Source organism: Cypionkella aquatica (assembly GCF_030161095.1).
Classification (GTDB): domain Bacteria; phylum Pseudomonadota; class Alphaproteobacteria; order Rhodobacterales; family Rhodobacteraceae; genus Cypionkella; species Cypionkella aquatica.
On the sequence record NZ_BSPP01000003.1, the window covers coordinates 113632 to 158088 of the forward strand.

The following is a 44457-nucleotide window of genomic DNA, read 5'->3' on the forward strand; positions in this document are numbered from 1 at the left end:
ACAGATAGAACCCAATCGCCAGATGCTCTTGCGTTAACCGCTCCACCGGCAACCAATCATCCCGGTAGGGCAGCCGGGGTTCAGGAATATCCGCCCCCGAATCGCCGAACAGCGACACCTGATTAGAGGCCTGCGCCTCGTGGATCGCTGCCGAATAGGCCACCAGCGCGTCCAAGCCCTCAAACACCCGCGCCCGGTTGCCATCCAACACATCAAACGCCCCGGCCCGCGCCAGCATTTCCAACGGCCGCTTGCCGACCCGCTTCATATCCACCCGGCGAGCAAAATCGAACAGAGTCGCAAACGGTTTCGCACCCCGCGCAGATACAATCAGCCCCATCGCATCAGCGCCGACACCTTTCAGCGCGCCCAATGCGTAAACCACCGCGCCGTCGCGCACGGTAAACGTCGCCAAAGACGCATTGACACAAGGCGCAATCGTTTTGACGCCCAGCTTGCCAACTTCGCGCTTATAGACCGCCAGCTTGTCGGTCAGATGAATATCGCAATTCATCACCCCGGCCATGAATTCCACCGGATGGTTCGCCTTCAGCCATGCGGTCTGATAGCTGACCACCGCATAGGCCGCCGCGTGGCTTTTGTTGAACCCATAGTTGGCGAATTTCTCCAGAAGGTCGAACACCTCCCCGGCCTTTTTCACATCGACATTATGGGTCTTCTTCGCGCCCTCAACAAATTTGGGCCGCTCCTTCGCCATTTCTTCGGCGATCTTCTTACCCATCGCGCGGCGCAGCAAATCCGCCCCGCCCAAGGAATACCCCGCCATCACCTGAGCAATCTGCATAACCTGCTCTTGGTAGACGATAATCCCCTGAGTTTCCGCCAGAATATGGTCAATCGTCGGGTGAATAGACTCCAAGTCTTTCAGCCCGTTCTTCACCTCGCAATAGGTCGGAATATTCTCCATCGGACCGGGCCGATACAGCGCCACCAAGGCCACAATATCCTCGATGCAGGTCGGCTTCATCCGCCGCAACGCATCCATCATGCCGCTGGATTCCACCTGAAACACCGCAACCGTTTTCGCTGCCGCATAAAGCTCATACGACGCCTTATCATCCAACGGGATCAGCCCGATGTCATTCTCGGCCCCCGGCTTCGCCTCATACAGCACCCGACCATCCGCCGATTGGTTCAGCGCCCGCCCGCCATTGATGATCTGATCAATCGCATTCTGGATCACCGTCAGAGTCTTCAGCCCCAGAAAGTCGAACTTCACCAGCCCGGCTTGCTCCACCCATTTCATGTTGAACTGCGTCGCAGGCATGTCCGATTTGGGGTCTTGATACAGAGGCACCAACTCATCCAAAGGCCGGTCGCCAATCACCACCCCGGCGGCATGGGTCGAGGCGTTGCGATAAAGCCCCTCAAGCTGCGCGCCGTAATCCAAAAGCCGCGCGACGACCTCTTCTTTCGCCGCCTCTCGCAGACGCGGTTCATCCGCCAGCGCCTTGGTGATCGAAACCGGCTTCACCCCTTCCACCGGGATCATCTTCGACAGCCGGTCCACCTGCCCATAAGACATCTGCAACACGCGGCCCACATCGCGCACCGCCGCCTTCGACAGCAACGCGCCGAAAGTGATGATCTGCCCGACCTTATCGCGGCCATATTTATCTTGCACATAGCGGATCACCTCGCCCCGGCGATCCATGCAAAAGTCGATATCGAAGTCGGGCATCGACACCCGTTCGGGGTTCAAGAACCGCTCAAACAGCAAGGCGTAACGCAGAGGGTCCAGATCGGTGATCGTCAGCGCATAGGCCACAAGACTGCCCGCACCCGAGCCCCGCCCCGGCCCCACCGGAATGCCCTGTTTCTTCGCCCAACCAATAAAATCCGCCACGATCAGGAAATAGCCGGGAAAGCCCATCTTCTCGATGATGCCCAACTCAAAATCCAACCGCGCCTGATACTCCTCCACCGTCACCGCATGCGGAATAATCGCCAACCGAGCCTGCAATCCCGCATTGGCCTGACGGCGCAACTCATTCACCTCATCATCGGCAAACTTCGGCAAAATTGGCGCGCGCTTGAACGCCGCAAAGGCACAGCGCTTTGCGATCTCAACGGTATTCTCCACCGCCTCCGGCAGATCGGCGAACAAAGTCACCATCTCGGCCTCGGTCTTGAAATAATGCTGCGGCGTCAACCGCCGCCGAGGCTGCTGCTGATCCACATAAGCGCCCTCGGCAATGCAGATCAGCGCATCATGCGCCTCATACATCGTGGCGGCGGGGAAATAGACATCATTGGTCGCCACCAGCGGCAGATCCAGCCCATAGGCTGTCTCAATAAACCAGCGCTCGGTGCCAGCCTCAGCCTCGGTCAGCCGCCCACCCTCGCCGGCCCCGCCTTCAATGGGATGGCGCTGCAACTCCACATAAAGCCGCCCCGGATAGGCCGAAGCCAACCGCTCCAACAGCACCCGCGCTTTCGGCAGCTGCGCTGTCTGCACCAACCGCCCAAGCGGCCCATCCGCGCCCCCGGTCAGGCAAATCAGACCTTCGGAATAGCGCTCCAACTCGGGCACCGTCACCTGCGGCAAGTCCCCGCCCTTGTCGATGTAAAGGCACGAGTTCAGCTTCATCAGGTTCATATAGCCAGCTTCGTTTTGCGCCAGCAAAACCACCGAGGCCGCAGCCTTAACCTTTTCTCCCACCGCCCCCGGATCATAATTGACCGAGACCTGACAGCCAATGATCGGCTGCACCCCGGCATCCTTGGCGTAAACCGAAAACTCCAACGCCGCGAACATGTTGTTGCTGTCAGTGACCGCCACCGCAGGCATCTCATGCTTTGCGCACAGCTTCAAAAGCGCCTTCACAGGCACCGCCCCCTCCAACAACGAGTGTTCGGTATGGGTGCGCAGATGGATGAATCGAGGTGCTGACATGAAGGCAGACTAACGCGGGCGGACGGCGGGGGAAAGGTGGCTGGCGGGCCAAATCGGCGCTGACGGGCCAAGGCTTACCTAACGCGCGCAGCCGCCCGCCACTTCGCCCCGTCGCAGGCCGGGGCCTCGACGCAAACCCACTTCCACCACAGCGCAGCGCTGAAACGCCTTGATTCCGGCCTTGGATGGCCGCTTGGCAGAGCGGTCAAAACAGATGCCGCTCACGCAAAAGCAACATCCCTGCCGCACGTCAGCCGAGATCGCGTAAATTCCCCACCAAGTATAATCCTCACCCCAATCGCCTGAAAATCAACCCCCGCCCACGCCGCCCCGGCGCAGGCCGGGGCCTCGACCCAAAGCCACTCCCACCACAGGGCAGCGCTAAAGCGCCTTGATTCCGGCCTTGGATGGCTTGCTTGGCAGAGCGGTGAAAGCAACAGTTGCTCACTCCATAAGCATCCCCCTCCCCCCTTCCCCACGCCGCCCCGGCGCAGACCGGGCCCTGCCTGCATTGCTCTCACACCCCAATCCTTAACAAATCCTTAAATCCACCACCCCAACCCACTGATATAAAACAACTAAAAAAGGTCCCGAGCTGGGACCGCACCGCCATCCCCGCAAATCCCCAGAAACTCCTTTCGCAAAACCCAAGCAAGCAAACACTTGCACAACCTTGCAGACCAAGGCTTCATAGACCAAAGGCCAGCACCCCCGCTTTACGCCGCATCGGGCGGGCGCGCTCAGGGCCAAACGAAAAGACCGCGGCAGGATGAACCATGACCGACACAGCGTTTCTCTTGAACGGAACGCCGGTGCGCATATCAGGCGGCAGCCCGACGCGCACCCTGCTGGACTACCTGCGCGAAGATCAACATCTCTGCGGCACCAAAGAAGGCTGCAACGAAGGCGATTGCGGCGCCTGCACCGTCATGGTGACAGATGAAAACGGCCCACGCGCCTTAAACGCCTGCATCCTGTTCCTACCCCAACTCCACGGCAAAGCCGTCCGCACCGTCGAGGGTATCTCCGGCCCCGCAGGCCAACTCCACCCCGTGCAGGTCGAGATGATCGCCCACCACGGCAGCCAATGCGGCTTCTGTACCCCCGGTTTCATCGCCTCGATGGCCGTGGCCCACACCCAAGGCCGCACCGACTTTGATACCACCCTCGCCGGCAACCTCTGCCGCTGCACCGGCTACGCCCCTATCATCCGCGCTGCCGAAGCCGCCGCTCACACCCCGATCCCCGACTGGATTCACTCCGATAAGGTCATCCTCTCTGCTCAAATATCCTCGGAGGGGTCCGGGGAGGCGGAAAGCCTCTCCGGCGCGTTCCGCCCGACCAACAGCGATGATCTCGCCGACTGGTATCAGCAAAACCCCACCGCCACCCTGATCGCCGGGGCCACCGATGTTGGCCTTTGGGTAACGAAACAACTGCGCGATCTCGGCCCGGTTGCCTTCCTGAACGCCGTCAACGACCTGCAACAGATCGAGCAAACACCCGGCCACCTTCACATCGGCGCGGGCGTCACCATCACCCAACTGCGCGCGGCCATCACCCCGCTCCACCCCTCCTTCGCCGAGCTTTTGCGCCGCTACGCCTCTGAACAAGTCCGCAACGCCGCAACCATCGGCGGCAACATCGCCAACGGCTCCCCCATTGGCGACGGCCCGCCTGCCCTGATCGCCCTCGGCGCCACCCTGCACCTGCGCCGCGGCGACGAGATGCGCACGATCCCGCTTGAAACCTTCTTCCTCGACTACCGCAAACAAGACCGCCACCCCGGTGAATTCGTGGCGGGCATCACCATCCCCACCCATGCCCCCGCCTTGCGCTGCTACAAACTGACCAAACGCTTCGATCAAGACATCTCCGCCGTCCTCGGCTGCTTCAACCTCACCGTTGAGGTCGACAAAATCACCCAAGCCCGCATCGCCTTCGGCGGCATGGCAGGCATCCCCAAACGCGCGGCCCATGTCGAATCCGCCCTCCTAAACCAACCCTTCACCCTCGAAACCCTCCACTCCGCTCTCCCCGAATTCGCCAAAGATTTCCAACCGCTCACCGACATGCGCGCCTCCTCGGCCTACCGGCTCACCACCGCGCAAAACCTGTTGATCCGCTATTTCCACGACCTAAACGGCACCCAAACCAACGTGCTAGAGGTCGCGCTATGACAATGGGCAAACCCCTTCCGCACGACAGCGCCCCCCTGCACGTCACAGGCGAGGCCCGCTATCTTGACGACCTGCCGTTGCCCGCAGGCACCCTGCACGCCGCTTTCGGCCTGTCCAGCTGTGCCCACGGCAGCATCACCGCCATCGACCTCTCCGCCGTCCGCACAGCACCCGGCGTCCTCAAAGTCTATGCGGCGGCAGACTTCACCGAGATGCCCGATTGTTCGCCCTCCACCCATGACGAACCGCTGCTGGCGACAGGCGAGGTCCACTACGCAGGCCAGCCGATCTTCCTCGTCATCGCCGACACCCATCTGAATGCCCGTAAAGCCGCCCGCCTTGGCCAGATTACCTACGCCGAACGCCCCGCCCTGTTGACCGTCGATGACGCCATGGCGGCCAATTCCCGCTTCGAGGCAGGCCCGATCATCTGGACCAAAGGCGACGCCGCCGCCGCCATCACCAACGCCCCGCTTCAGATCGAAGGCACGATGGAGGTCGGCGGGCAGGAACATTTCTACCTCGAAGGCCAGATCGCCGCCGCGCTGCCGCAAGAAGACGGCGTGCATATCTATTCCTCCACCCAACACCCGACCGAGATTCAACACAAAGTTGCCCATGCCCTGCACCTGCCAATGTCCGCCGTCCGCGTGGAAACCCGCCGCATGGGCGGTGGTTTTGGTGGCAAGGAAAGCCAAGGCAACGCGCTTGCCATCGCTTGTGCCATCGCCGCGCGCGATCTGAACCGCCCCTGCAAGATGCGCTACGACCGCGACGACGATATGATGATCACCGGCAAACGCCACGATCTGCGCATCAATTACCGGGCGGGCATCGACGCCGAAGGCCGCATCCTTGGGCTGGACTTTACCCATCTGATCCGCTGCGGCTGGGCGCAAGACCTGTCGCTGGCAGTGGCCGATCGCGCCATGCTCCACGCCGACAATTGCTATCATCTGCCCGACATTCGCATTGAATCGCACCGCTTGAAAACCAACACCCAATCCGCCACCGCCTATCGCGGCTTCGGCGGCCCACAAGGCATCGTCGGGATGGAGCGGGTGATCGACCACATCGCCCACACGCTGAAAAAAGATCCCAACGATATCCGCAAACTCAACTACTATCGCGCCGCCCCGCCCACCGGCCCCGGCACCAGCCACCGCATCGGCGCCACCTATTCGCCCAAAAACCACATCCCGCAAACCACCCCCTACTTTATGGAGGTGGAAGATTTCATCGGCCAAGACATCACCGACGCCTTGGAGAAATCGAGCAATTATCATGCCCGCCGTGCCGAAATCGCGGCTTGGAACAGCACAAATCCGATCCTAAAGCGCGGCCTCGCCTTTACCCCGGTCAAGTTCGGCATCTCGTTCACCCTGACATGGCTGAACCAAGCGGGGGCCTTGGTGCATGTCTATCAAGACGGCTCGATCCACCTCAATCACGGCGGCACCGAGATGGGTCAGGGCCTGAACCAAAAGGTCGCGCAAGTCGCGGCATCTGTGTTCGGTGTTGACACCGCACAGGTGAAAATCACCGCCACTGACACCGCCAAAGTCCCCAACACCTCGGCCACCGCAGCCTCATCCGGGGCCGATATGAACGGCATGGCCGCACAAAACGCCTGTCAGATCATCCGCGACCGCATCGCCGATTTCCTTGCCGACAAGCTCGGCACCAAGGCCGCCAAAATCCAATTTGAAAACGGTCAGATCCGCGCCGGATCGGACTCCTACCCCTTCGCCCAAGTCATCGCGTGGGCCTACCAAGCCCGCATCTCGCTGTCTTCCACCGGCTTCTACGCCACCCCCAAAATCAACTGGGACCGCGTCAAAGGCAAAGGCCGCCCGTTCCTCTATTTCGCCTATGGCGCCGCGATCACCGAAGTCGTCATTGACACTTTAACCGGCGAAAATCGCATCCTGCGCACCGACATCCTGCACGACGCCGGAACCTCCCTGAACCCCGCCTTAGACATCGGCCAGGTTGAGGGTGCCTATGTCCAAGGTGCAGGCTGGCTGACCACCGAAGAACTGGTCTGGAACGCCAAAGGCAGCCTCACCACCCACGCCCCCAGCACCTACAAAATCCCCGCCTGCTCGGACCGCCCGCGCATCTTCAACGTCGCCCTGTGGGACAGGCCCAACCGCGAACACACCGTCGGCAAATCCAAAGCCGTGGGCGAGCCGCCCTTCAACCTAGGCATCTCCGCCTTCCTCGCGCTGTCAGATGCGATAGCGGCTTGCGGCGACGGCAGCCGCTACCCCAACCTCGATGCCCCCGCGACGCCAGAACGCATCCTCGCCGCAGTCGAGGGCCAACGCGCATGACCCTTCCGCATCCGATGTTCAAGAATAATCATAGCCCCAAACCGCCCACACCTGCCCCGGAAGCCAAGGCGAAAAGCACTCTGATCAAGCACCATGCCACGCGCCTTCAAATCATCCGCTTGCACCAAACCGATTTTTCGCGGCAAAAACCGTGGCCCCGGCAGCGCAATGTTTGACCTATCCCAACTGGCACAAACCGTCACCCAAAACGGCCCCACCGCCCGCGTCGTCATCGCCGCCCACCAAGGCTCCTCCCCCCGCGAAGTCGGCGCGGCCATGCTGGTCTGGGCCACAGGCCAATCTGGCACCATCGGCGGCGGCGCGCTGGAACATCAAGCCACCGAACAGGCCCGCGCCCTGCTGCGAAGCCACGGCAAATCCCTCACCCACACCGCGCTTGGCCCGAAACTCGGCCAATGCTGCGGCGGCGCGGTCACCCTGTTCACCGAGGTGTTCACGCTGGAAACCCTGCCCGAACCCGCCCCCCTGATCGCCCGCCCCACCAGCGACCAACCGATGCCGCTCGCCGTCAAACGCCTGCTGAGCACCGCCCGCAATCAAGGCATGCGCCCCGGCCCGCAGCTGCTGCAAGGCTGGATGATCGAGCCCCTGTCGGCCCCGCAGCGCCACCTTTGGATCTGGGGCGCAGGCCATGTTGGTCGCGCCCTAGTCCACACCCTCGCCCCGCTGCCCGATCTGCACATCACATGGATCGACACAGCGCCCGACCGTTTCCCCGACGCCATACCTGATAACATCACCGCCCTGCCCGCGCCAAACCCCGCCAACGCCGTCGCCCTCGCGCCGCACCATGCCGAGCATCTGATCCTCACCTATTCCCATGCGCTTGATCTCGACCTCTGCCACCGCCTGCTGCTGCACGGCTTCCAAAGCTGCGGCCTGATCGGCAGCGCCACCAAATGGGCGCGCTTCCAATCCCGCCTGAAAGCCCTCGGCCACGCGCCGCATAGCATCGCCAAAATCACCTGCCCCATTGGTGACCCATCCTTGGGAAAACACCCGCAAGCCATCGCCATCGGTGTCGCCACCCACCTGCTGCGCCCCGGCGCAAAAGCCGCCCAAAGTCTCACCGCTTGACGACCACGACAAAACTGCCAACCCTGCACCAGACCTTCAAGGGGCACATATGTTCGACCTGATCCTGCGCCGCGCCAACCTGCCCGATGGCCGCAAAGCCCAAGACATCGCCATCCGCGACGGCAAAATCGCCGAAATCGCCCCGAACATCGACGCCACCGCGCAAGAAGAAATCGACGCCACGGGCCGCCTCGCCAGCCCGCCCTTCGTCGACCCGCATTTCCACATGGACGCCACCCTCTCACTTGGCCTGCCCCGGATGAACCGCTCCGGCACGCTTCTGGAAGGCATCGCGCTTTGGGGCGAACTTCGCCCCACCCTGACCATCGATGCGCTGGTAAGCCGCGCCCTGCGCTACTGCGACCTTGCCGTAACCCAAGGCTTGCTGGCGATCCGCACCCATGTCGATACCTCTGACCCCAAACTCACCACCGTGCAGGCGATGCTAGAGGTGCAGCAAAAGGTCAAACCTTACATAGACTTGCAACTGGTGGCCTTCCCGCAAGACGGCTACTTCCGCGCCCCCGAAGGCGTGCAATCGCTGACCCGCGCGCTGGATATGGGCGTCAACATCGTCGGCGGCATCCCGCATTTTGAGCGCACCATGGCCGAAGGCCAAGCATCGGTCGAAGCCCTCTGCCGCCTTGCCGCCGAGCGTGGCCTGCCCGTCGATATGCACTGCGACGAAACCGACGACCCCCAGTCCCGTCACGTCGAAACCTTGGCCCAACAGACCATCCGCCATGGGCTACAAGGGCGTGTCGCAGGCTCGCACCTGACTTCGATGCATTCGATGGACAATTACTATGTCTCAAAACTGATCCCGCTGATCGCGGAATCCCAGATGAACGTGATCCCCAATCCGCTGATCAATATCATGCTGCAAGGCCGCCACGACAGCTACCCCAAACGCCGCGGCATGACCCGCGTGCCGGAACTGATGGCCGCAGGCATCAACGTCTCGTTCGGGCATGATTGCGTGATGGACCCGTGGTATGCGATGGGCTCGGGCGATATGCTTGAGGTCGGCCATATGGCGATCCATTCCGCGCAGATGGGCAGCCTTGAAGACAAAACCAAGATCTTCAACGCCCTGACCATCAACTCCGCCAAAACCATGGGGCTGGAAAACTACGGCCTCGCCCCCGGTTGCAACGCCGACCTGATCCTGCTGCAAGCCCGCGATCCGGCCGAGGCGTTGCGCCTGAAAGCCACCAAACTCTTGGTGATCAAATCCGGCAAAATCATCGCCCGCACCGCGCCCCGCATAGGCAGCTTGTTCCTCGATGGCCGCCCGTCTGACATCGACCCCGCGATTGGCTTCGCGCCAGATTACTAGGCGAGGCTCTCGCGCTCAAACCACGGAGCCTCCGGCGGGAGTATTTAGAAAAGAGCAACTGCTTCAGGAATTGCTCTTTTCTAAATACTCCATCCTATTCTGGCTCCGCGCCGCTCCTCCCAGCCAAAAAGCCGCTCAACAGGCAGGTCAGCGCCTCAATGGCCTTGGGCAAAATCACCTCCGGTTGCGGGCTGGCAGCCACCCACAAAGCGGCGTTCAACGCAGCGCCATTTATTAGCCGGGCGGCGGCCTCGATGTCGACGGGCTTCAAAAGGCCCTCCGCTTGCAGCAGAGCAATCTTCTGCCGAGTCGCGGCAAGGCAGGCATTCTGGCTGGGCCATTGCGATGGATCGCCGAGAAAGGCCGGCCCATCCAGCAACACGATCCGCTGAATTTCAGGGTCTAAAGCTAACTGGATATAGGCCGTGCCCTCCGCGATCAGCCCCTGCCACACCGACGGCGCATCCACCGCCGCCGCCTGCGCTCGCTGCGCCATCTCACCATCAACTTGCGCCACAACCGCAGCCAACAACCCCTTCTTGTCGCCAAAATTGTGATAGAGCGCGCCACGCGTCAGGCCAGCCCCGGCGGTCAACTCATCCATCGACGCTTCGGCAAAGCCTTGCTCTGCAAAAGCTTTACGCCCAGCCGTGATCAGTTTGGCGCGGGTTTCTTCCATCATTTCTGTGCGACGTTTTGCGGCCATTTCACCCTCACTCACATACGATGCGTATCCATATTGACATACGATCCGTATGCCTTATAGATAACATACGCTCCGTATATAAAATTCCAAGCAGAATGTGTAGCAGCTTCTGCATCGGATTTCCCGAACAGCAACCGCAACCAAACCCAAAAAGGATTTCCAAATGACACAGCGCAGCGCCGTCTTCCCGGCCAACCGTCACGCGCTTTACGAAGCGCATGGCTATTCCGCCGCGATCCGCTCGGGCGATCTGTTGTTCGTCTCAGGCCAAGTCGGCAGCCGCGCGGATGGCAACCCGGAGCCGAATTTTGAGGCTCAAGTCCGGCTGGCCTTTGCCAATCTGAGCGCCACACTTGCCGCCGCTGGCTGTAACTTCGATGATATCGTCGATATCACCAGCTTCCACACTGACCCCGAAAACCAGTTCGCAACCATCATGCAGGTCAAAGCCGAGATCTTCGCGGCACCACCCTATCCAAACTGGACGGCCCTCGGGGTGACTTGGCTGGCGGGTTTCGACTTTGAAATCAAGGTGATCGCGCGCATTCCCGATTAAACTCAGGCGCATGACAGGCTGAGCAGTTCAGGCCCGGCCTTTCTGATCCCAGAGATGGGGGAGCCTTGCAGACAGCAACTCATAGGGTGCTGTCCGCGCTGCAGACGCCGATTTATGGCTGCATAAATCGTGACGATTTATGCAGCCATAAATCGCTATCCCCAAACCCCGACATGTACCAAAGCCGCTTCCTCCTCCAGCATCGGCCCGATCACCTCGACCTGCCGCTGCCCCGCCGCAAACACCACCCGGCAGGGCAAATCCAAGGTTGGGTTTTCGGGATGATTGCCGGTGATCTCCTTCAAATGATGCTCTGACATCCCATAAACAACCCGCTTCAACCCGGTCCAATAAATCGCCCCGGCGCACATCGCACAGGGCTCTGCCGAGGTGTAAATCGTGCATTCCCGCAGCAATTCCATCGGCAAACTTGTTGAGGCCCGTGTCATCAGCACCCGTTCGGCATGCCCGGTCATATCGTGATCCGGCATGAATGCATTGTGCTGCGTCATCAGCACCGCACCATCCGGCCCGACCAGTATAGAGGCGAACGGATGCACCCCAGCCTCGCGCGCCTTTAGCGACTCGGCAATCGCCAGCCGCAACAGTGCCACATGATCCAGTTCCGTGCCCGCCATCGCCCACTCCTGTTGCAGCCAAACCTGACACCAAGGCTGGCCGTATCTGGTTGGGCAATCAAGCCAAGTCTCACTCAAATTCTGCGGTATAATTCAGCAACTGCTTCGCTCTATGCCTGAAAATACATCGCCCGCTTGCAGCAGGATCAAGCTTCGCGCTCAAACTCTCTCATTCAACATACTGATATTGCTGATATCTATGCCCAAATCCCAAGGCCAGATTTCCACCCGATCCCGGCACGCGGCGCTTGATAGCGCAAAGCCATCCGGTCTAACCTTGCCAAATAAATTTGCGCAAAAACCGGGCATCCACGCCCGACCGCGAAACCCTGAAACACCGCCGCTTTCAAGAAAAACCATCGCAATTACCGGCCCGAAACTTGAAAGTCTTTCAACTGCAAACCGCATAGCCCGCAGCCTTGCCACAGTGTCCACTACGCCACCCGCCCGACCCAGAGGAAACGAGCCAACGATGCAAACGCCGCCACGCCTTGACCTTTCGGGCATTACAAAACGCTTCCCCGGTGTGCTCGCCAATGATCAGGTCAGCTTTGCGGTGCAACCCGGTGAAATCCACGCCCTGCTTGGCGAAAATGGTGCTGGCAAATCGACCTTGGTGAAGATGATCTACGGCATTATGCAGCCCGATGCCGGGGTGATCCGCTGGAACGGCGCGCCAATCACCATCGCCAACCCCAAAGCCGCGCGCAAACTTGGCATCGGCATGGTGTTCCAACATTTCTCGCTGTTTGAGGCGATGACGGTCTTAGAGAATATTGCCCTCGGCATGGATGCCAAAATCCCCGCCCGCGATCTTGAGGCAAAGATCGTCGCGGTGATGCAGCAATATGGGTTGAAGCTGGAACCCCACCGCATCGTCTCGACCCTGTCGGTGGGCGAGCGTCAACGCATTGAAATCGTGCGCGCTTTGCTGTTGAACCCCAATCTTCTGATCATGGACGAGCCGACTTCGGTGCTGACCCCGCAAGAGGTCGAACAGCTGTTCGTCGTGCTGCGGCAACTGGCTGCCGAGGGCTGCTCGATCCTGTATATCTCTCATAAACTGCACGAAATCAAAGCCTTGTGCGATACCGCCACCATCTTGCGCGGCGGCAAGCTGGTCGATACCTGCGATCCTGCGGTGGAAACTTCGCGCTCGATGGCCGAAAAGATGATCGGCGGCAGCCTAAAAGACATTCAACGCGGTGAAGGCCGGGCTTTGGGCAAACCCAAGCTGATCGTGCAAGGGCTTTCCGTGCCAAAAGACGGCCCCTTTGGTGTCGCGCTGAAAGACATTGGTTTTTCGGTGAAAGCAGGCGAGATTTTTGGCATCGCGGGCGTTGCGGGCAATGGCCAGAACGCGCTGCTGCTGGCACTGTCCGGCGAGGTTGCCGCCCAGAACGCCGAAGCGATCTATGTCGATACCACTTGTGTCGGCGCGCTCAGCGCCAAGCAACGCCGCTTGGCTGGCATGGCGTCCGTCCCCGAAGAACGCAACGGCCACGCCGCCGTGCCCGATTTCAGCCTGTCCGACAACGCCATCCTGACCGCCCGCGATCGTATGGGCATGGTCTCGGGCGGCATGGTCAACGCCCGCACCGCCAAAACCTACGCGGGCGAGGTTATCACTGCGTTTTCCGTCAAAGCCACCGGACCCGCCGCCATGGCCGACAGCCTGTCCGGCGGCAATTTGCAAAAGTTCATCATGGGCCGCGAGATCATGCAGAAACCGCAGGTTCTGGTGGTAAGCCAGCCGACATGGGGCGTTGATGCGGGCGCTGCCGCTGCGATCCATCAGGCGCTTGTCGATCTTGCCGCCACGGGGTCCGCCATCGTGGTGATCAGCCAAGACCTTGATGAGTTGCTCTCGCTTTGCGACACCCTCGCCGTGATCAATGAAGGGCGGCTGTCGAACCCGATGCCTGTCGCCGGCGCCAATATCGAAGAAATCGGCCTGCTCATGGGCGGCATCCACGGTGAAACCCAAACCCCGGAGCTATCCCATGCGTCTTAAGCTGGAAAAACGCCCGGCCCCCAGCACCTTCATGTTGATCGCCACCCCGATTGCTTCGGTGCTGCTCACCATGCTGATCGGCATGATCGTGTTCGACGCCATCGGCATCAACGGCCAGCGCGCCGTGGTCGACATCTTTCTCACCCCCGTGCTTGCCAGCTACAAATGGCAAGACGTGGCGGTGAAAGCCGCGCCCTTGATCATCATTGCGCTTGGCCTCTCCATCGGAAATCGCGCACAAATCTGGAACATCGGTGCCGAGGGCCAATATGTGCTGGGCGCATTGTTCGCCGCAGCTGTCGGCCTATATGCTGGCCCTGATGCGGGTGCTGCGACGCTGATCCTGATGATCCTCGCAGGTATCATCGGCGGGGCTGCTTGGGCCGCCATCCCCGCGCTGCTGAAAACCCGCTGGGACGTGAACGAAATCTTAACCTCGCTGATGCTCACCTACGTGTCCTTCCAAGTGCTGGGCTTTCTGGTCGGCGGCCCGTGGAAAGACCCCAACGGCCGCAACTTCCCCGCCACCGCCCCCCTGCCCGAGGGTCTGACCCTGCCGATCCTGTTTCCCGGATCGACCGTTCACCTCGGCGTCGCCATCGCGCTGATCCTGCCGTTTCTCTTCTGGATCCTCATGTCCCGCTCGGTCTTCGGCTTTCAGATCCGCGTCGTAGGCTCCGCCCCGCATGCTGCCCGCCACGGCGGCTTTGACGCCAAACAAACCATCTGGATGGCACTGCTGATCGGCGGCGGCATGGCGGGTCTTGCCGGTGCGCTGGAGTTCACCGGCTCGCTCAAAGCCATCGGCTTGGGCTTCCCCTCCGGCTATGGCTTCACCGCCATCATCGTGGCCTTTCTGGGTCGGCTGCACCCGATCGGCTGCCTGATCGCGGGGATCGTGCTGGCAATCACCTATGTCGGCGGCCAAGTCGCCCAAACCACCGTCCATATCCCGAACTCCACCGCTGGCATCTTCCAGGCCATGATGCTGTTCTTCATCCTCGCCTCTGACATTCTGATCCGCTACCGCGTCCGGGTGATCAAAGCCAAACCGTCAGGAGCGCAGGCATGAGCCCGGAATTCGCCATCGCCTCAATCGTCACCATAATCGGCCTGACCACGCCGATCCTGCTGGCAGGATTGGGAGAGTTGATCACCGAAAAATCCGGCGTGCTTAATCTCGGGGTAGAGGGCATGATGCTGATGGGCGCGATCTGCGGTTTTGCCGCCACCGCCGCCACCTTCAACCCATGGCTTGGCGTGATCGGCGCTGCGGCGGGCGGCGCGCTGTCTTCGATGCTGTTCGCCGTGCTCGTGCTGCAACTGAACTCTAACCAAGTCGCTACTGGCCTCGCGCTTTCGATTTTTGGCACCGGGCTGTCCTCGCTGATCGGGCAAAGCTTCACCGGACGTATCGTGCCGCAATTCGGCTCGATCTTCCCCGACATCTTGGCAAAAGACCCGATCTGGAAGCTGCTGTTCGGCTACTCGCCGCTGGTCTATTTCGCGCTGATCATGGTGCCCCTGACCGCTTGGTTCCTGAAATCCACCCGCGCCGGGCTGATCCTGCGCGCGGTTGGCGAAAACGACCATTCCGCCCATTCCATCGGCTATTCGGTGATCGGCGTCCGCTATGCCGCCATCGCTTTCGGCGGCGCTCTGGCGGGCATTGGCGGTGCCTATTTCAGCATGGTGATCACCCCGATGTGGGCCGAAAAGATGACCGCAGGCCGCGGCTGGATCGCACTGGCCCTCGTGGTTTTCGCCGGATGGCGCACCGGACGCTTGCTGGTCGGCGCGTATTTCTTCGGCTTCCTGATGTGGCTGGAGCTGTTCGCCAAGGCCAATGGCTTTGGCGACAGCCTGCCAATCCTGCAAGAGATTCCCTCGCAATTCTGGGCGGCGATGCCCTATGTTATGACCATCGTGGCGCTGACCCTGATCTCGTCGCGCGGCAATGTCGGGGCCTCTGCCCCCGCCTGCCTCGGCAAGCCTTTTCTACCCTCGACCTAAAAACACCAACTGGGAGACTAAAATGACGACACTCAACCGTCGCAGCCTGATGAAAGCCGTGGGCGCTGCCGCCACGCTTTCGCTGGTCGGCACCGCCGCCCGCGCCGAAGACAAGGTGAAAATCGGCTTCATTTTCTTGGGGCCGATTGGCGACTATGGCTGGACATGGGCGCATAACAAAGGCCGCGAGGCGATTGACGCGGCACTCGGCGACAAGGTCGAGACGCTGTATGTCGAGAACGTCGCCGAAGACGCCTCGGCCATCCCGGTGATCCGCGATCTGGCCCAGCAGGGCTGCAAGCTGATCTTCACCTGCTCTTACGGCTACATGGATCAAACCCTTGAAGTCGCAAAAGAATTCCCGGATGTAAAGTTTGAACACTGCACAGGCTTCAAACGCGCCGACAACGTCGCCACCTATAATTCCAAATTCCACGAAGGCCGCGCCGTTTTGGGAACCATCGCGGGCAAAATGTCGAAATCCGGCACATTGGGCTATCTCGGCTCGTATAAAGTGCCCGAAGTGGTGCTGGGCGTGAACGCCTTCACCTTGGCGGCCCAAAAGCAAAACCCGGCAGCGACCGTGAAACTGGTGCTGATCGACAGCTGGTTCGACCCGCCGAAAGAAGCCGCCGCCACCGACACCCTCGTCAACCTTGGCTGCGATATCGTCACCACCCACACCGACAGCCCCGGCCCGCTGCAAATCCTTGAGCAAAAAGGCCTCTACGGCTTTGGCCAAGGTGCCGATATGTCTGCCTTCGCGCCAACCGCCCACCTGACCGCGATCGAAGACATCTGGGGCCCCTATTATGTGCAGCGTGCCCAAGCCATCGTTGACGGCACATGGACTTCGACCGACACATGGGACGGCATGAAAGAAGGCACCGTGGTGATGGCGCCTTACAACGCCGCCGTGCCCGCCGATGTGGTGGCCTTGGCCGATGCGGTGCAAGCGGGCTACAAAGACGGCAGCTACGACATCTTCACCGGCCCGATCTTCGATCAGGATGGGGTTGAGAAGGTAAAAGCCGGCGAGATCATGACGCTGGAGCAACTCGCCACCATTGATTGGTTCGTCAAAGGCGTCGAAAGCGCCTCCTAAGTCAAACCCATGTGCCGCCTCGGGCCCCATCGAGGGCCCCGAGGCGGCGCTGCCGATCGCCATATCTGCCACCGCGCGCGGGTTGCAGGCGTTGAACCCTCCGGGGGGAGTATTTTAAAAGAGCAATCCAAAGCGCCGCAGCAAAGCAGTTGCTCTTTCTTAAATACTCCCCCCGGAGGGATCCCCCGCGCCATCTTCGCAACCATTGCAATCTCATCGCCGGCAGCGCCGTTGAGCGGGCCCTCGATGGGCCCCGAGACGGCTGTGGGGTTTGGGCTGATCGGTCAAACTGCTTGAACCTGCACGGCATTTCTTCAATCCCCCCTTGTATTCGCCGCCGCCTTGCCAACCAATCACCGCAGTAAAACGGGGGCGCATATGCAAACAGATTTTCTCATCATCGGCGGTGGCATTGCTGGCACCTCTGCCGCAGCGCGGCTATCGCATCATGGCAAAGTCACTTTGCTGGAGGCAGAAGCCACCCTTGCGCATCATGCTTCGGGGCGTTCGGCTGCGCTTTATGAACCCCGCTATGGGCTGGCCCCGGTGGTCGAGCTGTCGATCGCCTCGGGCGACTATCTGCGCGCGCAGCCCAATGTGCTCTCGCCGCGTGGGCTTATGATCCTTGGCCGCCCCGGCGAAGATAGCGCATTTGAACATGACATCGCCGACATGCACCTGCCCGAAATTCCGTTCGAGCAAGCCCACGCCCTCGTGCCGATCCTGAACCCCGAAACCGTGACCCGCGCCGCCCTCGCCGATCACGCCTGGGACATCGACACCGATCTGCTGTTGCAAAACTTCGTCCGCGAAGCCCGCACAAACGGTGCCACGTTTCATCTGAACGCCCGGGCCACCGCGATCAGCAAAACCGCCACTGGCTGGCGCGTCACCACAGCCACTGGCACCTATGACGGCGCTATCCTGATCAACGCTTCCGGCGCTTGGGTTGACCACACCGCAGCCCTCGCAGGGATCAAGCCATTGGGATTCCAACCCAATCGCCGCTCGATGGCCCGTATCCCCGCTCCCGGCGGCCATGATGTCAGCCAATGGCCGATGATGTTCGGCTGCGGTGAGACTTGGTATGCAAAACCCGACGCAGGGGCTTTGATCGTCTCGCCCGCCGAAGAACACCCGATGGAGCCGCACGACGCCTGGGCCGATGATATGGTGCTGGCCGAGGGCCTTGCCCGCTACGAAGAATTTGTCACCGAACCCGTCACCAAACTGCTGTCCAACTGGGCCGGTCTGCGCACCTTCAGCCCGGACCGCGTTTTGGTGATTGGCCCCGATGCGACAGACCCCACGTTCTTCTGGCTGGCAGGCCAAGGCGGCTATGGCTTTCAATCCAGCCCCGCCGCCAGCCAACTCGCCGCCGATCTGATCGCAGGCCAGCCACCCAGCGCCAGCGCAAGCCTGATCGCCGCGCTGTCCCCCGCCCGCTTCGGCTGACCGCTGCGGATTCTCGCCGAGCCGCGCATTTCCCCGGCTGACAAAGCCTGCAGGCTCTGCGAGTTTGCGCAATGTCCCAGATTCTGACCCGGCTGACCGCCCTCGCCCTGATCGCCCTGCTTGCAGCCTGTGGCGGCCGTAACGCGCCCCCGCAGCGCGACGCGGCACCCACGAACAATGCGCCAACGCGCGCCAATTTTGGCGAGGCCAACCCGCAGGACTTTGGCCGCGTCGGCCCGCAAAACCACCGGGTCCACGGCATTGATGTGTCAAAGTTCCAGCCTTCGATTGATTGGCCGACCGCCCGCGACAATGGGGTGAATTTCGCCTTCATCAAGGCAACCGAGGGCGGCGATCAGGCCGATCCGCTGTTTGACCAACACTGGCAAGGGGCCGCCCGCGCAGGCATCCCGCGCGGCGCTTATCACTTCTTCTATCACTGTCGCCCGGCGATTGAGCAAGCCCGCTGGTTCATCGCCCATGTGCCGCGCACCCGTGGCGCGCTGCCCCCGGTGCTGGACATGGAATGGACCCCAACCTCGCCGACCTGCCGGGTCCGCAACAGCCCGGAACATATCCGGTCAGAGGCGCAGATCTTTATCCGCGCGCTGCAATCGCATTACGGCCAGCGCCCGATTCTTTACACGGCCATCGACTTTTTTGAGGACAATCAGATGTGGCGCGTGCAAGGCGCTGATTTCTGGCTGCGCGCCGTGAAGGCCCATCCTAAAGACCTTTACGCAGGGCAACATTGGACCTTCTGGCAGTATAGCGGCACGGGCTATGTGCCCGGTATCGCTGGCAAAACCGATCTGAACGCCTTCGCAGGTTCTGCGCGTGATTGGACCGCATGGCTGGCGGCCAATCAGCACTAATCAACGCCGCCGTTCTTGCCCGTTTTGTTCGAAAACAAATCGGGCCGCGCCTGCCTGCCCTCGGCAGGCGCGAGTCCGCGCCACTCCAAGCAGTCGCGCCCCGATTTCCAACCCGACGGTTTATGGCACAACGCCCCTTGCTTGACGGCGTTCAGCCTTACAAGCAACGCACCGGAAAACTCTGCCCCGCAGCGTTTTCTGCCGGTTCGAGCCTGCCCCAATGGTCGGAAAACCAAAAGCAAAAGGCGGCAGGATCACTCCCGCCGCCCCAATGCCTCAGGCCTTGGTCAGATCAGCCATCCACCCGGATGCGCGCGTTCGACGGATCAAACGGGCTGTCCTCGACCACCACCGCATCCCACAGCTCAAGGTTCATCCGCACCTTCAGCTTGGTGCCGACTTCCGCCAGATCAGGGCGCACATAGCCCATGCCGATTTGCTTGCCGAAGGCCACCGAATAGCCACCCGAGGTCAAACGGCCAATCTTCACGCCGTCCAGCAGCAGCGCCTCTTTGCCCCACGGATCGGTGTCGGCAGGCCCATCAATCAACAACGTGCAGCATTTCGAGCGGATGCCGATATCCAGCATCGCCTGCTTGCCTTGGAAATCCTTTTTCAGATCGACAAACCGATCCAAAGCGGCCTCCAACGGCGAGGCATCGCGGCCCAACTCGTTGCCGAAAGCCCGATACGATTTCTCCTGCCGCAACCAGTTCTGCGCCCGCGCGCCGACCAGCTTCATCCCGTGCTTTTCGCCCGCCTTCAGCAGCAGATCCCAAAGATAGCGCTGCATCTCAATCGGGTGGTGCAATTCCCAGCCCAATTCGCCGGTATAGGCCACGCGGATCGCATTGACCGGGCACATGCCCAACTCGATCCGCCGCGCCGACAGCCACGGGAAGCGCTTGTTCGACAGCGCAGTTTCCGGGAACTCGTCCTTGATCACCTCGGCCAGAATTTTGCGCGCATTCGGCCCAGCGATGGCGAACACGCCCCACTGCGTCGTCACATCATGGATTTCGATATAGCCAAACTCGGGTGCCTTATCTTCCGCGCATTTGCGCAGGTAGTCGGCGTCGTAAGCGGTCCAAGCCCCTGCCGAGACAAGGTAATAATCATTCTCGCCATTGCGGACGATGGTATATTCCGTGCGCGTGGTGCCAGCGGGCGTCAGCGCGTAGGTCAGGTTGATCCGTCCCACCTTCGGCAAGGTGTTGCAGGTGAACCAATCGAGGAACGCCGTCGCCCCCGGTCCTTTGACCACATGCTTGGTGAAGGCAGTGGCATCAATCAGACCAGCGGTTTCGCGGATCGCCTTGGCCTCATCCACCGCATATTGCCACCAGCCACCACGGCGGAAGCTGCGCGATTTGTGGTCGAAATCTTCCGGTGCATTCAGCGGCCCGTAATAGATCGGACGCTCCCAGCCATTCACCTGACCAAACTGCGCGCCCAAAGCCTTCTGACGGTCATAGACCGGAGCGGTGCGCAAAGGCCGCGCCGCTTCGCGCTCTTCATCCGGGTGGTGCAGGATGAAGACGTGATCGTAGCATTCCTCATTCTTGCGCGCCGCGTATTCCGTGGTCATCCAGTTGCCATAGCGGCGCGGGTCCAGCGACGCCATGTCGATCTCGGCCTCGCCATTCACCATCATCTGCGCCAGATAATAGCCGGTGCCGCCCGCAGCGGTGATGCCGAACGAGAAGCCCTCGGCGATCCACATATTGCGCAGGCCCGGAACCGGTCCCACCAGCGGGTTGCCATCCGGGGTGTAGCAGATCGGACCGTTGAAATCGTCTTTCAAACCAACCACTTCCGACGACGGCAAGCGGTGGATCATCGACATGTATTCCGCCTCGATCCGCTCCAGATCCAGCGGGAACAGATCGGCGCGGAAGCTGTCCGGCACCGAATATTCAAACCGCGCCGGGGCACCCTTTTCATACGGCCCCAAGATCCAGCCGCCACGCTCTTCGCGGACATACCACTTGGCATCCGCATCGCGCAGAACCGGGTGTTCGGGGTTATTCTTGCGGTATTCGACCAGCATCGGATCGGGCTCGGTCACGATGAACTGGTGTTCCACCGGAATCGCCGGAATCTTGATCCCCAACAGCCGCGCCGTGCGCTGCGCATGGTTGCCAGTGGCCGTCACCACATGCTCGGCCCGGATTTCAAACTTTTCTTCCGAACCGATCAGATTGCCACCCTGCTCGACCATCCGCGTGCAAGACACGATCCACTCAGACCCCGTCCACTTATAGCCGTCCACCTGCACCTTGCGCTCGATCGTCACGCCATGCTGACGCGCGCCCTTGGCCATCGCTTGGGTCACATCCGCGGGGTTAATATAGCCATCCTGCGGATGATACAGCGCGCCCACCAAATCCTCGGTGCGCAGCAGCGGCCAACGCTCTTTCATCTGCGCGGGCGTCAGGAATTCATGATAAACTCCAGCGGTTTCCGCCACCGATGAATAGAGCATATACTCATCCATCCGCTCGGCACATTGCGCCATCCGCAGGTTGCCAACCACCGCAAAGCCTGCATTCAGGCCGGTTTCAGCCTCCAGCGACTTATAAAAATCGACCGAGTATTTATGGATATGCGTCGTCGCATACCCCATGTTGAACAACGGCAGCAGCCCCGCCGCGTGCCAGGTCGAGCCGCTTGTCAGCTCGTCCCGTTCCACCAGCATGGTATCCCACCCGGCCTTGGCCAGATGATAAGCAATGCCGTTGCCGACCGCACCACCGCCAACAACCAGCGCTTTGACATGAGTCTTCATAAACTATCTCCGAATGGGATTTGGCCCATATGTGCCCGAACGCAGGCAACGCGGGCAAGGCTGTCCGACACAAGACAGATAAAAACGACATGAGTGGTAAAAAGCGGCATGACGGTCGTTGTCATTTGCAAATGCGTGGCCCCCAGCTAGCCTGACCGCATCAATAGGGAGCCCCCGATGCGCCTGCCTTCATTTCAGCTGCCTTCGTCACGCCTGCCCGCAATTCTGCTTGCCCTCACGCTGGCCACCCCGGTCTGTGCCGAAAACGGCGTCTATGTCTGGAACGACCCGGTCTCGCAGTCGATCCGCATGCTGCGCTTTGCCGAGGCTGATTTCACCAACGCCACCGCAGGTTACACGCTGCAAGATCTCAGCCCGGTTTCGTCAACCATGACGGGCGTAGACTATGGCGGCACAGCGATCGGCCTCTGCCGGCAAGAGTTGAATGGCAATGACGCCCCCGCCTGGCTGTCGGGCTTTGATCTGGACGGCAAACAGCGCTGGAAAAAGCCAGCAGGCGATTACCTGCCCGCCATCGAAGCCCTTCTGCCCAAAGGCTATCAAACCGGAGAGGATGTCGGCTGGTTCACCTTCTCATGCAAAGATGCAGGCGCGGGCGCGCGGTCTGGTGTGCTGGCGTTTGATGTCGGCTTTTCCGCAGGCAAGCCCGAGGCGGATGGCTTCGTGCGCCGCGATGATGCGTTGGATTTCACAGCGCGACTGTATCTGTCGCCCAAAACCGGCAAGGTTCTGGACGCGGCCTTGGTGGAAAACCGCGCCTCGCGGTTAAAGCTGGAGCCGAACCCAAAGCAGCAGCTTTACGTCGATGCCGCGCATCAGGTGCTGTTTTTCATCGCCGACGGCCCCGGCGTGATGGTGCCGAAGGGCGGTCGGGGGCAGTTGCTGTGGAACGACACCCCCATCATGTGGCAGGGCCGCGCGCAGGTGTTCGGCACAGATTTCGCATGGTATCTGCCCGTCAAACGCCCCGACTGACCTGAACCTGAGCGAGACGATTTTTGACAAAAACCCTAGCCAGTCCTACCCTCGCCGCATCCGGCCAAACACCGCCGCCAAGGCGAAGATCACCGCAGCCGCTGACACGATCGACGGCCCCGCGGGCGTGTCTTGCCACAAAGACCAGCGCAGCCCCACCAGACAGGACAGCACGCCAAACCCCGCCGCATAGGCGGCCATGCTTTCCGGCGTCCGCGCCAGCCCCCGCGCCGCCGCCGCCGGGATAATCAGCATCGCGGCGATCAACAACGCGCCCACGATCTTCAGCGCCACCGCCACCACCAACGCCAAAGCCAGCGTCAGAACCAACCGCTCACGGTCCGGGTTCAGCCCCGAGGCATGCGCCAGATCCTCGTTCAGCGTCGCCGTCAGCAGCGCCTGCCAACGCCAGCCCAGCAGCGCCACCACCAGCAACGCACCGGCCCAGATGAACCCCAGATCAGCCTTCGACACCGCCAGAATATCGCCGAACAGATAGGTCGACAAATCCGCCCGCACCCCCGGCACATAGGAAATCGCCACCAATCCAAACGCCAAAGCCGAATGGGCCAGCACCCCAAGCGTCGTATCCATCGCCCAACCGCGCGCCGCCAAAGTCGAAACCAGCGTCGCCATCGCCAGCGCCACAAGCAGCGTGCCCACGCCAATCGGCAGATGCAACGCCAACGCCAAAGCCACGCCCAGAATTGCCGCGTGGCTGGTGGCATCGCCAAAATACGCCATCCGACGCCAGACCACGAACGACCCCAGCGGCCCCGTCGCCAGCGCCAGCCCCACCCCGGCCAAAGCCGCCCTTACCAAGAAATCATCAAGCATGATTATGTCCATGATGCGGGTCGCTTGGCGCGCGCCCGAATGCGTCCACCAGATCGGGCTCGTGGCTATGATCATGGCTGTGCTGATACAAAGCCAACGCCCCCTGCGATCCCAGCCCAAACAACGCCCGATATTCCGGCGCATTTGACACCACCACGGGCGAGCCTTGGCAGCAGATATGCCCGTTCAAACAGATCACCCGATCCGACGCCGCCATCACCACATGCAAATCATGAGAAACCATCAGCACGGCCGCCCCAGTCTCGCGCCGCACCTCGTCGATCAGCCGATAGAAACCCGCCTCGCCGGGCTGATCCAGCCCTTGCGTCGGCTCGTCCAAAATCAACAGCTGCGGCCGCGCCAGCAGTGCCCGCGCCAACAACACCCGCTGAAACTGCCCGCCGGAAAGCCCGACCATCTGCCGCGCCTCGACCCCCGGCAGTCCCACCCGCGCCAGCGCCGCCGAGGCATCGGCATCGCCCACCCGCACGGGCAGCGACAAAAACCGCCGCACCGTCATCGGCATCGACCGATCAATGCTCAGCTTTTGCGGCACATAGCCCAAACGCAACCCCGGCGCGCGCGTCACCCGCCCAGCCGACAGCGGCAAAATCCCCAGCAAGGCCCGCAGCAATGTCGATTTGCCCGAGCCATTCGGCCCCAGAATCGTCACGATCTCCCCCGGCTCAATCGCCAAGCTCACATCAGACAGCACCGGCTCGCCGCCAAACTGCACCGTCACGCCTTGCGCAGAAAGCAAGCTCATGCCGCCACCTGACAGCTGGGGCACAAGCCCAATGCCTCGATGGTGGATCGTTCAATCACAAAGCCGCTGGTCGCCGCCGCCGCTTGCAATGCCACCATCACCGGTGCGGCTGGCGCTTCGGCCACCACATTGCAGACCCGGCAAATCAGAAACGCCGGCGCATGCGCCTCGCCCGGATGCATACAGGCGGTAAAGGCGTTCAGACGGCGAATACGATGCGCAAGCCCTTGTTCTTCCAGAAAATCCAAGGCGCGATAGGCCACAGGCGGCTGGTTGCCAAAGCCCTCGGCGGCCAGCCTTGTCAGCACATCATAAGCCCCGAGGGCGCGATGCTCTTCCAGCAAAATCTCCAGCACCCGCCTGCGCACCGGGGTCAGCCGCAAGCCTTTTTCGGCGACCAAAGCCTCGGCCCGGCCCAAAGCATCGGCGGCGCAATGCGCGTGGTCATGCGCCGCAAAGGCCAGATCCGGCGCGTCGCAACCCGGACAAGCGTGATGATCATGCGCCATATCGGCCCCTTGACATGTTATACTATAACAAACATAACGCCCCTCGTCGCCAAACAAAAGGCCCTCCCGATGCGTTATATCATATCCCTCACGCTTGCCACCCTGCCAACGCTTGCACTTGCCGAAGTGCCAAGGGTCGTCACCGACATCCCCCCCATCCACGCGCTGGTGTCGCAAGTGATGGGCGACCTTGGCACCCCGGTGCTGCTGCTGGAAAAGGGCGCTGACGAGCATGATTTCCAACTCCGCCCCAGCCAGATGCAAAGCATCGCCGACGCCGACACCGTGATCTGGGTCGGCCCCGAACTGACCCCGTGGCTTGACCGCGCGCTGGTTGACAGCAAGGCCGTCTCGCTGCCGCTGCTGGACGCAAAGGCAACCAAAACCCAACCCTACCCCGAGGGCCAAGCCGAGGAAGAAGACGCTCACAACCACGACCACGCAGACGAATCCGGGCTCGCAGACAAAGCCGATCATGCAGACGAAGCCGATCACGCAGACGAAGACGGTCACGCAGAAGGGCACTCCCATGCCCACGACGGCACCGATCCGCACGCATGGATGAACCCAGACAACGCCGCGATCTGGGTTGATCTGATCGCCGCCGACCTTGCCGCGCTCGACCCCGAACATGCCGCCACCTACGCAGCCAACGCCACCACCGCCAAAGCCCGCATCACCGCGATGGATGGCGAGATCACCACGCAACTGGCTGCGATCAAAGACAAACCTTTTGTGACCTTCCACGCCGCCTACGGCTATTTCGCCGCCCATTACGGCCTTGCGCACCACGGATCACTGGCGCTTGGCGATGCCACCACCCCCGGCGCGGCCAAACTCACCGCCTTGCAAGCCGAGCTGAAATCCGGCGCCTACACCTGCGCCTTCCCCGAGGTGCAACACGACCCCGCCCTGCTGACCCAACTGATGCAAGGCACCGCGACCAAACTGGGTGAGCCGCTTGATCCCGTAGGCTCCTCCCTGCCCTGCGGCCCCGATGCCTATGACACTTTGATGCGCAGCATCGCCACCAATCTCGCCACCTGCCTGAACGGCTAACCCCTTGACCTTGTGGCGGCGATGGTCCCTCATCGTCGCCAACAAGGGGGACATATGGCATATTTCGGCACAACCAAATCCGGCGAAACCGTTGAGAAAATCACCCTCACCGCAGGCGATCTGACCGCCCAGATCCTGACATGGGGCGCGGTGCTGCAATCCGTCCGCCTTGTCCAAATCCCCCACGACCTCACCCTCGGCTCCGACCACCTCGCCGACTACGAAGGCGATCTGCGCTACCACGGCTCGATCATCGCCCCCGTCGTCAACCGCCTGACCAACGCAGCAGCCCCGCTGCACGACGAAACCCTGCACTTCCAAGTCAATTTCAACGACCAGCACACCCTACATTCCGGCGACGCAGGCACCCATCTGAAAGTCTGGGAAATCCTCCAAGCCACCGAATCCGACTGCCGCCTCGCCCTCACCCTGCCCGCAAACGAAGGTGGCTTCCCCGGCACCCGCCGCATCACCGCCCATTTCCAGGCCCAAGCCCCCTCCACGCTGCGCCTGACCATCACCACCACGACCGACGCCGACACCCTGCTAAACGCCACCAACCACAGCTACTGGAACCTCGACGGCACAGCCGACTTCACCGGCCACTCGCTGCAGATCCATGCCGACCACTACCTGCCCACCACCGATGAATTCATCCCCACCGGCGAAATCCGCCCCACCACCGATATGTTCGATTTCCGCAACCCCAAGCCGCTTACCCCGCACCAACCCGATCTCGATAATTGCTTTTGTCTCAGCCAAAGCCAGCAGCCGCTGCGCGATGTCCTGATCCTGACCGGCCAATCCGGCACCCAACTGACCGTGGCGACGACAGAGCCCGGCATCCAGATTTACGACTGTCGCCACGACCACTACAAAGGCCTCGCCATAGAGGCTCAAGGCTGGCCAGATGCCCCGAACAAACCCGGCTTCCCGCCGATCACCCTGCGCGCAGGCGAAACCCTGACGCAAATCACCGAATGGCGCTTCGCCCGCTAAACCACCCCCACCCTGAAACAGTTGAAACAAAAGGTGCAGCCGCAGCCCCTTCCCCTTGCCCGCCGCAAACTTTAATCCTGTCAGCGCTAACAGGGGGGCAAGCATGCAACAGGCACAAACCGGACGCTGGGCCGTGGCAGCAATGTTTGCCACCAACGGCTTTGTCATGGGCGCATGGGCACCGCAAATCCCGCTGCTGCTGACCCGCCATGACATCACCACCAGCATGCTTGGCCTGCTGATCCTTGGTCTGGGCTTGGGCGCAGTCGCCGCCATGCTGTTCGCCGGTCGCCTGATCCAAACCTATGGCTCGCGCAGCATCGCCCGCGCCTTCGGCCTTGCCACCGCCCCCGCCCTGCCGCTGGTGGTCTTGGCCCCAAACCTGCCGTTGCTGGCCCTCGCCATGGCGCTGATGGGCGCGCTGATCGGCTGCATGGACGTGGCAATGAACGCCAATGCCGTCGAGGTCGAGCGCCGCTTGGGCCGCGCCATCATGTCGTCCAGCCACGGATTCTGGAGCTTGGGCGGCTTCGTCGGCGGCATCGCTGGCAGCTATGTCATCGCCAAATTCGGCGCTGAATCCCAAGCCCTCACCGTGGCGGCACTGGCCCTGATCACTGTGTTGCTGGCAGGCCCGAAACTGCTCGCCGATGCGCCGCACCCAACCGAGACCAAGCCCGAACCGCATGCCTTGTTTCCCCGCGACGCCAGCCTGTGGATCCTCGGCTTCATGGCGCTGTTCTGCATGGTGCCAGAAGGGGCTGTGCTCGACTGGGCGGCGATTTATCTCAACCGCGAACTCGGCGCCGATCTGTTCCGTTCGGGTCTGGGATTTGCCGGTTTCGCCGCCACCATGGCGCTGATGCGCTTTGCCGGGGATCGTCTGCGCAATCGGTTCGGCGCGGTGAAAACCCTGCAAATCTCGGGGCTTATCTCTGCCGCAGGCCTTCTGGGTGCGGGGTTTGCTCCCAATGACATCACAGCCATCGCCTGCTTTACCTTCGCAGGTTTGGGCGTGGCCAATATGGTGCCGATCCTGTTTTCCGCCGCAGGCAACCACCCCGGCATGGCCGCCGGAGCCGCAATTTCCACCGTCACCATGGTCGGCTATGCGGGCATCCTGATCGCGCCCTCCAGCATCGGCTTTATCGGCGATCACATCGGCTTTCGCGCCACCTATGCGGCTCTCGCGGTGGTCTTGCTGATCGTCACCGCCCTCGCCCCCCGGGTCAAAGCCGCCGATGGTCTGAAGCCGCTCTGACCCATTCACACTGGCCTAAATACTCCGGGGGAGGCGCTCTTTGCGCCGGGGGCAGAGCCCCTTCTGCATGCGGCAAAGCCGCCCCTGCGGCGCAGCCGTAGAAAAACAACGTCGCCTTGGCGACACCGCTGGATCACCCGCCGCTCAAAGCGCGACTTGTGCTAAAATCTCATCCACACTTGCCACCCGCGCGAACTCGCCATCCAGATTGGCCAAGGTCATCTCCAGCACATCCACAGCTGCCACTTCCCGGCCATCGCGCAAAATCTGGCGGAAGTTGATCAGCGCATCTCCCACCACCGTGGTGGCATAGCCCAGATTGCCCGCCATCCGCGTCGTGCTTTCCACGCAATAATTCGCAGCCCCGCCAATCACGACCAGATCGGTAATGCCTTGCGACGCCAGATGATCGCCCAAGCCCGTGCCGATAAACCCGGACGAGCCTTGCTTGATGAACACCCGCTCACCCGCCAGCGGTGCCGCACAGGGCTGCACCGCTGAACCGGGCTGATCAGCGTGAAAACTGTCGCTGGGATTTGGGTCGTGGTGATGCACATGCACCACCGCCAACCCTTTGTCACGAAAGGCTTTCAGCAAAGCCGCAATGCTGGTTTCGGCATCTGGATTGCCCCAGACAAAGCCCTTGGCCCGCCGTTCGACAAAAGCCATCTGCACGTCGATCACCAGCAGTGCCGTCGCCATGTTACGCCCCCAGAAAATCCGTCTTGCCGATCTCAACACCATTGGCGCGCAGGATGTTGTAGCAGGTCGACATGTGGAAATAGAAATTCGGCACCGCAAAGCCGTGGTAATATTGCGCCGCCGGGAATGACAATTCACGCGGCCCCGCTTTCACGCTGATCGTGCGCGCGCCTGCATCTTTAAACGCCTCCGCCGGGATCGTCGCGATGAAAGCGATGGTCTTGGCGATACGCTCCTGCAACTCGGCCAGCGTGGTTTCGGTATCGGCAAAGCTTGGCACCTCAAGCCCTGCCAGCCGGGCCGATGCGCCCTTGGCATGGTCGCAAGCAATCGTCACCTGCCGCCACAGTGGCAGCATATCTGCGATCAGACGCAGGTTCGGGATCACCTCGGGCTTCAGCTTTTTGGCTTCGGCAAAGGCTTCGGCCTTCTCAAGGATCTTTGAAAAAGCGGTCAGCGAATGGGTGAAGAACGGAACAGGATTTTGCATAGGGGCCGGCCTTTCGGGCAAGGTTTCTGGCCGTCAGAAAGGGCCAGAAACGCCGCGATTGCAAGGCCCCAGATCAGGCCCGGGTCACAGGATGGCTGCGCGGACAAAGCTTAACAAAGTCTGAACGCCCCCCTGTAACCCATTGATTCGTATAAAGCGCAAGCCCTGTCCACGCGTGGACAGCCAAACCTTAAACTCCCAGACACCAGCGCATCACAGCTTTCTGAGCATGAAGCCGGTTCTCCGCCTCATCAAAAATCACCGAATGAGGCCCGTCCATCACCGCCGAAGTCGCCTCATCATTGCGGTGCGCAGGCAGGCAATGCATGAACAAAGCATCCGGCTTGGCGCGGCTCATCAGCGCCTCGTTGACCTGATAGGGCCGCAGCTGATTGTGGCGGCGTTCCTTTGCCGATTCCGGGTCATGCATCGACACCCAAGTGTCCGTCACCACCAGATCCGCGCCGGTGATCGCCTTGATCGGATCGCGCTCGATCGTCACCCGGCTGCCCTTTTCGCGGGCAAAGCCGATAAACTTGCCTTCCGGGTCCAACGTCTCTGGCCCGGTAAAGGTGAAATCAAAGCCAAACTGCCCCGCCGCATGCAGGAACGACCCGCAAACATTATTGCCGTCGCCCGCCCAGACCACCTTCTTGCCCGCAATCGGCCCGCGATGCTCTTCATAGGTCATCACATCCGCCATGATCTGGCAGGGATGCGTGCGGTTGGTCAGCCCATTGATCACCGGCACCGTGGCGTGTTCGGCCATCTCCAGCAGCGTCGCTTCCTCAAAGGTGCGGATCATGATCAGATCGACATAACGGCTCAGCACCCGCGCCGTATCCGCAATCGTCTCCCCATGGCCAAGCTGCATTTCCTTGCCCGACAGCACCATCGTCTGCCCACCCAACTGCCGCACGCCGACATCGAAAGACACGCGGGTGCGGGTCGAGGGTTTCTCGAAAATCAGCGCCACCATCCGCCCCGCCAGCGGCTGGTCATCATCCGGCGTGCCCTTGGGGCGGTTGTTGCGCGCGGTTTTCATCGCATGCGCCGAGTCGATCATCGCCCGCAAATCGCTGGCGTCGGTTTTGTGGATATCTAGGAAATGTTTCATCTAACGTCTCATTGCTGGCGAGCGCCGGGGCCTGTCCGCCCCCGGACCCCCGAGGATATTTTTACACAGAGGATGACCAAAGGGTCAGCCGAATACTCGTCGGGACGCACAAAGCGCCGCTTCCGCGCTGGGGTGGATCAGCCGCATTTATGCAGCCTCGATCCGGGCCGCAGCGCGATCCAGCCGCGCCAAAGCTTCGACAATATCAGCTTCGGGGATGTTCAACGCGGGCAGCAACCGCAGCACGTTATCGGCCGCAGGCACCGTCAGCAAATGCTCGGCATAGGCGGCTTTGACGATATCGAGGTTGGACGCCTTGCATTTCAACCCCAGGATCAACCCCTGCCCGCGCACCGCTTCAAACACTTGCGGATGCGAGGCGACCAGCCCCTCAAGCCCCTGCCGGAACTGCGCAGCCTTGCGGGAAACCGCATCAAGAAAGCGATCCTCGGCGACAATTTCCATCACCTTCGCACCGACCGCACAGCCCAGCGGATTGCCGCCATAGGTCGAACCATGCGTGCCTGCCACCATGCCGCGCGCAGCATTTTCCGTCGCCAGCACCGCGCCCAAAGGAAAGCCACCGCCGATGCCCTTGGCGACCATCATGATATCGGGGGTCACCCCCGACCATTCATGCGCGAACAGCTTGCCCGTCCGGCCCACGCCGCACTGCACCTCGTCGAAAATCAACAATGTCCCGGTTTCATCGCACAGATCGCGCAGGCCCTTCAGGCATTGATCCGGCACCACCCGGATACCGCCCTCGCCCTGCACAGGCTCGATGATCACAGCACATGTGCGGGTGGTGATCGCCGCCCGCAGGGCATCGTGATCGCCCCATTTCAACTGGCGGAACCCCGGCATCAGCGGCCCAAACCCCTTGACCATCTTTTCCGAGCCCGCCGCCGCAATCGCCCCGGTCGAGCGGCCATGGAACGCACCTTCAAACGCCAGAATCTCGACCCGATCAGCCTGATCGTTGTCATAGTGATATTTGCGGGCCATTTTCAGCGCCAATTCACAGGCTTCTGTGCCCGAATTGGTAAAGAACACCGTATCGGCAAAGGTGTTTTCCACCAACATCTCGGCCAGCTTTTCCTGCTGCGGGATGCGGTAAAGGTTAGAGACATGCCACAGCTGCCCCGCCTGTTCGCTCAATGCGGCCACCAGCGCCGGGTTGGCATGGCCCAAGGAATTCACCGCAATCCCTGCGCCCAGATCCAGATATCGGCTGCCATCCTCTGCCGTAAGCCAAGACCCTTCGCCTTTGACAAAAGCCATCGGCGCGCGGTTATAGGTGGGCAAAACTGCAGAGATCATGGGCAGGGCCTTTCACGAGGAAGCCTAGGCGTAGCCAAGGACAATGGGGGAAGTCAACGAGGGATGACCCAAACGCGGGCCAAAGCGGATCAAACGTCAGGCTTATCAGCGCTGGCGTCGGGGACGGGCAATAAAGGCGGTCCGGGTGATCATGGCGCAGCACTAGCGGATGCGCCCCCGCCTGTAAATCCATTTAAGCAAGGCCGGGTCTAAAATTAAGCAAGGCCCGGTCTAAAATCTGCGCTTGCGCAGACGCGGTTCATATTGATGCAAACTGGTTTTGAAACACACTATCTGGTAGATGCCGCAGCCTAGTGTGGTTGGATGCTCAATAGGCACAAGTCTGTCCCCGCTGGGACAAACGCAAGGAAACCACCGCAACGCCGCGCTAAATCAAGGCCCGCGCCAAACGGTTCTGCCGCTCGATCAGCACGGGCAAATCCAGCGTGGCCATCCTGCCATCCAGCACCACCGCGCGGCCTTCGACGAACAGATCACGCACCCTTGTCGGCCCGCACAAGATCAAACTGGCCACCGGATCCCACGATCCTGCCGCCTCGATCCCCGACACATCCCAGATCGCAATGTCAGCGCGCTTGCCAACCGCAAGCGCACCGCAATCGTCGCGCCCCAGCACTTTCGCCCCGCCCAAAGTGGCAATCTCCAGCGCCTCCCGCGCCGACATCGCATCCGCGCCACGCGACACCCGCTGCAACAGCAGGCTCTGCCGCGCCTCAAGGATCAGATTGCCCGCATCATTGCTGGCCGAACCATCCACCCCCAGCCCGACCTTTACCCCGGCATCCCGCATCGCCCTGACCGGGGCGATCCCCGACCCCAGCCGACAGTTCGAGCACGGACAATGCGCCACCCCCGTGCCCGATCTTGCGAACAAATCAATCTCGCCCGCATCCAGCTTGACGCAATGCGCGTGCCAAACATCATCGCCCGTCCAGCCCAGATCCTCGGCATATTGCCCCGGACGACAGCCGAATTTGGCTAGGGAATAGGCGATATCTTCGTCATTCTCGGCCAGATGGGTGTGCAGCATCACACCCTTGTCGCGCGCCAAAAGCGCCGCATCCCGCATCAGATCACGGCTGACCGAGAACGGCGAACACGGCGCAATCCCCACCCGCACCATCGACCCCTCACGTGCATCATGGAAACGGTCGACCACGCGGATGCAATCCTCAAGGATCGCCGCCTCGCGCTCCACCAGACTGTCCGGTGGCAACCCGCCATCCGAAACCCCAATGCTCATCGCGCCCCGGGTGGGGTGAAACCGCAAGCCAACCTCGCCCGCCGCCGCAATCGTATCATCCAACCGCGCCCCATTCGGAAACAGATAGAGATGATCCGAGGTCAGCGCGCAGCCAGACAAGGCCAATTCCGCCAGCCCGACCTGTGCCGAGACAAACATCTCCTCCGGCCCGAACTTCGCCCAGATCGGATAAAGCGTCTGCAACCAGCCAAACAACAGCGCGTCCTGCCCGCCCGGCACCGCCCGCGTCAGGGTTTGATACAAGTGATGATGGGTGTTGACCAAACCCGGCGTGACCACGCAACCCGCGGCTTCCACAACTGCTCCGGTGGTGGAAAGCCCCTGCCCCACAGCGGCAATCACCCCGCCCCGGATCAACACATCGCCGCCCGCAATCTCACGCCGCGCGCCGTCCATCGTCACCACGACATCGGCGTTCTTGATCAGAATTTCAGGCATGATTTCCCCTTCACACCACCCCCTTCGGTGGATCAGGCACAGCACGACAGAAGGGGGAGTGAAGGACTCGCGCAGCCTCAAACTACCAAAGCCAAGCGCACAGGCCAAGTCATTTCACATTGGCCGAAATACTCTCGGGGGTGAGGCCGCAGGCGGAGGGGGGCAGACAGCCCCCACGATTTTTCTCAAAAATCGCCTAGCTGTTCAGCAAAGCCAAAGCCTCGGCGTGAATCTCGGCATTGGCCGCAGCCAACACCCGCCCGCCATTCAGACAGGGCCGCCCCGACCAATCGGTGACGATGCCGCCCGCCGCCTCGATCACCGCAATCGGCGCTTGCACGTCATAGGCTTGCAAGCCCGCCTCGATCACCAGATCAATCTGCCCCGCCGCGATCAGCCCGTAAGCGTAACAATCCATGCCATAGCGCACCAGTTTCGCCTTTGGTGCCACCCGCCGGAATGCAGCACCTTCCTCTGCCGTGCCAACCTCGGGGAATGTCGAGAACAAAATTGCTTCCGACAACGGCCGCGCCGCCCGCGTGCGCAAAACCCTGCGCCCCATCGGCCCGTTGACTTCGGCCCGCCCCAATCCACCCTCAAACCGTTCCTGAATATAAGGCTGATCAATCACCCCATAAATCACGCCCTGCGCATCCCGGACCGAGATCAGAACCCCCCAAGTCGGCGTCCCCGACAAATAGCCGCGTGTGCCATCAATCGGGTCCAGCACCCAAGTCAGCCCCGAGGTTCCTGCAACCGGCGCAAATTCCTCGCCCAAAATCCCATCATGCGGCCTGCGCCGCGCCAAGATCGCCCGCATCCGCTCTTCAGACAGCCGATCCGCCACCGTCACCGGATCAAACCGCAGGCTTTCCTTGTTATCCGCCGTCAGTCCATCACTGCGAAAATGCTGCAACGTCGCCAAGCGCGCCGCATCCGCCAGCTCTGCCGCGGTGCTGATGATATCCTGCGCGCCAATTTCTGAAAATTTGCTCATCTTCGCCCCATCCATCGGGGCAAAAAAATGCCCGCCGCCCGAAATGCTCTGCCTTTGGCTAAGCACTCGGGGGCGGGTGGTCAAGCTTTGTTGCTTGCGCAATTGGGGGCAATTCACGCAAGCTCTACACAGCTTTTACTCTTTACAGACACACTCGTTACACAACTTCACTGGTTACGCAGCTTCACTCAGCACACGCGCCAAATCGAACAACCTGCGACGCTGCGCTTCCGGGATCGCATAATACGACCGCACCAGCTCCAACGCCTCTTTATCCGCCATCATATCCTGCCCGGCCTGCGCCGCTTGCGCACCTTCGGACAATCCCTCGAAGAAGAAGGCAATCGTCACCCCAAGCGCATCGGCAATATCCCACAGCCGCGATGCCGAAACCCGGTTCATCCCGGTTTCGTACTTTTGAATTTGCTGGAACTTGATACCGACTTTATCCGCAAGCTGTTGTTGCGTCATGCCGATCATCCACCGACGATGGCGGATACGCTTGCCGACATGGGCGTCAACGGGGTGCTTCATAACAGTCTCCACTTTCAATGCTACCTAACACCTACCTATAAGCAATTTTCATGCCAAAACTTTGCCCCTGCAGTTTTCCCGCAGATTCCTGCAGAGCGGCCAAAAAACCTGTCTTTTTGGATATGTCCAATTATACAGCTGAACAAGAAACAGCCGCCGGATGCAGGGCATATCCCCCTGCGGTCCCGAAAACCGCGAAACTACCGCATGGGTTGTTTCTTGTTTTGCATTGCAAAATGCAATAATTTTTCAGAAATCCTCGCAGTTTGCGAAAATTGAATCCCCTGCCGGGGCCTATCCTCATAATACTTGGCAAAATCACCCCACACAGGAAAATTTCTTGGCCTTTCAGGTCTTCTCTGGCACCACGTTTCGGCAACCGGAGACTGAAAATGCAAGCTTGGCAGATCAAACAACTGAACCAGCCCGCAGAAATCGCCACACTGCCGCAACCCAGCCCCGAAACCGGACAAGTGCGGGTGAAAGTGGCGGCGGTGGGACTCAACTTCGCGGATCTGCTGATGGGGCAAGGCCGCTATCAGGAACGCCCCGCCGTGCCATTTGTGCCGGGGATGGAGTTTGCAGGCACCATCGACGCCATCGGCGCTGATACTGCCGCGATGCCGCATTTGCAGCCCGGCACCCGCGTTGCAGGCTTTGCCAGCCACGGTGCTTTGGCAGAGTATCTGCTTGCCCCGGCCAGTCAGCTGATCGGATTGCCCGCCACGATGAGCCTGCAGCAAGCTGCCGCGTTTCAGATTGCTTATGGCACCTCGCATCTCGCCCTCGCCCACCGCGCCCGGTTGCAGGCGGGCGAAACACTGCTGGTGTTTGGTGCAGCAGGTGGCGTTGGTCTGACTGCGGTGGAGATCGGCAAACGCATGGGCGCGCGGGTGATCGCTTGCGCCCGCGGCGCGGCCAAGCTTAAGATCGCCCGCGCCGCCGGGGCCGATATCCTGATCGACAGCGACACAACCGATCTGAAAGCCGCCCTGAAAGCCGCCTCGCAACCTTGGGGCGGCGTCGATGTGGTCTATGACCCGGTCGGCGGCGCTGCCTTTACTGCAGCGGTGTCGGCCTGTCGCCCCGAAGGCCGCCTGCTGACGATTGGGTTTGCCAGCGGCGCCTTGCCCGATATCGCGGCCAATCACCTGTTGGTGAAAAACCTGTCCGTCATCGGTCTGTATTGGGGCGGCTATCTGACCTTCGCCCCGCAGGTGCTGACCGACAGCCTGCGCACGCTGCTCCAATGGTTCGCAGAGGGCGGGTTGCGCCCCCACATCAGTCACACCCTGCCCTTTGCCGATTACCCGAAAGGACTGGAGCTGCTGAAAACCCGGCAAGCCACGGGCAAAGTCGTCATCACCCTTTAGGGCCGCGCGCCCCCACAAAAGCTGCGTGATCCAATTGCGCGGCTGCGCCGCATGGTTTCTTCAGCGCTGCCGCGCGTGCCTCGATACAGGCGCTGCTTCTTCTACAGCGAGGCGCTCGCGATAAAGCGCGCATTTTGAGTATTTAGGAAAGAGCAACTTTGAAGGCTTTACGCTTTCCTAAATACTCCCCCCAGAAGGCTCTGTCGTCACGCCACCGAGCGGATCGCGCGAGAGAGATAAACTTGCCGGATCATCGCCGCCAAGGCCGAGACGGCTTCGGAATGGACCGGGTCTGCGACATACATATTCACCTTGATCACTGCCAGTTCGGGCAAAGTGCCGCCATGCGCGATGCGTTCAACGAAAGGTGGCTCTGATCCCGCCAGCACAGCATGGATGGCCAGATCGGCTGAGACGCTGGCCTCGACCCCGCGGGTGTCATCGCTTTCGACGGCCATTTCCCAAGCCAGCCCCTTGGCATCCAGCGCCGCCTGTACGCCTTGGCGGAAGATGCAGTTATGCGCGAAGGCCAGTCGCAACGGCCGCCCCTTCCAAGCCGCACCATCGGGCGCACCGACCCAGACCAAGGGCAACTCTGCCAAGGTTTGCCCGCCCGGATCGACCTTGGCCTCTGTGGTCAGAATCACATCACATTCGCCGCGCGCAAATTGCGCTTTCAGAACGCGGGTGAAGGACGAGGTCAGTGAGACCTTCATCTTGGGGTAATCCTTGGCAAAGCGCCGCAGCACCTGCGGGATTGCCGGATAGACAATATCATGCGGCACCCCCAGCACGATTTCGCCTTCATGCTGCGCTTGGGTCAGCCGCCCGAACACCTCATCGTTCAGCGCCAGCATGCGGCGGGCATAGCCCAACAATTGCTCGCCCGAGGCGGTCAGCCCGACCTGCCGGGCCGAGCGGTCCAGCAGCTGGGTGCCCAGCATGTCTTCCAGCCGCTTGATTTGCATCGACACCGCCGATTGCGTCAGGTTCAGGAACCCAGCCGCGCGGGTGACACCGCCGGCATCGGCAATCGCCACAAAAGAGCGCAGCGAGGTCATATCGAGATTTCTAGACATATCACAGATCCTGATGCGAGAAGTCAAAACCATTCATTTTCATAATGTCGCCGATTCGGGCATAAGGATCAAGTGCTGTGATGAAACAAACGACTCACATCACCGATGCCGATGAACCCTGAAAGGATACGACCATGTTCGCCTCGCTCCACACCTCCACGATGGCTGTTGCCAAAGTGCAGTCGCGCGGCACTGTTGCTGATTTCGCCAAGCGTCTGCGCCTGGCTGCGACCGCCCGCCGCCAACGCGTGCAGCTGGCGCGTCTTGATGCCACCCTGCTGGCTGATATCGGCGTGACTGCGGCTCAGGCCGAAGCTGAAGCCGCACGGCCCTCGTGGGATGTGCCGCGCACCTGGTTGCGCTGAGCCAAGCGCATTGAATGAGACGCCCAACCGGGCGTTTCGGCTTGGTTCCCCAGATATTTACAGATCAAGGAATTCCGATAGCGGAAATCCTTGAAATCACGGCCAACAGTCCCGATATTGACAGCATTAGGCAGCGCGGACATCCGCGCACCGCCTTCAGTCCATAATTCGGAGGCTTCCATGGCTGACTATCAGACGATCCGCCCCTCGGGCCAGACCGCCGGCGTTGGTGCGCGGAGCGCCGACATCGACGCAGGGCTTCGTGCCCATATGAACAAAGTCTACGGGCTGATGTCCGTGGCCATGCTGATCACATTTGCTGCCGCTTGGGCGGTTGGCACCAGTGAAAGCATGATCAACGCGATTTTCGGCACGCCCTTGAAATGGGTGGTGATGTTCGCACCGCTGGTGATGGTGTTCGCGTTCAGCGCGATGGTGCCGCGCTTGTCTTATGCCGCTGCGCAACTGTTCTTCTACGTCTTCGCCGCCGTCATGGGCGTGTCGATCTCGTTCATCTTCGCGGCCTACACCGGCACTTCGGTGGCACAGACCTTCCTGATCACCTCGATCGCGTTCGCGGGCCTGTCGCTGTATGGCTACACAACCAAAAAAGATCTGTCGGCGACGGGCTCGTTCCTGCTGATGGGCCTTATCGGTCTGATCGTGGCGTCGATTGTGAACATCTTCCTTGCTTCGTCGGCGCTGGCGTTTGCGATCTCGGCCATCGGCGTGTTGATCTTCGCAGGCCTGACCGCCTATGACACCCAGTCGATCAAGAACACCTACCTGCAGCATGCGCAGATGGGCGACAGCGAGTGGCTGGGCAAATCGGCGATCATGGGCGCGTTGAACCTGTATCTCGACTTCATCAACATGTTCATGTTCTTGCTGCAGTTCCTCGGCGACCGCCGCTAAGCAGCCAGAACGCTTGAATAAACAAAGGGCCGGGTTCATCCCCGGCCCTTTTGCTTTGCAGCCAACCGCTAAAATTTATCTCAAATTTTGCGTTGCTCTTTTGAAAATACTCGCAGGGGGAGGCGCTCTTCGCGCCGGGGGGCGGCAGCCCCCTTTTGCCGCAAGGAACTGCCAGAACAATCGGCCCAATTCATAACGAAAAACCGCGCCCAAGGGCGCGGCAATTCCGCACAAACAACGCTAAGATCTTACTTGATCTTGCCTTCTTTGTATTCAACATGCTGACGCTTTACGGGGTCATACTTGTTGACCGTCATTTTCTCGGTCATGGTCCGGGCATTTTTCTTGGTCACATAAAAGTGCCCGGTGCCAGCCGTCGAGTTCAGACGGATCTTGATCGTCGCCGGTTTGGCCATAGTCGTCTCTCCTGCATCGGGGCAACACCATTGCCCCGCGAAATCCTTGAAGCCTGCCTTTTACGGATGGGGGCGGCAGAGTCAACAGCCAAACGCCAAGTTCCGCGATCTAGGACTGATCTAATTGCGCGCGTGCCGCGCAAGGCCTTTAAGCGCTTACGCGCCGTGGGTGCTTGGGGGTGGCTGTAGCTGTCGACTGTCTGCCGCAGCTTGCGCCACAGGCGATAGAATTTGAGTATTTCTAAAAGAGCAAATGCAGCAGTCGGTGCCCGGGCGGGTCGGTCGCGAAGTTGACGTGCCTGAGGGTGCGCGCGGATGGCCTGTAAGCCGGATTTTGTCCAAGGGCTTGCGCCCTCTGGATGACCATTCCTCTGCCACCCGTGTTACCACGGGCAGTCAAGCTGCCAACCCGGACCTCTGGGCTGAAAGTTCCCTGTGGTGGTCTCCGCTATCGTCGCGGGCTTGCGCCCTTGTCAGTCGCGGACCTTACCACGCGAGGCCCCTATTCGGCATTGCTCCGGGTGGGGCTTGCCATACCGTTTCTGTTACCAGACCCGTGGTGGGCTCTTACCCCACCGTTTCACCATCACCGTGGATGCGTTCCGCTTGCGCCGAACACCACGGCAGTCTTTTCTCTGTGGCGCTTTCCCTGGGGTTACCCCCGCCGGGCGTTACCCGGCACCCTTCCTTCATGGAGTCCGGACTTTCCTCGGGGATTGCACCCCGCGGTCATCCAGCCATCCGCGCGAGGGCGGCAATAGGCGCAACCGCGCAGCAGTTCAAGCGATTTCGGCGGGCGGTGCAAAGCGCATGGCCAGATCGCAGGCGAGGCCCGCATCGGTGGCATCCAGCGGTCCTGTCGTCCATGGCCGGAACCGCAGCCGGAAGGCGGTCAACAGATCGGCCGCTGGCGCCGCGGGGTAGCCAAAGCGGCGCAAGGCGGGCAGAAAGGCCTGGGGGTCAGCCGTGGCAGCCTGTGGCCAGATTGACAGCCCCTGTAGTGCCAAGCGTTGCCAATCAAACCGTGCGCCGGGGTCGCCTTTGCGGCTGGGGGCCATATCGGAATGGGCGATTACCCGATGCGCAGGGATAGTCCAGCGCGCCATGATCCCGGCCAGCAGGGTTTCCAGCGTCGCCATCTGCGGTTCGGCAAAGGGTTGGCGGCCGTTGTTGGCAAGCTCTATGCCGATGGAATGGCTGTTGATATCGGAAAGCCCTGCCCAAGCGCCCGCACCTGCGTGCCAAGCTCGCGCGGCCTCATCCACCAAAGCCTCGGACTTGCCCGCTTCAGAAATCAGCCAATGAGATGAGACCTCAAACGCCGGATCGCACAGCCGCGCGCGCGCCTCGGCGCAGGACGCCATCGCGGTGTAATGAATCACGATGATGCTCGGCAAAACGCCGCCCCGCCGCGCGCCGAAATTGGGCGAGGGCCAAGGCGGCGAGGCGGTGTTCAAGCTCAATTCTGAACGGCAGCCCGGAACGGCGTCGGATCCCAAGCGCAGGCATAGCCGTCGCCATCTGGATCGAGGCCCTTGCGGTCGCGATCCGGCCCGCCTGCCGACAAGAACGCCTCCTGCGCGAGGTCTGGCGAGGCGAATTTGCCACAAGCCGCGTTATAGCTGTTCAGCCGCAAGCCACTGCGTTTGTACATCTGCGTGCCCTTGGGATGGTTCGCCGAAATCGCATATTGCACGATATTCGGGCCGTCACTGCCCGCGCGCTGCGGCAATGCCGTCGGCTGGTCCACCTGATATTGCGCGCGGTTGCGCTCAATCCGGGCCTTGTCGCTTTCGATGGTTTCGCGCGCGCTGACCGCCTGAAAATCCTGCTCGTCCGACACGCCCGCATTGGCAGCTGAACCCGGAACATTCGCCATTTCCGAGGTGGTTTCCGCGATCCCAGCCGGCGCATTGCCGCGTGGACGCTCTGCCCCACCGATCACCGCACCCTGCTGCACCTGCCCGTAAGGCTGCGCATAGGGCGAGCTTTGCGCCTGCGTGCTCAGCGGCACGTTGGTCGGTGTCAGCGCAGTATCGGTGTTCTTGCCGTCGGCCTTGTCGATGGCAGCCAACGCGCCGCCGGTGGTAAATCCGCCCACAGGTGCCGCCACCGGAGCAGGCGCGTTGTAGCTATCATAATCCTGAAAGCCCACGCCCGCGCCCGAATCGGGCACAGCGGTTCCACAAGCGGTCAGCCCAAAAGCTGCCAAAATCATCACTGCGCTACGCATCGTCTCTGCCTCGGCGGTTTGTTATCGTCTTGCGCCTTACCACCATTTATCCGGCTTGGCCACAAAGCCCGCAGCGCGTTCAAGAACATAAGCGTGATTGAGCAATCCTGCCTCATCCCAAGGCCGCCCCAACAATTGCAGCCCCATCGGCAGGCCCTTGCTGTCCAGCCCCATCGGCACCGCCACCCCCGGCAAGCCTGCCAGGTTCGCGGTCACGGTGAACACGTCGTTCAGATACACCTCAACCGGAGAGGCCTTGTCCATCTCACCCAAACCAAAGGCCGAAGTCGGGGTGATCGGGGCCAGAATCGCGTCAATTCCGGCGGCGAACGCCTGCTCAAAGTCACGCTTGATCAGGGCGCGCACCTTACGCGCGCGGTTGTAATAGGCATCATAGAAGCCTGCCGACAGCACATAAGTTCCGACCATGATCCGCCGCTGCGTCTCTGGGCCAAAGCCCTCGGCGCGGGTTTTCTCATACATATCGGTGATGCCGTCGCCCGCCGCCAAAGCAGCACGATGCCCGTAACGCACGCCATCATAGCGCGCGAGGTTCGACGACGCCTCGGCAGGCGCAATCACATAATACGCAGGCAGAGCGTATTTGGCATGGGGCAGCGAGATATCGACAATCTCGGCCCCGGCATCGCGCAGCATCTCGCGGCCCTGCGCCCACAAAGCATCAATCTCGGCCGGGATACCTTCAATGCGATACTCCGCCGGAATCCCGATCTTCTTGCCGCGGATATCGCCGGTCAAAGCTGCCTCAAAATCCGGCACTGCAAGATCGGCAGAGGTGCTGTCCTTGGCATCATGCCCGGCCATCGCCCCCAGCATGATCGCAAGATCGCGCACCGATTTGCCCATCGGACCCGCCTGATCCAGACTGGACGCATAGGCCACAATGCCCCAGCGGCTGACGCGGCCATAGGTCGGCTTGATCCCCACAGTGCCAGTAAACGCCGCAGGCTGGCGGATCGAGCCACCGGTATCCGTGCCGGTCGCGCCCAGACACAAATCTGCCGCCACCGCCGCCGCCGAGCCACCCGAAGACCCACCCGGCGTGCGCAGCACATCATCGACCTTCCACGGGTTCACCGCAGGGCCATAGCAACTGCTTTCCGTGGCCGAGCCCATGGCGAATTCGTCCATGTTCAACTTGCCGAGCATAACCGCCCCCGCACCGAACAGCTTCGCGGTCACCGTCGATTCGTACTCTGGCACAAAGCCCTTCAGGATGTTCGACGCCGCTTGGCTTGGCACGCCCTTGGTGCAGAACACATCCTTGATCCCCAAGGGAATCCCGCACAGATCCGGCGCATTACCGCTTGCGATCCGCGCATCCGCCGCCCGCGCCTGATCCAACGCCAACTCGGGCGTTTTATGCACAAAGGCGTTCAACGCGTCACTGGCGTCAATAGCGGTCAGGCAGGACATCGTCAGATCAACCGCCGAGATTTCACCCTTGCGCAACGCATCCCGCGCGGCGGCAATCGTCCAAGTGTTCGCCGATCCCGTCATGCCCATGCTCATTCCACCACCTTCGGCACTGCAAAAAACCCTTCCCGCGCATCCGGCGCATTGGCGAGGACCGCCGACTGCTGGTTGCCATCCGTCACCACATCCGCCCTGCGCGCCAACCGCATCGGAGTGACCGAAACCATCGGCTCGATCCCCGTCACATCGACCTCATTCAGCTGCTCCATAAACCCAAGGATGCCCGAAAGCTGCTCTGCCAGCTTCGGCAAAGCCGCTTCCTCCACCCGGATACGCGCCAGCTTGGCCACCTTGCGCGCGGTGTCGATGTCGATGGACATGGGGTCTCTCCGCAAATTGATTGCGCGACGTTTACCCGCCCAGCCACGGTGCCGCAAGTAGGGTGGGACACCCGCCACACACCCGCCGCCCAAGACGCGTGGGCCTTCACAAGTCGCAGCCGGAATTCGCACGAATTCCGTGTACGATTTCCGCGCGGAAATCGCCCTCGCAGCAATCAATGCGCCCGACATCCTATTCGCGCTCGGGACATCACACCTATAGAATCACAGATTTCGCCGCGAGATCGCCGCCACGCCACAGATACAAAGCCGCCAGCGCTTGCTCGCCTGTCCGCATCGCATGCGGCATCCAGCTTGGATGATGGATCGCCTGCCCCACCGGCACGTCGGCAAACGCCGCCTCACCCTTTTGCCACGCAGCCGCCCCGGCAATCGGCAGATAGACCTCCTCAGCCGCATGCGCATGTGCGGGATAGGTGATACCGGGTGCCAGCAGCAACACGCCGCAGGCAATCTGCGCGCTCGGCACCGGGCCGCGCAAGCCGATGAATTCGCTCCAGCCATAGCCGCGCAGAAACGCGGCGCCAAAATCGCCCGCGCCATAGGTTTGCCGCCACGACAGCCCAGCTGCCACCCTTTGCAACGCTGCCAACACCGCCGCCGTGGCAGGCGTTGACTGCAATCCCGCTATCCAGTCGCAAACTGGTAGTGCCACAGCCTCTGATTTGTGATGGCCCTCGGCCTCGGGCCAATCCTCCAAAAAGATCGCGGCCTCGGGTATTGCGGAAAATGCCCGTCTGACCTTGCCAAGCAATTCATCCATGTCCATCCCCCTGCAATCCGATGCTTCTACATGGCAGCCAAAGGACGCAAGCGAAAGCGCGACCAACGCCACAGATCAAGCCCTTCCCCTGAATAGCCCCTAGATTTGTAGACGCCTTGCTTGGTAATTTTGGAAGCAAGGA

Annotated in this window: 40 protein-coding genes and 1 other RNA gene (1 of these 41 only partly in view); 18 read left to right on the plus strand and 23 right to left on the minus strand. The window is 61.3% G+C overall.

What is annotated here, in order from left to right; translation table 11 throughout:
• Window positions 1-2917: the 5' portion of a DNA polymerase III subunit alpha gene (gene dnaE / locus QQJ98_RS03320; RefSeq protein WP_284323905.1), read on the minus strand. It extends 581 nt beyond the left edge of the window; only the first 2917 of its 3498 coding nucleotides appear in the window; the start codon lies at window positions 2915-2917; its stop codon lies beyond the left edge, outside the window.
• Window positions 2918-3693: 776 nt separating this feature from the next.
• Between dnaE and xdhA the strand changes: the two genes are divergently transcribed.
• The 4 genes from xdhA to QQJ98_RS03340 all read left to right on the plus strand — a co-directional run bounded on the left by xdhA (window position 3694) and on the right by QQJ98_RS03340 (window position 9870).
• Window positions 3694-5097 (plus strand): xanthine dehydrogenase small subunit, encoded by a 1404-nt coding sequence (gene xdhA, locus QQJ98_RS03325; protein ID WP_284323906.1) that lies wholly within the window; start codon window positions 3694-3696, stop codon window positions 5095-5097.
• On the plus strand, window positions 5094-7433 hold the full coding sequence (xdhB, locus tag QQJ98_RS03330; protein WP_284323907.1) for a xanthine dehydrogenase molybdopterin binding subunit: 2340 nt from the start codon (window positions 5094-5096) through the stop codon (window positions 7431-7433). The genes xdhA and xdhB overlap by 4 nt, the downstream gene beginning before the upstream one ends.
• Before the next feature lie 168 nt (window positions 7434-7601).
• Window positions 7602-8531, plus strand: a complete 930-nt coding sequence (xdhC, locus tag QQJ98_RS03335) for a xanthine dehydrogenase accessory protein XdhC (RefSeq protein WP_284323908.1) — start codon at window positions 7602-7604, stop codon at window positions 8529-8531.
• A gap of 49 nt (window positions 8532-8580) precedes the next feature.
• Entirely contained in the window at window positions 8581-9870 is a 1290-nt protein-coding gene (locus tag QQJ98_RS03340; RefSeq protein WP_284323909.1) for an amidohydrolase family protein, read from the plus strand.
• A gap of 94 nt (window positions 9871-9964) precedes the next feature.
• On the opposite strand, the gene QQJ98_RS03345 is transcribed toward QQJ98_RS03340, so the two are convergent.
• Window positions 9965-10576: a TetR/AcrR family transcriptional regulator gene (locus QQJ98_RS03345; RefSeq protein ID WP_284323910.1), complete on the minus strand. Its 612-nt coding sequence runs from the start codon at window positions 10574-10576 to the stop codon at window positions 9965-9967.
• A 163-nt stretch (window positions 10577-10739) separates the two neighbouring features.
• On the opposite strand from QQJ98_RS03345, the gene QQJ98_RS03350 reads away from it, so the two are divergent.
• Complete coding sequence (locus tag QQJ98_RS03350) at window positions 10740-11132, plus strand: RidA family protein (RefSeq protein WP_284323911.1); 393 nt, start codon at window positions 10740-10742, stop codon at window positions 11130-11132.
• A 155-nt stretch (window positions 11133-11287) separates the two neighbouring features.
• Here the strand turns inward: QQJ98_RS03350 and QQJ98_RS03355 are convergent, their stop codons facing one another.
• Window positions 11288-11770 carry a nucleoside deaminase gene (locus QQJ98_RS03355; protein ID WP_284323912.1) on the minus strand — a complete coding sequence of 161 codons (483 nt, stop codon included), beginning with the start codon at window positions 11768-11770 and terminating at the stop codon, window positions 11288-11290.
• 159 nt (window positions 11771-11929) lie between these two features.
• Complete coding sequence (locus QQJ98_RS03360; RefSeq protein ID WP_284323913.1) at window positions 11930-12178, minus strand: hypothetical protein; 249 nt, start codon at window positions 12176-12178, stop codon at window positions 11930-11932.
• Between the two features lie 64 nt (window positions 12179-12242).
• On the opposite strand from QQJ98_RS03360, the gene QQJ98_RS03365 reads away from it, so the two are divergent.
• From QQJ98_RS03365 to QQJ98_RS03390, 6 genes are all read left to right on the plus strand, one after another.
• A complete protein-coding gene (locus QQJ98_RS03365) occupies window positions 12243-13784 on the plus strand; it encodes an ABC transporter ATP-binding protein (RefSeq protein WP_284323914.1) in 1542 nt (513 codons plus the stop codon).
• Window positions 13774-14856: an ABC transporter permease gene (locus QQJ98_RS03370; RefSeq protein WP_284323915.1), complete on the plus strand. Its 1083-nt coding sequence runs from the start codon at window positions 13774-13776 to the stop codon at window positions 14854-14856. Before QQJ98_RS03365 ends, QQJ98_RS03370 begins: the two co-directional genes overlap by 11 nt.
• Window positions 14853-15797 (plus strand): ABC transporter permease, encoded by a 945-nt coding sequence (locus QQJ98_RS03375; protein WP_284323916.1) that lies wholly within the window; start codon window positions 14853-14855, stop codon window positions 15795-15797. Before QQJ98_RS03370 ends, QQJ98_RS03375 begins: the two co-directional genes overlap by 4 nt.
• 22 nt (window positions 15798-15819) lie before the next feature.
• Complete coding sequence (locus QQJ98_RS03380; RefSeq protein WP_284323917.1) at window positions 15820-16902, plus strand: BMP family ABC transporter substrate-binding protein; 1083 nt, start codon at window positions 15820-15822, stop codon at window positions 16900-16902.
• 378 nt (window positions 16903-17280) lie between these two features.
• Complete coding sequence (locus QQJ98_RS03385) at window positions 17281-18357, plus strand: NAD(P)/FAD-dependent oxidoreductase (protein WP_284323918.1); 1077 nt, start codon at window positions 17281-17283, stop codon at window positions 18355-18357.
• Window positions 18358-18437: 80 nt separating this feature from the next.
• On the plus strand, window positions 18438-19232 hold the full coding sequence (locus tag QQJ98_RS03390) for a glycoside hydrolase family 25 protein (protein ID WP_284323945.1): 795 nt from the start codon (window positions 18438-18440) through the stop codon (window positions 19230-19232).
• Window positions 19233-19524: 292 nt separating this feature from the next.
• Here the strand turns inward: QQJ98_RS03390 and QQJ98_RS03395 are convergent, their stop codons facing one another.
• Window positions 19525-22020 carry a GcvT family protein gene (locus QQJ98_RS03395; RefSeq protein WP_284323919.1) on the minus strand — a complete coding sequence of 832 codons (2496 nt, stop codon included), beginning with the start codon at window positions 22018-22020 and terminating at the stop codon, window positions 19525-19527.
• 177 nt (window positions 22021-22197) lie between these two features.
• Between QQJ98_RS03395 and QQJ98_RS03400 the strand changes: the two genes are divergently transcribed.
• A complete protein-coding gene (locus QQJ98_RS03400) occupies window positions 22198-23016 on the plus strand; it encodes a hypothetical protein (RefSeq protein WP_284323920.1) in 819 nt (272 codons plus the stop codon).
• A gap of 45 nt (window positions 23017-23061) precedes the next feature.
• Here QQJ98_RS03400 and QQJ98_RS03405 read toward each other — a convergent pair whose 3' ends face one another.
• From QQJ98_RS03405 to QQJ98_RS03415, 3 genes are read right to left on the minus strand one after another with little or no spacing between them, the layout of a single operon-like run.
• A complete protein-coding gene (locus tag QQJ98_RS03405) occupies window positions 23062-23853 on the minus strand; it encodes a metal ABC transporter permease (RefSeq protein WP_284323921.1) in 792 nt (263 codons plus the stop codon).
• Window positions 23846-24619: an ATP-binding cassette domain-containing protein gene (locus QQJ98_RS03410; RefSeq protein ID WP_284323922.1), complete on the minus strand. Its 774-nt coding sequence runs from the start codon at window positions 24617-24619 to the stop codon at window positions 23846-23848. The genes QQJ98_RS03405 and QQJ98_RS03410 overlap by 8 nt, the downstream gene beginning before the upstream one ends.
• Window positions 24616-25128, minus strand: coding sequence for a Fur family transcriptional regulator (locus tag QQJ98_RS03415; protein WP_284323923.1), 513 nt, complete (start codon window positions 25126-25128; stop codon window positions 24616-24618). The genes QQJ98_RS03410 and QQJ98_RS03415 overlap by 4 nt, the downstream gene beginning before the upstream one ends.
• A gap of 69 nt (window positions 25129-25197) precedes the next feature.
• Between QQJ98_RS03415 and QQJ98_RS03420 the strand changes: the two genes are divergently transcribed.
• The 3 genes from QQJ98_RS03420 to QQJ98_RS03430 all read left to right on the plus strand — a co-directional run bounded on the left by QQJ98_RS03420 (window position 25198) and on the right by QQJ98_RS03430 (window position 28447).
• Window positions 25198-26187, plus strand: a complete 990-nt coding sequence (locus QQJ98_RS03420) for a zinc ABC transporter substrate-binding protein (protein ID WP_284323924.1) — start codon at window positions 25198-25200, stop codon at window positions 26185-26187.
• 54 nt (window positions 26188-26241) lie between these two features.
• Window positions 26242-27186 (plus strand): aldose epimerase family protein, encoded by a 945-nt coding sequence (locus tag QQJ98_RS03425; RefSeq protein WP_284323925.1) that lies wholly within the window; start codon window positions 26242-26244, stop codon window positions 27184-27186.
• 103 nt (window positions 27187-27289) lie between these two features.
• Complete coding sequence (locus QQJ98_RS03430; RefSeq protein WP_284323926.1) at window positions 27290-28447, plus strand: MFS transporter; 1158 nt, start codon at window positions 27290-27292, stop codon at window positions 28445-28447.
• Window positions 28448-28591: 144 nt separating this feature from the next.
• On the opposite strand, the gene QQJ98_RS03435 is transcribed toward QQJ98_RS03430, so the two are convergent.
• The 7 genes from QQJ98_RS03435 to QQJ98_RS03465 all read right to left on the minus strand — a co-directional run bounded on the left by QQJ98_RS03435 (window position 28592) and on the right by QQJ98_RS03465 (window position 35333).
• Window positions 28592-29149 carry an isochorismatase family protein gene (locus QQJ98_RS03435; RefSeq protein WP_284323927.1) on the minus strand — a complete coding sequence of 186 codons (558 nt, stop codon included), beginning with the start codon at window positions 29147-29149 and terminating at the stop codon, window positions 28592-28594.
• 1 nt (window position 29150) lies between these two features.
• A complete protein-coding gene (locus QQJ98_RS03440; RefSeq protein WP_284323928.1) occupies window positions 29151-29639 on the minus strand; it encodes a DUF1993 domain-containing protein in 489 nt (162 codons plus the stop codon).
• 190 nt (window positions 29640-29829) lie between these two features.
• Window positions 29830-30756: an ornithine carbamoyltransferase gene (gene argF, locus QQJ98_RS03445; RefSeq protein ID WP_284323929.1), complete on the minus strand. Its 927-nt coding sequence runs from the start codon at window positions 30754-30756 to the stop codon at window positions 29830-29832.
• Window positions 30757-30903: 147 nt separating this feature from the next.
• Window positions 30904-32079: an aspartate aminotransferase family protein gene (locus tag QQJ98_RS03450; protein ID WP_284323930.1), complete on the minus strand. Its 1176-nt coding sequence runs from the start codon at window positions 32077-32079 to the stop codon at window positions 30904-30906.
• Window positions 32080-32467: 388 nt separating this feature from the next.
• Window positions 32468-33802 carry an 8-oxoguanine deaminase gene (locus QQJ98_RS03455; protein ID WP_284323931.1) on the minus strand — a complete coding sequence of 445 codons (1335 nt, stop codon included), beginning with the start codon at window positions 33800-33802 and terminating at the stop codon, window positions 32468-32470.
• 196 nt (window positions 33803-33998) lie between these two features.
• Complete coding sequence (locus QQJ98_RS03460) at window positions 33999-34799, minus strand: inositol monophosphatase family protein (RefSeq protein ID WP_284323932.1); 801 nt, start codon at window positions 34797-34799, stop codon at window positions 33999-34001.
• A 174-nt stretch (window positions 34800-34973) separates the two neighbouring features.
• Entirely contained in the window at window positions 34974-35333 is a 360-nt protein-coding gene (locus QQJ98_RS03465) for a helix-turn-helix domain-containing protein (RefSeq protein WP_284323933.1), read from the minus strand.
• Window positions 35334-35725: 392 nt separating this feature from the next.
• On the opposite strand from QQJ98_RS03465, the gene QQJ98_RS03470 reads away from it, so the two are divergent.
• A complete protein-coding gene (locus tag QQJ98_RS03470; protein ID WP_284323934.1) occupies window positions 35726-36706 on the plus strand; it encodes an NADPH:quinone oxidoreductase family protein in 981 nt (326 codons plus the stop codon).
• Window positions 36707-36912: 206 nt separating this feature from the next.
• Here the strand turns inward: QQJ98_RS03470 and QQJ98_RS03475 are convergent, their stop codons facing one another.
• Complete coding sequence (locus QQJ98_RS03475) at window positions 36913-37785, minus strand: LysR family transcriptional regulator (protein WP_284323935.1); 873 nt, start codon at window positions 37783-37785, stop codon at window positions 36913-36915.
• A gap of 134 nt (window positions 37786-37919) precedes the next feature.
• Between QQJ98_RS03475 and QQJ98_RS03480 the strand changes: the two genes are divergently transcribed.
• A complete protein-coding gene (locus QQJ98_RS03480) occupies window positions 37920-38150 on the plus strand; it encodes a YjiS-like domain-containing protein (protein ID WP_284323936.1) in 231 nt (76 codons plus the stop codon).
• A gap of 180 nt (window positions 38151-38330) precedes the next feature.
• Window positions 38331-39065: a Bax inhibitor-1/YccA family protein gene (locus tag QQJ98_RS03485; protein WP_284323937.1), complete on the plus strand. Its 735-nt coding sequence runs from the start codon at window positions 38331-38333 to the stop codon at window positions 39063-39065.
• 248 nt (window positions 39066-39313) lie between these two features.
• Here the strand turns inward: QQJ98_RS03485 and rpmG are convergent, their stop codons facing one another.
• The 7 genes from rpmG to QQJ98_RS03520 all read right to left on the minus strand — a co-directional run bounded on the left by rpmG (window position 39314) and on the right by QQJ98_RS03520 (window position 44315).
• Window positions 39314-39481: a 50S ribosomal protein L33 gene (rpmG, locus tag QQJ98_RS03490; RefSeq protein WP_054005708.1), complete on the minus strand. Its 168-nt coding sequence runs from the start codon at window positions 39479-39481 to the stop codon at window positions 39314-39316.
• A 307-nt stretch (window positions 39482-39788) separates the two neighbouring features.
• Window positions 39789-40226: RNase P RNA component class A (gene rnpB, locus QQJ98_RS03495), an RNA gene on the minus strand.
• A 34-nt stretch (window positions 40227-40260) separates the two neighbouring features.
• Window positions 40261-40938 (minus strand): N-acetylmuramoyl-L-alanine amidase, encoded by a 678-nt coding sequence (locus QQJ98_RS03500; RefSeq protein WP_488798472.1) that lies wholly within the window; start codon window positions 40936-40938, stop codon window positions 40261-40263.
• A 2-nt stretch (window positions 40939-40940) separates the two neighbouring features.
• Window positions 40941-41714: a hypothetical protein gene (locus QQJ98_RS03505; RefSeq protein WP_284323938.1), complete on the minus strand. Its 774-nt coding sequence runs from the start codon at window positions 41712-41714 to the stop codon at window positions 40941-40943.
• A gap of 36 nt (window positions 41715-41750) precedes the next feature.
• Entirely contained in the window at window positions 41751-43241 is a 1491-nt protein-coding gene (gatA, locus tag QQJ98_RS03510) for an Asp-tRNA(Asn)/Glu-tRNA(Gln) amidotransferase subunit GatA (protein WP_431307789.1), read from the minus strand.
• A 2-nt stretch (window positions 43242-43243) separates the two neighbouring features.
• Window positions 43244-43531 carry an Asp-tRNA(Asn)/Glu-tRNA(Gln) amidotransferase subunit GatC gene (gene gatC / locus QQJ98_RS03515; protein WP_284323939.1) on the minus strand — a complete coding sequence of 96 codons (288 nt, stop codon included), beginning with the start codon at window positions 43529-43531 and terminating at the stop codon, window positions 43244-43246.
• Window positions 43532-43748: 217 nt separating this feature from the next.
• Window positions 43749-44315 carry a dimethylsulfonioproprionate lyase family protein gene (locus tag QQJ98_RS03520; protein WP_284323940.1) on the minus strand — a complete coding sequence of 189 codons (567 nt, stop codon included), beginning with the start codon at window positions 44313-44315 and terminating at the stop codon, window positions 43749-43751.
• Window positions 44316-44457 lie beyond the last annotated feature (142 nt).

What these genes read in the sequence shown, in the direction of transcription:
- xdhA (WP_284323906.1), top strand. Translation starts at nt 3,694, where the DNA reads ATGACCGACACAGCGTTTCTCTTGAACGGAACGCCGGTGCGCATATCA.
- xdhB (WP_284323907.1), top strand. Translation starts at nt 5,094, where the DNA reads ATGACAATGGGCAAACCCCTTCCGCACGACAGCGCCCCCCTGCACGTC.
- xdhC (WP_284323908.1), top strand. Translation starts at nt 7,602, where the DNA reads ATGTTTGACCTATCCCAACTGGCACAAACCGTCACCCAAAACGGCCCC.
- QQJ98_RS03340 (WP_284323909.1), top strand. Translation starts at nt 8,581, where the DNA reads ATGTTCGACCTGATCCTGCGCCGCGCCAACCTGCCCGATGGCCGCAAA.
- QQJ98_RS03345 (WP_284323910.1), bottom strand. Translation starts at nt 10,576, where the DNA reads ATGGCCGCAAAACGTCGCACAGAAATGATGGAAGAAACCCGCGCCAAA.
- QQJ98_RS03350 (WP_284323911.1), top strand. Translation starts at nt 10,740, where the DNA reads ATGACACAGCGCAGCGCCGTCTTCCCGGCCAACCGTCACGCGCTTTAC.
- QQJ98_RS03355 (WP_284323912.1), bottom strand. Translation starts at nt 11,770, where the DNA reads ATGGCGGGCACGGAACTGGATCATGTGGCACTGTTGCGGCTGGCGATT.
- QQJ98_RS03360 (WP_284323913.1), bottom strand. Translation starts at nt 12,178, where the DNA reads ATGCGGTTTGCAGTTGAAAGACTTTCAAGTTTCGGGCCGGTAATTGCG.
- QQJ98_RS03365 (WP_284323914.1), top strand. Translation starts at nt 12,243, where the DNA reads ATGCAAACGCCGCCACGCCTTGACCTTTCGGGCATTACAAAACGCTTC.
- QQJ98_RS03370 (WP_284323915.1), top strand. Translation starts at nt 13,774, where the DNA reads ATGCGTCTTAAGCTGGAAAAACGCCCGGCCCCCAGCACCTTCATGTTG.
- QQJ98_RS03375 (WP_284323916.1), top strand. Translation starts at nt 14,853, where the DNA reads ATGAGCCCGGAATTCGCCATCGCCTCAATCGTCACCATAATCGGCCTG.
- QQJ98_RS03380 (WP_284323917.1), top strand. Translation starts at nt 15,820, where the DNA reads ATGACGACACTCAACCGTCGCAGCCTGATGAAAGCCGTGGGCGCTGCC.
- QQJ98_RS03385 (WP_284323918.1), top strand. Translation starts at nt 17,281, where the DNA reads ATGCAAACAGATTTTCTCATCATCGGCGGTGGCATTGCTGGCACCTCT.
- QQJ98_RS03395 (WP_284323919.1), bottom strand. Translation starts at nt 22,020, where the DNA reads ATGAAGACTCATGTCAAAGCGCTGGTTGTTGGCGGTGGTGCGGTCGGC.
- QQJ98_RS03400 (WP_284323920.1), top strand. Translation starts at nt 22,198, where the DNA reads ATGCGCCTGCCTTCATTTCAGCTGCCTTCGTCACGCCTGCCCGCAATT.
- QQJ98_RS03405 (WP_284323921.1), bottom strand. Translation starts at nt 23,853, where the DNA reads ATGCTTGATGATTTCTTGGTAAGGGCGGCTTTGGCCGGGGTGGGGCTG.
- QQJ98_RS03410 (WP_284323922.1), bottom strand. Translation starts at nt 24,619, where the DNA reads ATGAGCTTGCTTTCTGCGCAAGGCGTGACGGTGCAGTTTGGCGGCGAG.
- QQJ98_RS03415 (WP_284323923.1), bottom strand. Translation starts at nt 25,128, where the DNA reads ATGGCGCATGATCATCACGCTTGTCCGGGTTGCGACGCGCCGGATCTG.
- QQJ98_RS03420 (WP_284323924.1), top strand. Translation starts at nt 25,198, where the DNA reads ATGCGTTATATCATATCCCTCACGCTTGCCACCCTGCCAACGCTTGCA.
- QQJ98_RS03425 (WP_284323925.1), top strand. Translation starts at nt 26,242, where the DNA reads ATGGCATATTTCGGCACAACCAAATCCGGCGAAACCGTTGAGAAAATC.
- QQJ98_RS03430 (WP_284323926.1), top strand. Translation starts at nt 27,290, where the DNA reads ATGCAACAGGCACAAACCGGACGCTGGGCCGTGGCAGCAATGTTTGCC.
- QQJ98_RS03435 (WP_284323927.1), bottom strand. Translation starts at nt 29,149, where the DNA reads ATGGCGACGGCACTGCTGGTGATCGACGTGCAGATGGCTTTTGTCGAA.
- QQJ98_RS03440 (WP_284323928.1), bottom strand. Translation starts at nt 29,639, where the DNA reads ATGCAAAATCCTGTTCCGTTCTTCACCCATTCGCTGACCGCTTTTTCA.
- argF (WP_284323929.1), bottom strand. Translation starts at nt 30,756, where the DNA reads ATGAAACATTTCCTAGATATCCACAAAACCGACGCCAGCGATTTGCGG.
- QQJ98_RS03450 (WP_284323930.1), bottom strand. Translation starts at nt 32,079, where the DNA reads ATGATCTCTGCAGTTTTGCCCACCTATAACCGCGCGCCGATGGCTTTT.
- QQJ98_RS03455 (WP_284323931.1), bottom strand. Translation starts at nt 33,802, where the DNA reads ATGCCTGAAATTCTGATCAAGAACGCCGATGTCGTGGTGACGATGGAC.
- QQJ98_RS03460 (WP_284323932.1), bottom strand. Translation starts at nt 34,799, where the DNA reads ATGAGCAAATTTTCAGAAATTGGCGCGCAGGATATCATCAGCACCGCG.
- QQJ98_RS03465 (WP_284323933.1), bottom strand. Translation starts at nt 35,333, where the DNA reads ATGAAGCACCCCGTTGACGCCCATGTCGGCAAGCGTATCCGCCATCGT.
- QQJ98_RS03470 (WP_284323934.1), top strand. Translation starts at nt 35,726, where the DNA reads ATGCAAGCTTGGCAGATCAAACAACTGAACCAGCCCGCAGAAATCGCC.
- QQJ98_RS03475 (WP_284323935.1), bottom strand. Translation starts at nt 37,785, where the DNA reads ATGTCTAGAAATCTCGATATGACCTCGCTGCGCTCTTTTGTGGCGATT.
- QQJ98_RS03480 (WP_284323936.1), top strand. Translation starts at nt 37,920, where the DNA reads ATGTTCGCCTCGCTCCACACCTCCACGATGGCTGTTGCCAAAGTGCAG.
- QQJ98_RS03485 (WP_284323937.1), top strand. Translation starts at nt 38,331, where the DNA reads ATGGCTGACTATCAGACGATCCGCCCCTCGGGCCAGACCGCCGGCGTT.
- rpmG (WP_054005708.1), bottom strand. Translation starts at nt 39,481, where the DNA reads ATGGCCAAACCGGCGACGATCAAGATCCGTCTGAACTCGACGGCTGGC.
- QQJ98_RS03505 (WP_284323938.1), bottom strand. Translation starts at nt 41,714, where the DNA reads ATGCGTAGCGCAGTGATGATTTTGGCAGCTTTTGGGCTGACCGCTTGT.
- gatA (WP_431307789.1), bottom strand. Translation starts at nt 43,241, where the DNA reads ATGGGCATGACGGGATCGGCGAACACTTGGACGATTGCCGCCGCGCGG.
- gatC (WP_284323939.1), bottom strand. Translation starts at nt 43,531, where the DNA reads ATGTCCATCGACATCGACACCGCGCGCAAGGTGGCCAAGCTGGCGCGT.
- QQJ98_RS03520 (WP_284323940.1), bottom strand. Translation starts at nt 44,315, where the DNA reads ATGGATGAATTGCTTGGCAAGGTCAGACGGGCATTTTCCGCAATACCC.